The organism is Variovorax sp. GW823-FHT04B03, from assembly GCF_058796495.1.
In genome coordinates this window covers 1,026,429-1,080,827 of the sequence record NZ_JBXAIT010000001.1, presented here as the reverse complement: position 1 = coordinate 1,080,827, position 54,399 = coordinate 1,026,429, and the positions used below count along the sequence as shown (strand labels likewise).

Below are 54,399 nucleotides of genomic sequence, written 5' to 3'. Positions count from 1 at the left end.
GGCGCCCAGGGGGCGATGTCGTGGAAACCGAACAGGTCGTCGTCTTCGTAGACCTTGCGCGAGGGGATCTTGCCTTCGATGATTTTGCAGAAGACGCAGTTCGGATCAGATGACATCTTTGGGTTCCATGGGACGGCCGTCGTTCATCCGGATCATGCCCTTCACGATCCGGTAGAGGAACCACAGCGAAATCAGGCTCCAGGCGATCCAGCCCGGCACGAACAGCAGCAGCCAGAGCCACGAGGTGACGATGTACAGCAGGCCGGCCCACAGCACCGAGCGGATGCGCCAGCTGAAGTGCGAGGCCTGCCAGGTGCCGGCCGCGTCGTCGCGCTTCACGAAATCAATCAGCAGGGCGATGAGCAGCAGCAGCACGGAGGCCTGCGCGCCCGGCACGACCGCGCCGATGGCCACGATCAGGTGCAGCACGTAGCTGACCCAGCCCCAGGTCTTGAGGGAGTCGTCGGGTTCCACGTTCACGATGTCATTGGCCATGGTCGATGCCCTTTCAATCGATCATTCAGTCGTTGGAAGCTTCGCGGGCCTGCACCTTGCGCAGGGCTTTTTCCTCGATGCCGCTGGTGCCTTCGCGGCGCTCGAGCTCCGCGACCACGTCGGCCGGCGAGAAACCGTAGTGGGCCAGCGCCACCATGGTGTGGAACCACAGGTCGGCCACTTCGTTCACTATTTTCGAGCGGTCGCCGCCGTGGTCGGCGTCCTTGGCGGCCATCACGACCTCGGTGGCTTCCTCGCCGATCTTCTTGAGGAAGGCGTCGGGGCCCTTGTGCAGCAGCCGGGCGACGTAGCTCTTCTCGGGGTCGCCGCCGTTCGCGGGCAGGCGGCTCTCGAGCACCGCGGCCAGGCGGGCGAGCGCGTCGGAGGTGTTCGAATCGTTCACTGTGGCGGTCATTTGTAGATCGACTCCGGGTCTTTCAAGACCGGTTCGACCACGGTCCACTGGCCCTTTTCGTACTTGCTGAAGAAGCAGCTGTGGCGGCCGGTGTGGCAGGCGATGCCGGGCTCGTGGCCCAGCTGGGTCACCTTGAGCAGCACCACGTCGTTGTCGCAGTCGAGGCGGATCTCGTGCACGGTCTGCACGTGGCCCGACTCCTCGCCCTTGAACCACAGCTTGCTGCGCGAGCGGCTGAAATACACCGCGCGGCCCAGCTCGGCGGTCTTTTCGAGCGCCTCGCGGTTCATCCACGCGAACATGAGCACGTCGTTCGTGCCTTGTTCCTGGGCGATCACCGGCACGAGGCCGCTGGCGTCCCACTTCACTTCATCGAGCCAATTCATGGGGATATTGTCGAGGATAGGAAAAGACCCTTCCGGTCCCGCTCAGGCGTCGATGCGCACGGGAATTCCGCGCTCGGCCATGCGCGCCTTGGCCTCGCCCACGGTGTGCTCGCCGTAGTGGAAGATGCTCGCGGCCAGCACCGCGTCGGCGCCGCCCTTCTGGATGCCGTCGGCCAGGTCGTCGAGGCTGCCGACGCCGCCCGAGGCGATCACGGGCACGTTGACCGCGTCGCTCACGGCGCGCGTCAGGGCCAGGTCGAAGCCGCTCTTGGTGCCGTCGCGGTCCATGCTGGTGAGCAGGATCTCGCCCGCGCCGCGGCGCGCCATCTCGGTCGCCCACTGCACCACGTCCAGGCCGGTGTTCTTGCGCCCGCCGTGGCTGTACACGTCCCAGCCCGCGCCGCGCGTGGCGGCGTCTTCGGGGCTGCGGCGCTTGGCGTCGATGGCGACCACGATGCATTGCGAGCCGTACTTCTGGGCCGCGTCGCTGATCACCTGCGGGTCGGCGATGGCGGCCGAGTTGAAGCTGGTCTTGTCGGCGCCCGCATTGAGCAGCCGGCGCACGTCGGCCACGGTGCGCACGCCGCCGCCCACGGTCAGCGGAATGAAGACCTGCGAGGCCACCGCCTCGATGATCGGGAGGATGAGGTCGCGGCCGTCGCTGGTGGCCGTGATGTCCAGGAAGGTGAGTTCGTCCGCGCCCTGCGCGTTGTAGCGCGCGGCGATCTCGACGGGGTCGCCGGCATCGCGCAGCTCGAGGAAGTTGACGCCCTTGACGACGCGGCCGCCGGTGACGTCGAGGCAGGGAATGATGCGTTTGGCAAGCATGGGAAGTTGAACCGGAAGGAAATCAGAGAACGCAAAGCTGTTGCCAGCCCTGCCATTGGGCGCCGGACGCCAGCACGACGGGCTCGTCGATGCGGGCCGCCTCGACGCAGAGCATGTGGCGGAAGCCCTCTGGGGGCATGTCCGCGAGTGTCGCACCGAGCGCGGCGCCGGGGTTCCAGACCACGGTTTCGGTGCAGGTTTCGCTCTGGGTGATTTCGAGCGTGCCGTCGGGCTGCACCAGCCGCAGCGGCTGTGCCGGGGCGGTGTAGACGCTGTCGAACTCGGCGTCGAACTGCAGCGCGGCGGCGGTTTCGGTCTGGCGCACGTCGCGCACCGCGTCCCAGCGGGCAGCGCCCTGCAGGCCTTCGAGGCGCACGGCGGCGATGTCGTCCACGCGCAGGTAGGTGTGCAGCGCGGCCGAAAACGGCCAGGGCGCATCGCCGGTGTTGGTCAGGGTGAGCGCGGTGCGCAGCCGGCCGGCGGCGAGCGTGGCGTCCATCCGCGCCTCGAAGGCATGCGGCCAGAGCCGGCGGGTGGCGTCGTTGTCGCGCAGCACGAGCCGCAGGGTGTCGGGCGTGCCCGATTCCTCGCGAATCCAAGGCAGATTGCGCATGAAGCCATGCTTGAGGAGCATGCCGCGCTGGTTGAACTGGGGGCAGCACAGGGGAATGCCGCCGCGGATGGCGGTTTGGCCGTCAAAAACGGCCTTCGGACTCAGATACAGTCGCTCCCCACCGCGGGCCGGGGCCCAGGAAAGCACCTGGGCGCCATGCAGCGCCACCGTCAGCGTGCTGCCATCGGCCGCCACGGCGTGCAACGCCGGCTGGCCTCGAAACTCGATCGAGCGGATATCCATGTGAGGAATTGTAGGCAGCCGCCGCATCCTGGCAGCGGGCCATTGCGTGCATCCGCCTTTCTTGGATACCCTGTGCCGGGTCGGTCCCGTGCACTCGAAAAGAACCACTCTCACACGACAAAGGGGATACGCATGAAGAAAAAGCTGCCCATGGCCGCCTGGATCCTGATCGCCATGGTGCTCGGCATCATCGTCGGTTACATGATCTTCACCAGCTTTCCCGACAAGAAGGCCGCCAAGGAGATCGCGGACTACGTCTCCATCGTCTCCGACGTCTTCTTGCGCCTGATCAAGATGTTGATCGGCCCGCTGGTGTTCTCCACGCTGGTGGTGGGCATCGCGCACATGGGCGACGCCAAGTCGGTGGGCCGCGTGTTCGGCAAGGCCATCGGCTGGTTCCTCACGGCCTCGCTGATCTCGCTGGTGATCGGCCTGGTCATGGCCAACCTGCTCAAGCCCGGCGAGAACCTGGGCCTGCCGCTGCCCGACATCGGCGCCTCGGCCAACCTGGCGACCAACAAGTTCACCTTCAAGGACTTCGTGAGCCACACGGTGCCCAAGTCGTTCGTGGAGGCGATGGCCAACAACGAGATCCTGCAGATCGTGGTGTTCTCGATGTTCTTCGGCGTGGCCCTGGCCTCGCTCGGTGACAAGGCCAAAACGCTGGTGGCCGCCATCGAGGAGCTGTCGCACGCCATGCTCAAGATCACGGGCTACGTCATGAAGCTCGCGCCGCTGGCGGTGCTGGCGGCCATGGCCGCCACCGTGGCCGTGAACGGGCTGGGCATTCTCGTCAAGTTCGCCGTGTTCATGCGCGACTTCTACCTGGGCCTGTTCGTGCTGTGGGGCGTGCTGATCATGGCCGGCCTGCTGTTCCTCGGGCCGCGCGTGTTCAAGCTGCTGGTGCTCATCAAGGAGGCGTTCCTGCTGTCGTTCGCTACGGCGAGCTCCGAAGCCGCCTACCCGAAGATCCTGCAGGCGCTCGACCGTTTCGGCGTGAAGCGCAAGATCTCCAGCTTCGTGATGCCGATGGGCTACTCGTTCAACCTCGACGGCTCGATGATGTACTGCACCTTCGCCGTGCTGTTCATCGCGCAGGCCTACGACATCCACATGCCGATCAGCACGCAGATCACCATGCTGCTGATCCTGATGCTCACCTCCAAGGGCATGGCCGGCGTGCCGCGCGCCTCGCTGGTGGTGATCGCCGCCACGCTGAACCACTTCGACATTCCCGAGGCCGGCCTGCTGCTGATCCTGGGCGTGGACACCTTCCTGGACATGGGCCGCTCGGCCACCAACGCGGTGGGCAACTCCATCGCCACGGCCGTGGTCGCCAAGTGGGAGGGCGAACTGCTGTCCGCGAGCGATGCCGAGGCCAACGCCAAGGTGCTCGACGAGGAAGCCGCTGCCACCCTCGCCCACCCGGCCCACGCGTGAGGCGCCACGCCATGACGCGCATCGCCACGCTGCCCTCCGCCGTCGCCGCATGGCTGCTGGCGGCCGTGGCCCTGGCCTTGCCGGCCGGCCCCACGCAGGCGCAGGAGCTCCTCACCGGCACGCTGGCCAAGGTGCGCGAGAGCGGCACCATCGCCATCGGCCACCGCGAGGCCTCGGTGCCTTTCTCGTACCTCAATGCGCGCAAGGAGCCGATCGGCTATTCCATCGAGCTGTGCCGCGCGCTCGTCACGGCCATCGAGGACACGGTCAACAAGAGCCTCACGATCAAGTGGGTGCCCGTCACCTCCGACTCGCGCATCGATGCGGTTGTCAGCGGCCAGGTCGACCTCGAGTGCGGCTCCACCACCAGCAACCTGGAGCGCCAGAAGCGCGTGGCCTTCTCGCCGACGATGTTCGTCTCGGGCACCAAGGTGCTGGTGAGGAAGGGCGCGCCGATCCAGTCGTTCCGCGACCTGGCCGGCAAGAAGGTGGCCGTGACGGCCGGCACCACCAACGAGAAGACGCTGCGCGACCTGTCGCAGAAGTTCAAGCTCAACATCGAGCTGAAGGTGGCGCGCGACCATGCCGAGTCGTTCGCGCTCGTGAAAGAAGGCCAGGCCGACGCCTTCGCCACCGACGACGTGCTGCTCTACGGCCTGATCGCCCGCGACGCCGCCAAGGCGCAGTACGAGGTGGTGGGCGACTTCCTCTCCTACGACCCCTACGCCGTCATGTACCGCAAGGGCGACCCGCAGCTGAACAAGGTGGTGGTCGACACCTTCCAGGTGCTGGCGGAAGACGGCGAGATCCACCGGCAGTACAAGCGCTGGTTCATGCGCAAGCTGCCTTCGGGGGAGAGCCTCAACCTGCCGATGAGCGCGCAGCTGGAAACGATCATCCAGACGATGGCGGTGAAGGCGGAATAGGCCCGCCTGCCCTTTTCTCTACCGCGCCGGCCACTCCCAGCGCGGAATCTCGCTCATGTCGAGGTTCGCGATGCGGGTCTCGCCGAAGCGCTTTTCGAGCACCACCGGCTGCAGGCCGTCGCTGTCTTCCAGGGCGGCGATCAGGCGCGCCGCATGCGACACCACGATCACCTGCGACGACCGCGCGGCCTGCGCGATGAGGCGGCCGAGCGCCGACAACAAGTCGGGGTGCAGGCTGGTCTCGGGCTCGTTGAGCACCAGCAACGCGGGCGGACGGGGCGTCAGCAGCGCCGCGATCCACAGCAGGTAGCGCAGGGTGCCATCCGACAGTTCGGCGGCCGTCAGGGGCCGCAGCAGGCCGTGCTGGTGCATCAGCGTCTCAAAGCGGTCGCCGTTCGCCTGCACCTCGATGCGGGCGCCCGGGAAGGCATCGTCCACGGCGCTGTCGAGCGCCTCGCCGTCGCCGATCTCGCGGACGGTCTGCAGGGCCGCGGCCAGATCGGCCCCATCGTTCGCCAGCACAGGCGTGTAGGTGCCCAGCTGCGGCTGGCGCGCTGGGGCGTCGGCATCGGAGCGGAAGTGGTCGTAGAAGCGCCAGGAGCGCATCTGCTCGCGCAGCGTGAGCATCTCGGGCGCGTCGCGCGGGTCGGCGTGCTCGGTCATCATGCTGGCGAAGGCCGGGATCGGCCGGCCGACGGCCTGCCAGCCCCTGCCGTCGCGCAGGCGCAGCGCGGCGCCCTTGCGGTCGACCAGGTGCGTGGAGGGGCGCAGCAGCGGGCCGCTCCAGATCGCCTCGTGCTTGATCTGCGGGTCGTGCGAGAAGGCCGAGGACGGGACCGGCGGCGGCAGGCCGATGTCGATGGCGTAGCCGAAATCGTCGGCCTCGGCGCCGGCGAAGCCCAGCTTCAGCGCCACCGGCTCGCTGCGCATGGTGCCCTGCACCGGTTGCTCGCCGCGCAGCATCGCCGCCGAAAAGCGCTCGGGCCCGGCCCACAGCGTGGAAGACAGCCCGCCCTCGCGCACCAGCGAGCGGATCACGCCGCCGTTGGCGATGTCGGCCAGCAGACGCATCGCGCGGTACACGCTCGACTTGCCGCTGCCGTTGGCGCCCGTGACCATCGTGAGGCGGCCCAGCGGCACCGTCAGCTGGCGCAGCGAGCGGTAGTTGGCAATGGCGAGCGCGGAGAGCACGCGCCGCTACAGCAAAGGCGTCAGGCGCCGGCCAGCTCGTCCGCGCGCGCCTGGGCGGCGGCGAAGTCGAGGTCGCCCGAATAGATGGCGCGGCCGCAGATCACGCCCTCGACGCCTTCGGACTCGACCGCGCAGAGCTGGTCGATGTCGGCCATGTTCGACAGGCCGCCCGAGGCGATCACCGGGATGGTCAGCGCCTGCGCGAGCTTGACGGTGGCGTCGATGTTGATGCCCGAGAGCATGCCGTCGCGGCCGATGTCGGTGTAGATGATCGATTCGACGCCGTAGTCCTCGAACTTCTTGCCCAGGTCGGCCACCTCGTGGCCCGTGAGCTTGCTCCAGCCGTCGGTGGCGACCTTGCCGTCCTTGGCATCCAGGCCCACGATGATGTGGCCGCCGAAGGCGCTGCAGGCGTCCTTCAGGAAGCCGGGGTTCTTGACCGCGGCGGTGCCGATGATCACGTAGCGCAGGCCGTCGTCGATGTAGCGCTCGATGGTGTCCAGGTCGCGGATGCCGCCGCCCAGCTGCACCGGGATGTCGTCGCCGACTTCCTTCAGGATCGCCTTGATCGCCGCATGGTTCTGCGGCTTGCCGGCGAAGGCGCCATTCAGATCGACCAGGTGCAGCCGACGGGCGCCGGCCTCGACCCATTTGCGGGCCATGGCGGCGGGGTCTTCGCTGAAGATGGTGGACTGGTCCATGTCGCCCTGCTTGAGGCGAACGCAGTGGCCGTCTTTGAGATCAATGGCGGGAATGAGGAGCATGGAAGTGACGCGAGTGTGCGAAAGCCGGGCTGCCAACGGTGCGGCCCGGGCGGGAATATAAGGTCAGGGATTCCAGTGGAGGAAGTTGCGATACAGCTGCAGCCCATGGTCCGCACTCTTCTCCGGGTGAAACTGGGTTGCAAAAATGTTATCGCGTGCGATGGCCGCGGTAAAGCATGCCCCGTAATCGGCCTCGCCCACGCTGTGCCGGGCATCCGCCGGACATGCGTAGAAGCTGTGCACGAAATAGAAGTAGCTCTGGTCGGGAATGCCCGCCCACACCGCGTGCGGCTGGGCCTGGCGCACCTGGTTCCAGCCCATCTGCGGCACCTTGAAGCGGCTGCCGTCGGGCTGCAGGCGGCCGGCCAGGTCGAACTTGACGACCTCGCCGGGAATGAGCCCCAGGCCGTCGGTTGGGCCTTCGTCGCTGCGCGACAGCAGCATCTGCATGCCCACGCACACGCCGAAGAGCGGCTTGCTGGCCGCGGCCTCGAGCACCGATTCGAGCAGGCCCGAGTCGCGCAGTTCGCGCATGCAGTCGGGCATGGCGCCCTGCCCCGGCAGCACCACGCGGGTGGCCTGGCGCACCACGTCCGGATCGGAGGTGACGAACACCTCCACGCCCACCTGGTCGGCCGCATGGCGCACGGCCTGCGACACGGAGTGCAGGTTGCCCATGCCGTAGTCGACGACCGCGACGGAGTTTTTTGCTACAGATTTCATAGCTGTTCGCCGGGGAGTTTTAGAGCGAACCTTTGGTCGAGGGAATGACGCCGACGGAGCGCGGATCGAGTTCCAGCGCGCCGCGCATGGCGCGCGCGAAGGCCTTGAACACCGTTTCGCACTGGTGGTGCGCGTTCACGCCCTTCAGGTTGTCGATGTGCAGCGTGACGAAGGCGTGGTTCACGAAGCCCTGGAAGAACTCGTAGGTGAGCTGGCTGTCGAAGGTGCCGATCATGCCGCTGGTGAAGGGCACGTGCATCACGAGGCCCGGGCGGCCCGAGAAGTCGATGACGACGCGGCTCAGCGCTTCGTCCAGCGGCACGTAGGCATGGCCGTAGCGGCGGATGCCCTTCTTGTCGCCGATGGCCTTGGCCACGGCCTGGCCGAGCGTGATGCCCACGTCTTCCACCGTGTGGTGGCCGTCGATGTGCAGGTCGCCCTCGCAATCGATGTCCAGGTCGATCAGCCCGTGGCGGGCGATCTGGTCGAGCATGTGGTCGAAAAAGCCGATGCCCGTGGAGAGCTTGGCCTTGCCGGTGCCGTCGAGGTTGACGCTGACCGTGATCTTCGTCTCGGCGGTGTGGCGGGTGACCGTCGCGATGCGATCGGTGCTGCCCGGGGTCGTGGGGGTGGTCATAGTGAGGCTTCGAGCGCCGCCAGCATCTGCGTGTTCTCGTCGGCCGTTCCGACGGTGAGGCGCAGGCAGTTGGCGAGCAGTTCATGCATTTTAGAAACGTTCTTCACCAGCACCCCACGGGCCTTCATGCCCTCGAAGGTACGGGTGGCATCGGGCACGCGCAGCAGGATCATGTTGGCATCGCTGGGCCAGGTCTTCACGCCCGGCAGCCGGGCCAGCGCGGCCATGAGCTGGTCGCGCCCTTCGCGGATCTGGCGCGCTTGGGCCTCGAACACGGCCGCGTGCTCCAGCGCGAACAGCGCGGCCTCGCAGTTGAGCACGCTGATGTTGTAAGGCGGGCGCACCTTGTCGATCTCGGCGACCAGCGCGGCCGGGCCCATGAGGTAGCCCAGGCGGATGCCGGCCAGGCCGAACTTGCTCAGGGTGCGCATCAGCAGCACGTGGCGGTGGTTGGCGAGCCGGTCGATGTAGCTGCGGGCGGCAAAGGGCTGATAGGCCTCGTCGATCACCACCAGGCCGCCCTGCGCGCCCTGGGCCTGCACGATCTTCTCGATGACGGCGTCGTCCCAGAGGTTGGCGGTCGGGTTGTTCGGGTAGGCGAGGTAGACGATGGCCGGCTTCTCGCGCGCGATGGCGGCCAGCATGGCGGCCTCGTCGAGCTCGAAATCGGCCGTGAGCGGCACGCCGACGAAGCGCAGGCCCTGCAGCTGGGCGCTCATCGCGTACATGACGAAGCCGGGCACGGGCGCCAGCACGGCGGCGCCGGGCTGGTCGCAGGCGATGCCCAGCAGCGAGATCAGTTCGTCCGAGCCGTTGCCCAGCATCAGCCCGAAGCCTTCGGGCAGGCCCGCATGGGCGGCCAGCGCGCGCTGCAGGTCGGCGCCACGGTCGCCGGGGTAGCGGTTGAGCGCCAGCGCGCCCAGGCGCGCGCCCAGTTCGGCCTGCAGCGCGGGCGGCAGGCCGTAGGGGTTCTCCATCGCGTCGAGCTTGAGGAAGCCGCGCGCGTCCTGCACCGCGTAGGCGTGCATGGCGCGCACGTCGGCGCGGATGCGGTCGAGCGGCAGGCGGGTGTCGGAGGCGGAAGAATCGGAAACGGTCATCGGGTGCAGCGGTAGCTGTTGCGGAGGGCGCCGGCCATGACCAGTTGCACGGGCATGTCGGCTTCGTAGCTGTCGGCGTTGCGGCTCAGCTCGGTCTGGTAGAGCGAGCGGGCCATCGAGGGTTCGAGGCGGCGGCCCTCGATGCAGAACGGCGGCACCTGGCCGTTGCGCTGCGACGACTCGACGCCCTCGCGCAGGCCTTCAAGCACGCCGACGAGGTAATAGCTGGCGTAGGCCTTGCCGTCCTTCTCGCCGGCTTCGAGCGTGCGCAGCTCGCGGATGCTCATGGCCTGCGCGCCGGCGCCGATCGCACCGGCCGCCAGGGCGAGCAGCAGCGCCGGCAGGCGCGGCAACAGCAGGACGGCGGCGCGTTGCATGGCCTCGCCGGCTTACTTGCGGTAGCGCGGCGGCGGCGCGTACGCGCCGTCGGCCGGGAAGGCGCTGGGCTGCGACGGCGAGGCGTCGCGGCGGGTACGGCGCGGTGCGTTCGGCTCTTCGAGCTCGAACAGCGCGGCGCCGATCACGCCGATGTTGCGCACGTCGCCGGCCTCGGTGTTCGCGGCGTAGGCGCGGCCCGGCGTGGCGAAACGGAAGGCGGCCACTTCGCTCTGGCTCTTGCGGAAGCCCTCGATGTTGAGCGTCTGCTGCGGGCGCAGCACGTAGCCGCCGTTGCGCAGGCTGCCAGGCTTGCCATTGAGCACGTCCAGGCCGTCGACGGTGGCGATCACCTCGTAGCTGCGATCGCTGAGGTTGCGAAAGCGCAGCGTGTAGCGCGCACCTTCGACGCCGGCGAGGCGGAACATGTCGTCGCTGTGGCCGCGGCGCGCGCGCTGCAGCGGCAGCGGACGGTCGTTCTCGTCGAGCACCGACCATTCGATGTCGCCCTGGGCCAGCTGCAGGTTCAGCCGGCGCTCGGGGTTGCTGCCCGCGTCGCGGCGCACGCTGGCCGCGTCGTTGTAGCCGATCGAGGCCACGTCGTCGGGCTGGTCGGACAGGCGCTTGGCGGCCACCGTGCGGGTCTTCGACTCGATGCCCTCGCCCCATTGCGTGCCGAGTTGGGCCGGCGCGGGTGCAGGCTTTGCAGCACTGGACGTGGCCGCCATCGCCGTCGTCTCGGCGCGGTTTTGCGGCATCTGGGTGCAGGCGGCCAGCAAGGCGGCACCGGCAACGAGGCCGGTGGCGAAGCGGAAAAATCGCGAGCGATAGAGGCGTTGAATCATCTGGCGTGCTCCTCCCTGAAGCGGAGTTGTTGGAGCCTCAGATCTTACGCAGGCGCATGCGCGCGGCTTCGGCGTGCGCCTGCAGGCCCTCGCCTTCGGCCAGCGTGACCGCGATCGGGCCCAGCACCTGCGCGCCGGCCTCGCTCACCTCGATGAGGCTGGAGCGCTTCTGGAAGTCGTACACGCCCAGCGGGCTCGAGAAGCGCGCGGTGCCGCTGGTCGGCAGCACGTGGTTCGGGCCGGCGCAGTAGTCGCCCAGGCTCTCGCTGGTGAAGTTGCCCAGGAAGATCGCACCGGCGTGGCGCAGCAGCGGCTCCCAGCGGTGCGGTTCGCTGCTGCTCACCTCGAGGTGTTCGGGGGCGATGCGGTTGCTGATCTCGCAAGCCTCTTCCATGCTCTTCGTGTGGATCAGCGCGCCGCGGCCGTTGAGCGAGGCGGCGATGATCTCGGCGCGCGGCATGGTCGGCAGCAGGCGGTCGATCTCGGCCTGCACGCGATCGATGTAGGCGGCGTCGGGGCACAGCAGGATGCTCTGGGCCAACTCGTCGTGCTCGGCCTGGCTGAACAGGTCCATGGCCACCCAGTCGGGCGGCGTGGAGCCGTCGGCCAGCACCAGGATCTCGCTCGGGCCCGCGATCATGTCGATGCCCACGGTGCCGAACACGCGGCGCTTGGCGGCGGCCACGTAGGCGTTGCCGGGGCCGGTGATCTTGTCGCAGGCCGGGATGGTGGCCGTGCCGTAGGCCAGCGCGGCCACGGCCTGCGCACCGCCGACGGTGAAGCCGCGCGTCACGCCGGCCACGTAGGCGGCGGCGAGCACGAGCTGGTTCTTCTCGCCCTTCGGCGTGGGCACGACCATGATGATCTCGCCCACGCCCGCGACGTGCGCGGGAATGGCGTTCATCAGCACGCTCGACGGGTACGCAGCCTTGCCGCCCGGCACGTAGATGCCGACGCGGTCCAGCGGCGTGACCTTCTGGCCGAGCAGCGTGCCGTCAGCGTCGCGGTAGCTCCAGCTTTCGCCCGAGGCCTTCTTCTGCGCCTCGTGGTAGCTGCGCACGCGGCGCGCGGCGGCTTCGAGCGCGTCGCGCTGCGCGGCGGGGAGGCCCTCGAACGCGGCCTTCAGCTCGGCCTGCGTGAGTTCGAGCTCGGGCAGCGTCTTCGCATCGAGCTTGTCGAAGCGGTTGGTGTACTCCAGCACCGCCTCGTCGCCGCGCTTTTGCACGTCGGCGAGGATGTCGGCCACCACCTTCTCGATCGCCGCGTCCGCGTCCGCGGACCAATGCAGCCGCGCCTTGAATTCAGCGTCGAAGCTGGCTGAGTTCGTGGACAGTCGGGCGGGGGCTGCTTGCAGAGTCATGGGCTTGAGGTTCAGGCGGAGGGAATGGCGGACGCGAAGGCGTCGATGATGCGGCGGATGGGTTCGCGCTTGAGCTTGAGCGCGGCCTGGTTGACGACCAGCCGGGCGCTGATGTCCATGATGCGCTCCACCTCGACGAGGTGGTTGGCCTTGAGCGTGTTGCCGGTGGAGACCAGGTCGACGATGGCGTCGGCCAGGCCCGTGAGCGGCGCCAGCTCCATGCTGCCGTAGAGCTTGATCAGGTCGACGTGCACGCCCTTGCTGGCGAAGAAGTCGCGCGCCAGGCCCACGTACTTGGTGGCCACGCGCAGGCGCGAGCCCTGCTTCACGGCCGAAGCGTAGTCGTAGTCGGCGCGCACGGCCACGCTGAGGCGGCAGGCCGCGATGCGCAGGTCCAGCGGCTGGTACAGGCCCTGGTTGCCATGCTCGAGCAACACGTCCAGGCCGGTCACGCCGAGGTCGGCGCCGCCGTACTGCACGTAGGTGGGCACGTCGGAGGCGCGCACCAGCACCACGCGCACGTCGGGGCGGGTGGTGTCGAGGATGAGCTTGCGCGATTTCTCAGGGTCTTCGGTGACCTCGATGCCGGCGGCGGCCAGCAGGGGCATCGTCTCTTCGAAGATGCGGCCTTTGGAAAGAGCCAGGGTGATCATGCGGCGGCTCCCGTCACGCGTTCAATGTCGGCACCGAGGCCGCGCAGTTTCGATTCCATGCGGTCATAGCCCCGGTCCAGGTGGTAGATGCGGTCGACCAGCGTCTCGCCCTCGGCCACGAGGCCGGCGATGACGAGGCTGGCGGAGGCGCGCAGGTCGGTGGCCATCACGGTGGCGCCCGAGAGCTGTTGCACGCCCTCGACCATCGCGACCTTGCCCTCGACGTGGATGCGCGCGCCCAGGCGCACCATCTCGTTCACGTGCATGAAGCGGTTCTCGAAGATGGTCTCGGTGACCATCGAGGCGCCGCGCGCGATCACGTTCAGGGCCATGAACTGGGCCTGCATGTCGGTCGGGAAGCCGGGGTATTCGGTGGTGCTGAAGCTCTGCGCCTTCAGGTGGTCGTAGGCCGGGCCCTGCGAGCCGATGCGGATGCCGTCGGGCTCGGTCACGACGGTGCAGCCGGCGTCGCGCAGCTTGTCGATCACGGCGTCGAGGTGGTCGCCGCGCGCGTGGCGCAGGAAGGCCTCGCCGCCCGTGGCCGCCACGGCGCACAGGAAGGTGCCGGCCTCGATGCGGTCGGCCACCACGGCGTGCTCGCAGCCGTGCAGCTTCTCGACGCCCTGGATGCGGATGTGGCTGGTGCCGTGGCCTTCGATCTTCGCGCCCATGCGGATCAGCATCTCGGCCAGGTCGACGATCTCGGGCTCCTGCGCGGCGTTCTCGAGCAGCGTCTCGCCTTCGGCCAGCGCGGCGGCCATGAGGAAGTTCTCGGTGCCGGTGACGGTGACCATGTCGGTCAGGATGCGCGCGCCCTTCAGCCGCGTGCGGCCCTCGGGCAGGCGCGCAACCATGTAGCCGTGCTCGACCACGATCTCGGCGCCCATCGCCTGCAGGCCCTTGATGTGCTGGTCGACCGGCCGCGAGCCGATGGCACAGCCGCCGGGCAGCGACACCTTGGCGTGGCCGAAGCGCGCCAGCAGCGGGCCCAATGCCAGCACCGAGGCGCGCATGGTCTTCACGAGTTCGTAGGGGGCCTCGGGGTTGCCGAGCTCGCCGGCGTTCAGGCGCACGGTGCCGTTGTCGTCGGCCTCGGCCGTCACGCCCATGTTGCGCACCAGCTTGAGCATGGTCGACACGTCCTGCAGGCGCGGCACGTTGTGCAGCACCACGGGCTGGTCGGTCAGCAGCGCTGCGCACAACTCGGGCAGCGCGGCGTTCTTGGCGCCGGAAATGAGTACTTCGCCGCGAAGCTCACGCCCGCCGCGAATCAGAAGTTTGTCCATGAAGGATCCAACGAAATCAGGAGGCCCGCAGGGGCCGGAAAGTCATTTGTCCACTGCCGCCCATTCGGCCGGCGTGTAGGTCTTCATCGAGAGCGCATGCACCTCGTCGGTGTGCATTTTCGCACCGAGGGTGGCGTAGACCCGCTGGTGGCGCTGGATGGCGCGCTTGCCCTCGAATTCGGCCGAGACGATGGTCGCGTACCAATGTCGGCCGTCGCCCTCGAGCGTGATGTGCTCGCACGGGAGATGGGCAGCGATGATGGTCTGGAGTTCGTCAGCGGTCATGGGGTCTTGGAAGGCGGGATCAGCCGCGGATTTTGTAGCCGATGCGCAGCAGGTGGACGGCAATCGCGCTCACCACCAGCCACGCGGAACCGACGATGCCGAAGCTCAGCCAGGGCGAGGCATCACTCACCCCGAAGAAGCCGTAGCGGAAGCCGTCGATCATGTAGAAGAAGGGGTTCAGGTGGCTCACGCTCTGCCAGAACGGCGGCAGCGAGCCGATCGAATAGAACACGCCCGACAGGAAAGTCATGGGCATGATCAGGAAGTTCTGGAACACGGCCATCTGGTCGAACTTCTCGGCCCAGAGCCCGGCGATGAGGCCCAGCGTGCCCAGCATGGCCGAGCCCAGCAGCGCGAACACCAGGATCCACACCGGCGCCACGAAGCTCGGCACGGCGAAGAAGACGGTCACGGCGAACACGCCCACGCCCACCGCCAGCCCGCGGATCACCGAGGAGCCCACGTAGGCGAAGAACCAGCCCCAGTGCGACAGCGGCGTGAGCAGCACGAACACGAGGTTGCCCATGATCTTGCTCTGGATGATCGAGGACGAACTGTTCGCGAACGCGTTCTGCAGCACGCTCATCATCACGAGGCCGGGAATCAGGAAGGCGGTGTAGCCCACGGTGCCGTAGACCGTCACCCGGCCTTCGAGCACATGGCCGAACACCATGAGGTACAGCAGCGCGGTGAGCACCGGCGCGCCGACGGTCTGGAAGCCGACCTTCCAGAAGCGCAGCGTTTCCTTGTACAGGAGCGCGCGCCAGCCCGTGACCGCCATCATCGCGACACCTCCAGCGGCGTCTGCTCGCCCGCCATCAGGTCGATGAACACGTCTTCCAGGTCGGCCTTGCGCATTTCCACGTCTTCCACCGCGACGCCGGCTTCGCGGATCGCGGCCAGCAGTTGTTCGACTTCATGCGCGTTCTGCGCCGGCAGCTGCACGATGCGCCCGGTGATGCGCGCGTGCTGGGCGATGGCCCAGGGCAGCATGGCGTCGGTTTTGAAGCGCAGCACATTGCTCGCGGCCGACTTCAGCAGCTCGCTGGTGCGGTCCAGGGCGATCACCTTGCCAAGCTTGAGCATCGCGATGCGGCTGCACAGCGCCTCGGCCTCTTCGAGGTAATGGGTGGTCAGCAGCACGGTGCTGCCCTGCTTGTTGAGCTTGGCCACGAACTGCCAGAGCGTCTGGCGCAGCTCGACGTCGACGCCGGCCGTGGGCTCGTCGAGCACGATGACCGGCGGCTTGTGCACCAGCGCCTGTGCCACCAGCACGCGGCGTTTCATGCCGCCCGAGAGCTGGCGCATGTTGGCCGTGGCCTTGTCGGCCAGGCCCAGGCTCTGCAGCAGCTCGTCGATCCAGGCTTCGTTGTTCTTGATGCCGAAGTAGCCCGACTGGATGCGCAGCGACTCGCGCACGTTGAAGAAGGGGTCGAACACCAGCTCCTGCGGCACGATGCCGAGCTGTCGCCGGGCTTCGGCGTAGTCGCGCTGCACGTCGAAACCGTGCACGCTGATCGCGCCCGCCGTGGGCCGCGACAGGCCCGCCAGCATGCTGATGAGGGTGGTTTTGCCCGCGCCGTTGGGCCCGAGCAGGCCGAAGAACTCGCCCGGCTCGATCTGGAAGGAAACCTCGTCGACCGCACGCAGCCCCTGCTTGCCTTGGGCGCGTTGCTGACGGGAGGGAGGGTAGGTCTTGGAGACCGACTGGAATGAGATCGCGGGCATGGGAGCCCGCGATTTTACGGGCGATGGGTTTTTCGGCGCTGTTCAGGGGTGAACGCGGGGAGCCGGCCGCGCTAGGCATCGGCCCGAAGTTCACCCACAATCCCGCCGGTGCCGATTTTGCGCACCGCAACCGCCCATCGCGAGGAACGCCAATGAAGTGTTTGACCCGCAGCCCCCTCCCAACCGTTGCCGCCCTGCTCCTGGCGATGGTGCTGACTGCTTGCGGGGGAGGAGGTGGTGGCGGCGGAGGTGGTGGCGGCATCGCCCTTGTCGGCGGCGGCGCAGGCGCTGGCGCAGGGGGTGGCACCGCCCAACCTTGCACTTCATCTGCCGGTTCGGCCCAGCTGCCAGCCCGCGATGCACTCATTGCGCGCGCCAAGTGCCTGGAGCTAGACACGCCCTACGTGCCACCACCCGGCGATGTGCTGGAGCACAACACGTCCGGGTATGCCAAGGCCATGTGCTCGGCGGTCTTCATCACCGGACTCGATCCAGCGGTCGCCGCCGAAACCGTCGGGTACTTCACGGGGCCGTACGAACAGCGCAAGAAGGTGGGTGCGCCGGTGGTCGACCGCACCAAGAAAGAAGTCCGCATCACGATGCCCAACGGCGGTCCGACGCTGGTGGCTCGCCACTTCGGCTCGCAGGGTTGCATCACGCTGCCGCCCGGCAAGGACGACGTTCTCTTCACCCCCGTCAATGTCAAGAGCGCGCTGGCCGACCCCACGACCGTGCCCTGGCCCATGGGCGATGTGCTGCCGAACGACCCGCCGCCCGCCGACGTCGACATGGCCAAGGTGAATCAGGCCCTCAGCGCCGCCTTCGAAACCACGGAGGCCTACACCGCGGCCTTCGTGGTCACGCACAAGGGGCGGCTTATCGGCGAGCGCTACATGAGCGGCATCAACGCGACAACGCCGCTCGAATCATGGTCGATGGGCAAGAGCGTCGTGGCCACGATGATGGGCGTTCTGATCAAGCAGGGCGTGTACAAGCTCGACCAGCCCGCGCCGATTCCCGAATGGCAAAGTGCCGGCGACGGCCGCCAGCAGATCCGCATTGCCGACATCCTGCGCATGTCCAGCGGGCTGCGCATCAAGGCCCCGGACGATCCGGACTTCGATCCCAACGGCACCTACCCCGATCACATCTACTACTACACGGGCCGGATCAACGCATTCAACTACGCCGCGACCCGACCGCAGCAATGGCCGCCCAACACGGTGGGCCGCTACCGCAACACCGATCCGGTGCTTGCCAACTACCTGGTCCGCCTTGGAGTTGAGAAGCGCGGCGAAGAGTACCTCTCGTTCCCGCAGCGCGCCATCTTCGACAAGATCGGCATCCGCTCCATGGTGATCGAGACCGATCCCTACGGCAACTTCCTCACGCAAGGCTACGACTTCATGTCGGCCCGCGATTGGGCCCGGCTGGCCAACCTCTACCTGCAGGACGGGGTGTGGAACGGGGAGCGCATTCTTCCCGAGGGGTTCGTCAACTTCGTGAGCACAGCCGCACCAGCCTGGGCCGCAGACCAGCGCCCCATCTACGGGGGATTCTTCTGGATCAATGGAACGGGGGCACTTGCGGCGCCGACGACGGCCTACTACATGCTCGGCGCAGGGGGCCAGTTCGTGCTCGTGATTCCGTCGCACGATCTCGTCGTCGTGCGCATCGGCCACTCCAAGGGAGAACGATTCGCGACCTCGACCCTGAACAAGGCACTCGCGCTGCTGACCGCAGCAGTGCCACGCACGCGCTAGGGTGTGGGGGTCAGGGTGCAGCGGGCAGAAGGCCCGCGATGCCGTACAGCGCGGCCAGCTCGCGCAGGCGCGGCGACAGGCCCTTGACCGAAAACCCCCGGCCCAGCGCGCTGGATTCGCGCCGGCACTCGAGCAGCACCGCCAGCGCGGAGGAATCGAACTGGGCCAGTGCCGTGGCGTCGACCACGGTGGACGACGAATCGGTCTGGCCCTTGAGCCCCTGCTGCAGCATGCGCATGCAGGCAGGAGCCTCGTCGTGGGTGAGTCGGGAGGGAAGGACCAGCATGGCGTGCGCCCGTCAGCCCTTGCCGTTGCCCTTGTTGCGCGCGGCCAGCGCGGCAATCAGGCCATCGATGCCGCTCTTGTTGATTTCCTGCGCGAACTGGGTGCGGTAGGTGTCGACCAGCCACACGCCCAGCACATTCAGGTTGTAGACCTTCCAGCCGGCGCCCTGCCCCGGCGTCTTTTCGAGGCGATAGTCCAGCTGCACCGGGTCGCCGCGACCCTTGACCTCGGTGCGCACGAGCACGTCGGTGTCGGTGGGGGCGCCGCGGAACGGGCGGATGGTGACGGTCTGGTCGCTCACCTGGTCGAGCGCGCCGGCGTAGGTGCGCACGAGCAGGGTCTTGAACTCGTCCTGCAGGCGCTTTTGCTGCTCGGGCGTGGCCTGGCGCCAGGCCGGGCCGACGGCCGAGGCGGTCATGCGCTGGAAGTTGACGTTGGGCATGATCTTGCTGTCAACCAGCAGCATGATCTTGTTGATGTCACCGGCCTTGATCGACGAGTCGGCCTTGATGGTCTCGAGCACGTCGGTCGACAGGCGCTTGACGAGCGCGTCGGGGGCTTCGTCGGCCGCGAATGCGCTCTGGTGCACAAAAGCGGTGGCGGCGCCGAACAGCAGCGCGCCGGCCAATGCCAGGCGGCCCATGTCGCGTCGTTGCAGCAAGATCTTGTTGTTCATGTTGAGTCCCTCAGGTTGAATTGTCTTCCCTGCACGGTGCAGCCAATGGCTCCGTGCTGAGACAGGAACGGTTTCGACAGGCGCCAGGCCGACCGGGTTCCTGAAGCGGAGGTGAAGCCTTGCAACCGGATGCAAGCAGGACCACCCCGTCCGCCCTCTTTTGCCGTCACTTGCCGGCGTTGTCGTCGTCCGGCGGGTTGCCGTCGTAGACCTGGTTGCGGCGGCGCTGCAGGAACGCATCGCGCGTGAACGAGTACTTGTCGAGCGCGGCTTCGTCGAGCAGGCGGGTGGCACCCAGGTAGCGCGAGCGGGTGTCCACGACACGCAGGCCCGCCAGCGAATTGCGCCAAGCGATGTCGTGGATATGGCCCTGCGCGTCGCCGTACATGTCGAGCGGCCGGGCGATCGTGTCGCGCAGCGTCGAGGGGCCGAGCAACGGCAGCACGACGTACGGACCGGCGCCCACGCCCCAGTAGCCCAGCGTCTGGCCGAAATCTTCCTCGTGGCGCGGCAGGCGCGCCTCGGAGGCGACATCAAGCAGGCCGCCCAGGCCGAAGAAGGTGTTGACGTTCAGCCGCATGAAGGTCTCGGCGCTGTTCTGCAGCTTAAGCTGGGCCACGTTGTTAGCCAGGCTCCAGATGTCACCGAGGTTGCTGAAGAAGTTGGTCACACCCTGGCGCACCAGCGAGGGCACCACGTTCTGGTAGGCGGTGGCCACGGGCTCCAGCACGGCCTCGTCGACGGTGTCGTTGAAGCGCGTCATGCCGCGGTTGTACGGCTCGAAAGGGTCGGTCGGGCTTGCGCCGGATCCGGTGGCGCATCCGGCCACAAGGGCGAAACCGACGGTGGCGGTGGCCCAACGGGCGGAGCTAGCTACACTTTTAATAGCAGTCGACGAAAAAAGTCGTGTGGTCATTTCTTGTTGGCTGTTCCCGGCGCCGTATTCCCCTCGGCGGCCTTGCTGTACAGGAACTGGCTGATCAGGTTCTCCAGCACCACGGCCGATTGGGTCGCGGTGATGGTGTCGCCGGCTTGCAGGTTCTTTTCTTCGGCGCCCGCCTCGATGCCGATGTACTGCTCGCCGAGCAGGCCACTGGTCAGGATCTTGAGCGAGCTGTCCTTGGGAAAACTGTAACGGTTTTGCAGCGCCAGCGTCACATCGGCCTGAAAGGCCTTGTCGTTGAACGCGATGGATTCCACACGACCGACCACCACGCCAGCGCTCTTGACCGCGGTCTGGGGCTTGAGCCCGCCGATGTTGTCGAAACGCGCGGTGACCGTGTAGGTCTTCTGGAAGTTCAGGCTCAGCAGGTTGGCCGACTGCAGCGCCAGGAACAGCAAGGCGGCGCCGCCGATCAGCACGAACAGGCCGACCCAGATGTCGTTGGTGGAACGTTGCATGGTTTGCACTCTCTGTCTAGAACGATGGAGCCGGGGCCCCTTTAGATACTGAACATCATGGCGGTGAGCAAGAAATCGAGCCCCAAGACCGCCAGCGACGCCATCACCACGGTGCGCGTGGTGGCGCGCGACACGCCCTCGGGCGTCGGCTGGGCCTCGAAGCCCTGCAGCAGCGCGACGAAGGTCACGGTGAAACCGAACACGATGCTCTTGATGACGCCGTTGCCGACGTCGCGCCAGACATCGACGCCGCCCTGCATCTGGCCCCAGAACGCGCCCGGGTCGACGCCCAGCATCAGCACGCCCACGACATAGCCGCCCATGATGCCGACCGCGCTGAACACGGCCGCCAGCAGCGGCATGGTGATGACGCCGGCCCAGAAGCGCGGCGCAAGGATGCGCTGCACCGGGTCGACCGCCATCATTTCCATGGCGCTCAACTGCTCGTTGGCTTTCATGAGGCCGATCTCGGCCGTCAGCGAGGTGCCGGCCCGGCCGGTGAACAGCAGGGCCGCCACCACGGGACCGAGTTCGCGCACAAGGCTCAGCGCCACCAGCAGGCCCAGCGCCTCGGACGAGCCGTAGCGCTGCAGCGCGTAGTACATCTGCAGCCCGAGCACGAAGCCCACGAACAGGCCCGACACGCCGATGATGGCAAGCGAGTAGTTGCCCAGGAAATGGATCTGGTCACGCACCAGCCCGAAGCGCCGCATGATCTGCGCGCCCGGGCCGAGCAGGCGCAGGAACAGCTTGGCCGCATGGCCCATGTCGGCCAGTTGGCTGCGCACGGCAAAGCCGACGTCGGCGGGCTTCCACCAGGTCATGAGCGCCCCCCTTCCCGGTTCCCGAAATCGTCTTCGATACTGACGCCCGGATAGTGGAAGTGCACCGGCCCGTCAGGCAGCGCATTGACGAACTGATGCACCAGCGGATCGGCGCTCTCGCGCACCTCGTCGGGCCGCCCCTGCGCGGCGATGCCGCCGTTGGCCAGGATGATCACGTGGTCCGCGATGCGGAAGGTTTCCTCGAGGTCGTGCGACACGATGATGCTGGTGAGGCCGAGCGCATCGTTGAGCTGGCGGATCAGCCGCGCGGCCGTACCGAGCGAGATCGGGTCGAGCCCCGCGAAGGGTTCGTCGTACATCACGAGGTCGGGGTCGAGCGCGATCGCGCGGGCCAGCGCCACGCGCCGCGCCATGCCGCCCGACACCTCGCTGGGCATCAGGTCGCGCGCGCCGCGCAGGCCGACAGCGTCCAGCTTCATGAGCACGATGTCGCGCACCAGCGCTTCCGACAGCTGCGTGTGCTCGCGCAACGGAAAGGCCACGTTGTCGAACACGCTGATGTCGGTGAACAGCGCACCGAACTGGAACAGCATGCCCATGCGGCGCCGCGCCGCATACAGCGTCGCGACATCGAAGTGACCGACATCCTTCCCGTCGAACAGCACCTCGCCGCGTTGGGCGCGCTGCTGGCCGCCGATGAGGCGCAGCACGGTGGTCTTGCCGCCACCCGATGCCCCCATCAGCGCCGTCACCTTGCCTCGCGGCACGGAGAACGACACGCCGTCGAGGATCGCGCGCGCGCCGTAGCCGAACGTGACATCGCGGAATTCGACGAAGGAGGAAGACGTGGGTGTGGCTGGGTCCATCTCAATAAAAAAGCCGGGCGCCTTCTCAGGCATCCCGGCATGCGGTTTCCGCGGATGATAACGGGGCCGCGAACGGCGCCGCTTCACTGAAACAAAAATCAGCGCGGTAAGTCGCTGAATCCCATCAAAAATTCGTCGACCGAACGCGCCGCTTGACGGCCCTCGCGAATTGCCCACACCACCAGCGATTGGCCGCGGCGAATGTCACCTGCGGCGAACACCTTGGGCACATTGGTGGCATAGCCGCCGATGAAGTCGACCGTGGCACGCGCGTTGCCGCGGGCGTCCTTCTCGACACCGAAGGCGTCCAGCACGGTGGCCACGGGGCTGATGAAGCCCATCGCCAGCAGCACCAGGTCGGCCTTGAGGATCTGCTCGCTGCCGGGCACTTCCTGCATCTTGCCGTCCTTCCATTCGACGCGCACGGTCTTCAGGCCGGTGACCTTGCCCTTCTCGCCGATGAACTCCTTGGTGGAGATGGCGAACTCGCGCTCGCAGCCTTCTTCGTGGCTGGAGCTGGTGCGCAGCTTGATCGGCCAGTAGGGCCAGGTCAGCGGACGGTTCTCTTCTTCCGGCGGCTGGGGCATCAGTTCGAACTGGGTGACGCTCACGGCGCCGTGGCGGTTGCTGGTGCCCACGCAGTCGGAGCCGGTGTCGCCGCCGCCGATGACGATGACGTGCTTGCCGTCGGCGCGCAGTTGGCCCTTGACCTTGTCACCCGCGTTGACGCGGTTCTGCTGCGGCAGGAACTCCATCGCGAAGTGGATGCCGTCGAGATCGCGGCCGGGCACAGGCAGGTCGCGCGATTGCTCGGCGCCGCCGGTGAGCACCACGGCGTCGAAGTCTTTCTGCAGCTGCTCGGGCGTGACGGTTTCCTTGGCCAGGTTGGTGACCTTGGAGCCCTTGCCCAGCGGGTCTTTCGCGGCACCGACCATCACGCCGGTGCGGAAGGTCACGCCCTCGGCCTTCATCTGCTCGACGCGGCGGTCGATGTGCGACTTCTCCATCTTGAAGTCGGGAATGCCGTAGCGCAGCAGGCCACCGACACGGTCGTTCTTCTCGAACAGCGTGACGTCGTGGCCGGCGCGCGCCAGTTGCTGCGCGGCGGCCATGCCGGCCGGGCCGGAGCCCACCACGGCGACCTTCTTGCCGGTCTTGTGCTTGGCGACGCGCGGCGCCACCCAGCCTTCGTCCCAGGCGCGGTCGATGATCGCGTGTTCCAGCGACTTGATGCCGACCGCGTCGTCGTTCACGTTGAGCACGCAGGCCGCCTCGCAGGGCGCGGGGCAGATGCGGCCGGTGAACTCGGGGAAGTTGTTGGTCGAATCGAGCACCGCGAAGGCGTTCTGCCAGTCGTCGCGGTACACGAGGTCGTTGAAGTCTGGAATGATGTTGTTGACCGGGCAGCCGCTGTTGCAGAACGGCGTGCCACAGTCCATGCAACGTGCGCCCTGCACCTTGGCCTGGTCGGTGTTCAGGCCGACGACGAATTCCTTGTAGTGCTTGACGCGCTCTTCGACAGGCTTGTAGCCCTCTTCGATGCGCTCATGCTCCATGAAGCCGGTGATTTTTCCCATCGTGCTTTCCTCTGTTCTTCGTATCTATGGCGCGCTCAGACGGCGGCCGTGGCGGGCGCGGCCAGTGCGTGCGGCTCGAGGCCGACGTGGGCGTTGTTGCCGCTGCTGGCCAACTCGACCTGGCGGTCGTGCAGCTCGGCCAGGGCGCGCTTGTACTCGTTCGGGAACACCTTGACGAACTTGGTGCGCGACTCGGCCCAGGTGTCGAGCAGCTCGCGCGCGCGCTTGCTGCCGGTCCAGCGGTGGTGCTCTTCGAGCAGCTTCTTGAGCTGCGCTTCGTCGGTCTCGCCGCCGTGCCAGATCTTGCGATGCACGCTGGCGGTCTGCTCGGCCGAGGTGAGCACCTTGTCGAGCGACACCATCGAGAGGTTGCAGCGCGAGGCGAACTGGCCGTCTTCGTCGTAGACGAAAGCGACGCCGCCGCTCATGCCGGCCGCGAAGTTGCGGCCCGTCTTGCCAAGCACGGCCACCGTGCCGCCGGTCATGTATTCGCAGCCGTGGTCGCCCGTGCCTTCGATGACCGCCGTGGCACCCGACAGGCGCACCGCGAAGCGTTCGCCGGCCACGCCGCACAGGTAGGCCTCGCCGGTGGTCGCGCCGTACAGCGCGGTGTTGCCGACGATGGTGTTGCGCGCGGCTTCACCGCGGAAGTCCAGGCTGGGGCGCACCACCACGCGGCCGCCCGAGAGGCCCTTGCCTGTGTAGTCGTTGGCGTCGCCGATCAGGTACAGCGTGATGCCGCGTGCCAGGAAGGCGCCGAACGACTGGCCGCCCGTGCCTTCGAGCTGGATGCGGATCGAGTCGTCGGGCAGGCCTTGCGGATGCACCTTGGTCAGCGCGCCCGAGAGCATCGCGCCCACCGAGCGGTTGACGTTGCGTGCCACCTCGATGAACTGCACCTTCTCGCCCTTGTCGATGGCGGGACGCGACTTCTCGATGAGCTTCACGTCCAGTGCACGCTCGAGGCCGTGGTCCTGGTTCTCGACATGGAAACGCGGCACGTCGGCCGGCACGGTCGGCAGCGCGAACAGGCGGCTGAAATCGAGGCCCGAAGCCTTCCAATGTTCGATGCCCTTGCGCATGTCGAGCAGGTCGGCGCGACCGATCAGGTCGTCGAACTTGCGGATGCCCAGCTGGGCCATGATCTGGCGCACTTCTTCGGCAACGAAGAAGAAGTAGTTGACGACGTGCTCGGGCTTGCCCGAGAACTTCTTGCGCAGCACCGGGTCTTGCGTGGCCACGCCCACCGGGCAGGTGTTCAGGTGGCACTTGCGCATCATGATGCAGCCCTCGACCACCAGCGGCGCGGTGGCAAAGCCGAATTCGTCCGCGCCCAGCAGCGCGCCGATGGCGACGTCGCGGCCGGTCTTCATCTGGCCGTCGGCCTGCACGCGGATGCGGCTGCGCAGGCGGTTGAGCACCAGCGTCTGCTGCGTCTCGGCCAGGCCGATTTCCCACGGGCTGCCCGCATGCTTGATCGACGACCAAGGCGAAGCGCCCGTGCCGCCGTCATGGCCCGCGATCACGACGTGGTCGCTCTTGCACTTGGCCACGCCTGCAGCGATGGTGCCGACGCCGATTTCGCTCACCAGCTTCACGCTGATGCTGGCGTGCGGCGCGGTGTTCTTCAGGTCGTGGATGAGCTGGGCCAGGTCCTCGATCGAGTAGATGTCGTGGTGCGGCGGCGGCGAGATCAGGCCCACACCCGGCACGGCATAGCGCTGCTTGCCGATGTACTCGGTGACCTTGCCGCCGGGCAGCTGACCGCCCTCGCCCGGCTTGGCACCCTGCGCCATCTTGATCTGGATCTGGTCGGCCGAATGCAGGTACTCGGCGGTGACACCGAAGCGGCCCGAGGCCACCTGCTTGATGCGCGAACGCAGCGAGTCGCCGTCGTTCAGCGGCAGGTCGACCTCGACGTTGGCCGCGCCGATCACGCTCTTGAGCGTGTCGCCCTGCTTGATCGGGATGCCCTTCAGTTCGTTGCGGTAACGCGCCGGGTCTTCACCGCCTTCGCCCGTGTTGCTCTTGCCGCCGATGCGGTTCATGGCAATGGCGAGCGTGGCGTGCGCCTCGGTGCTGATCGAGCCCAGCGACATCGCGCCGGTGGCGAAACGCTTGACGATTTCGGCAGCGGCTTCGACCTCGTCGACCGGGATGGCCTTGGCCGGATCGATCTTGAACTCGAACAGGCCGCGCAGCGTGAGGTGGCGGCGGTTCTGGTCGTTGATGAGCTGGGCGTATTCCTTGTACGTGTTCCAGTTGTTGGAACGCGTGCTGTGCTGCAGCTTGGCGATGGCATCGGGCGTCCACATGTGCTCTTCGCCGCGGGTGCGCCAGGCGTATTCGCCGCCGGCGTCCAGCATGTGGGCGAGCACGGGGTCGTCGCCGAAGGCGGCCTTGTGCATGCGGATGGCTTCTTCGGCGATCTCGAAGACGCCGATGCCTTCCACGCGGCTGGCGGTGCCGGTGAAGTACTTGTTCACCGTCTCGGTGTTCAGGCCGATGGCTTCGAACAGCTGGGCGCCGCAGTAGCTCATGTAGGTGCTGACACCCATCTTCGACATGATCTTCGACAGGCCCTTGCCGATGGCCTTGACGTAGTTGTAGACCGCCTTGTCGGCGCTCAGGTCGCCCGGCAGGTCGGCGTGCATGGCCGCCAGCGTTTCCATCGCGAGGTACGGGTGCACGGCTTCGGCGCCGTAGCCGGCGAGCACGCCGAAGTGATGCACTTCGCGCGCCGAACCGGTCTCGACCACGAGGCCGGCGGTGGTGCGCAAACCTTCGCGCACGAGGTACTGGTGCACGGCCGAGAGGGCCAGCACCGCGGGGATCGCGACTTGCGTCGGGCCCACGCCGCGGTCGCTCACGATCAGGATGTTGTGGCCGCCCTTGATGGCATCGACCGCTTCGGCGCACAGCGAGGCCAGCTTGGCTTCGACGCCTTCATCGCCCCAGCCCAACGGGTAGGTGATGTCCAGCACGTAGCTCTTGAACTTGCCTTGCGTGTAGCGGCCGATGTCGCGCAGCTTCGCCATGTCGGCGAAGTCGAGAATGGGCTGGCTCACTTCGAGCCGCATCGGCGGGTTGACCTGGTTGATGTCCAGCAGGTTCGGCTTGGGGCCGATGAAGGACACCAGCGACATCACGATCGCTTCGCGGATCGGGTCGATCGGCGGGTTCGTGACCTGCGCGAACAGCTGCTTGAAGTAGTTGTACAGCGGCTTGTTCTTGCTGGAGAGCACGGCCAGCGGGCTGTCGTTGCCCATGGAGCCGATGCCCTCTTCGCCGGCCTGCGCCATCGGGCTCATCAGGAACTTGATGTCTTCCTGGGTGTAGCCGAAGGCCTGCTGACGGTCGAGCAGCGCGACCTGGCTCACGGGGATCGCGGCCGGCTCGGCCTTGACGCTGTCGAGCTTGATGCGCAGGTTCTCGATCCACTGTTTGTAGGGCTTGCTGTTGGCGAGGGTGGCCTTGACCTCCTCGTCGTCGATCATGCGGCCCTGCTCCAGGTCGATCAGGAACATCTTGCCGGGCTGCAGGCGCCACTTGCGCACGATCTTCTGCTCGGGCACGGGCAGCACGCCCGACTCGGAGGCCATGATGACCAGGTCGTCGTCGGTCACGCAGTAGCGCGAGGGGCGCAGGCCGTTGCGGTCGAGCGTGGCGCCGATCTGGCGGCCGTCGGTGAAGACGATGGAGGCCGGGCCGTCCCACGGCTCGAGCATGGCGGCGTGGTACTCATAGAACGCGCGGCGGCGCGTGTCCATGGTGGCATGCTGTTCCCAGGGTTCGGGAATCATCATCATCACGGCCTGGCTGATGGGGTAGCCGGCCATCGTCAGCAGCTCGAGGCAGTTGTCGAAGGTGGCGGTGTCGGACTGGCCGGCGAAGCTGATCGGGTAGAGCTTCTGCAGGTCGGCGCCGAGCACGGGCGACGACATCACGCCTTCGCGCGCCTTCATCCAGTTGTAGTTGCCCTTGACCGTGTTGATTTCGCCGTTGTGGGCGACATAGCGGTACGGGTGGGCCAGCGGCCACTCGGGGAAGGTGTTGGTCGAGAAGCGCTGGTGCACCAGGCCCAGGGCCGAGACGCAACGCTTGTCCTGCAGGTCGAGGTAGTAGGTGCCCACCTGGTCAGCCAGCAGCAGGCCCTTGTAGACCACGGTGCGGCTGGACATGCTCGGAACGTAGTATTCCTTGCTGTGCTTGAGCTTCAGGCGCTGGATGTTGGCGCTGGCGGTCTTGCGGATCACGTACAGCTTGCGCTCCAGCGCGTCCTGCACGATCACGTCGTTGCCGCGGCCGATGAAGATCTGGCGCAGCAGCGGTTCCTTTTCGCGCACGGTGGGCGACATGGGCATGTCGCGGTTGACCGGCACGTCGCGCCAGCCGAGCAGCACCTGGCCTTCGGCCTTGATGGCGCGTTCCATCTCTTGTTCGCAGGCTTCGCGCGAGGCGTGTTCCTTGGGCAGGAAGATCATGCCGACGCCGTATTCGCCGGGCGGGGGCAGCGTGACGCCCTGCTTGGCCATTTCTTCGCGGTACAGCAGGTCGGGCAGCTGGATCAGGATGCCCGCGCCGTCGCCCATCAGCTTGTCGGCGCCGACAGCGCCGCGGTGGTCGAGGTTCTCGAGGATCTTCAGGCCCTGCAGCACGATGGCGTGGCTCTTCTCGCCCTTGATGTGGGCGACGAAGCCGACGCCGCAGGCGTCGTGCTCATCGGCACCGGAATACAGACCGTGTTCTTGGAGGTGTTGAATCTCGGCAGCCGTCGTCATGGCGCGCTCCTTCAGTTTTCGCAGGGAAAGGGAGCATATTGCGATGCACAAAGAATGCCAAACACTTTAATAGGGGTCAGATTCCTATTAAATCTTGAGTTTTCTTGTCAGAATCAAATTGGGGACATATTAAAAACAGCAGCACGATGCCCAACAAGGGCGCGGCTTTCGGCCGCTTTCAGTCGGTATCTTTGGCGGGCGTAGGCGGCCGGCCGGCCTTGGCCTTGATCACGCGGCGCTCGGTGGACTTCTGCAAGCTGTTCAGAAAATCGTCGTCGCCGGCCGCCCAGCCGCGCAAGGTGGCCTCAGTCAGGGCCTGCTGATCGGCCGCGCGAACCCCGCCACGCACCAGTTCGGCATACGCCGCCTCCCGCGCGAAGGGCGTGTTGCCGAGTTCCCAGTACAGCGGGTGCGGGGTCAACAGCCTGTCTTGCCGCAGGCCTGCGTAGTGGCCGTGGCTGGACCAGGGGAAGTCGCGCGCCTCTGCGACCATGCCGGCGCGCACCGGGTTCAGGTCGATGTAGGCCATGCAGGTCAGCAGGTAGCGCTCGGTCTGGATCAGGGTCGATCTGTAGCGCCCTTCCCACAAGGTGCCGCTGCGGCCGTGGCGGTCGTTGAAGTAGCGCACGTAGCTGCGCCCGACCGACTGCATGAACTGCGGCAGGCCCGTGGTGCTGTCGGGCGTGGCCAGCAGGTGGAAGTGGTTGTCCATCAGCACGTAGGCATGCAGCGCGATGCCGAAGCGCACGGCGTTCTCGGCCAGCAGGCCGAGCAGCTTTTCGTGGTCGGCGCGGTCCACGAAGATCGGCTGGCGGTTGTTGCCGCGCTGGATCACGTGGTGCGGCATGCCGGCCAGCGTGAGACGGGGGAGACGGGCCATGGGGACGATGGACGACGCCGTCCGGGTACTTAATCGGCGAGGCGGAAGCGCGTGTCGCCCAGCGTGTCGAGCCCGAACTGCGCCAGCAGCTCGCGCAGCCGCGTCGCCGCGCTCGCCTTGCGCTGGCCGGTGTAGCGCGCCAGGATCAGCTCGTTCTTCATGCTGTGCTCCCAGCCGACCAGTTCGGTGACCGTCACGCTGTAGCCGTTGGCTTCCAGGTACAGGCAGCGCAGGACGTTGGTGAGCTGGCTGCCGATCTCGCGCGTGTGCAGCGGATGGCGCCACAGCTCGGCCAGCGGCGTGCGCGACAGGGCCAGCGCCTTGGTCTCGCGCAGGCAGGCCGCCACTTCGGCCTGGCAGCAGGGCACGAGCACCATGCAGCGCGCCTTCTTGGCCAGGCCGAAGGCGATGGCGTCGTCGGTGGCGGTGTCGCAAGCGTGCAGCGCGGTGACCACGTCGATCTGCGCCGGCAGCTCGCTCGCCTGCGCCGACTCGGCCACGGTGAGGTTCAGGAACGACATGCGCCCGAAGCCCAGCTGCTGCGCCAGCGCGCGGGAGCGTTCGACCAGCTCGCTGCGCGTTTCGATGCCGTAGACATGCCCGCCCTGCCGCGCGCGGAAGAACAGGTCGTAGATGATGAAGCCGAGGTACGACTTGCCCGCCCCGTGGTCGGCCAGCGTGGCCTCGGCGCCCTCGCCCGGCAGCTCACGCAGCAGCTGCTCGATGAACTGGAACAGGTGGTAGACCTGCTTGAGCTTGCGCCGCGAATCCTGGTTGAGCCGGCCTTCGCGCGTGAGGATGTGCAGCTCCTTGAGCAGCTCGACGGACTGGCCCGGCCGCAGGACTTCGGCCAGCTCGGCTTCGGCCTTCGCAGCCTTGTTGGTGGGGTGGGCTTTCGCGGGACGGGGCATGGTGTTCTTGTTGTTCATGGCGTGGCGCTTCCCGGGCCGACATCGAGCGCGGTCCAGCCATCAGGGCCCAGGGCTTCGAGCGTCTCGATGTTGCGCTCGAAGATCGCCTCGGCCTCCGGAAAGGCTTCGACCGCGCGGTCCATGCTGTCTTCGCGCAGCAGGTGGAGCGTGGGGTACGGCGCGCGATTGGTGGCGTTGGTGATGTCGTCGGCCTCGGTGCCGGCGAACTGGAAATGCGGATGGAAGCTGGCGAGCTGCAGCACGCCGTCGAAGCCCGCGCGGGCGAGCTTGCGCTCGGCGCGCTCGGTGAAATCGTTGAAGTCGAGAAAGTCCGCCAGCGCGTGGGGAACGATCAGCAAGGTGGTGTCGCGCACCTCGGCATCGAGCGCCACGAGCGCGCGGGCTTCGGCCAGCAGCGCGTCGATGATGCGGCCTTCGTGGGTGTCGAGGTAGGTGAGGTAGTGGATCTGGCCCTTCACATGCACCGCCTTGGCGAAGGGGCACAGGTTGAGGCCGATCACGGCGCGTTCGAGCCAGCGGCGGGTGTCGGCTTCGGCTTGTGCGGCGTCGATGACCGTCGGGTCGCTCATGCCGTGGCCTCCGTCAGTCGGCGGATGCGCCCGAGGCGCGCGGCGACCGCCATGCCGGCGAGCGAACAGGCCAGCGTGGCGGTCCAGGTCCAGTGCCAGCCACCGACGCGGTGCGCGAGCCAGGCCACCGCCGGCGGCGCCAGAAACTGGCCGAGCGACGACGCCTGCTGCATCAGGCCGACAGTGGTCGAGACGGTGCTCGGCCCCGGCGCCAGCCGCACGCCCAGCAGGAACAGCGTGGCCGGCACCATGCCGCCGCCGAGCGAAAAGGCGCAGATCGCGGCATAGCGCAGCGCGGGCGGCAGGCCCAGTGCCTCGGCCCCCTGCCCCACCTGCGCGAAGGCGGCGACACCGCCCAGCGCCATGGCCAGGAAACCCCATTGCAGCAGGCGCTCGGGCGCCACGCCGCGCTGCAGCCAGCGGCCACCCATGAGGTTGCCGACAATGTTCATCGCCGCGGCCAGTGCGGTCAGCACCGCGCTCCAGGCGGCCGGCACCTTGGCATCGGCATAGATGGCTGGAAGAAAACCGATCACAGCCATCCACTGCGACGAGTACACGGCGAAGGTCAACGCGACCAGCCACGGCGCGCGCGCGCCAACCGTTTCGCGCAGCCGCGACGCCCAACCGGCCGACGCGGGCTGCGGGCTTGCACCGGCCACGCGGGGCCGGTCGCGCGGCACCGCCAGCCACACCCAGAGTGCCGCACCCGCCGACACCAGCGACAGCGTCCACCACCAGTCGGCCCAGCCGCCCCAGCCGATGAGGGCCGGACCGATGAGCAGCGCCAGCGCCACGCCGAGCGGCATGTAGGCGCCCCACAGGCCCAGCGCAGCCTTGTCGGCGCCCGCCGGTGTGAGTGCGCGGATGAGTCCCGGCCCCGGCATCACTGCCATCAGGAAGCCGATGCCTTCGGCCGCACGCAGCACGAAAAGCCACAGCACCGCGTGAGACCCGCCAAGCAGACCGGCACCGACGGCGCCCCCGAGCAGGCTGGCCGTCGTCAGCACCGCCAGCCCGATCAGCATGCTGCGCCGCAGGCCGATGGAATCGGCCGCGAGCCCGGCCAGCAGCCCGAGCGTCATGCTCGCGACTTGGACCAGCGAAAGAAGGAAGCCGGCCTCGACCAGGTCGATGCCGAGCGACACCTGCAGCGCCGGCACGGCGGGCGGCAGCTTGCCCAGGTGCAGCGCGGCGCTGACGCCGCCCAGCACGACGGCGAAGGCCGCGGCCGGCACGCGGGCCGACGCGCTGTTCGAGCGCACGGCCGCCGTCATGCGATGCCCCGGCGGCCGGTCAACCGTTCGTGCTCGCGCATGGCGAAGCGGTCGGTCATGCCGGCGATGTAGTCGGCCACGGCGCGGTGCCGGTCGCGGCGCTCGGCGTACGAAGCGGGCATCTCGGTGCCGCGCGCCAGGTAGGCGTCGAACAGCCCGCGCACGACCTCGCTCGCCTGGTCGGTGGTCTGCGTGACCTGCGGGTGGCGATAGAGATTGCGGAACAGGAACTGCTTGAGCGCCTCCGACTGCACCTGCATGGCGCCGCTGAAGGCCACCAGCGGCGGCGCCCGGCGCACGGCGTCGGCATCGGCGGGCGCCAGTGCCTCGATGGCCGCGCGCGTCGTGTCGATCACGTCGTAGACCTGTGCGCTGAGCATGCGGCGGATGGTTTCATAGAGCACGCGCCGGCCTTGGCCCTGCAGGTGCGGATGCTCGGCCAGCGCCTCGCGGCGGTAGCGCTCGAACAGCTCGACATCGGCCAGCTGCTCGACGCTGATCAGGCCCGAGCGCACGCCGTCGTCGATGTCGTGCGCGTTGTAGGCGATGGCGTCGGCCAGGTTGCACAGCTGTGCCTCCAGCCCCGGCTGCGTGCGGTCGAGAAAGCGGCGGGCCACGCCCTGCGGCTCGGCCGCCTCGATGCGCTCGGCGTTGGCGCGCGAGCAATGCTTGAGGATGCCCTCGCGGGTCTCGAAGCTGAGGTTCAGGCCGTCGTACTGCGGGTAGCGGTGCTCCAGCGCATCGACCACGCGCAGGCTCTGCAGGTTGTGCTCGAAGCCGCCGTGCTCGGCCATGCAGGCGTTGAGCGCGTCCTGGCCCGCGTGGCCGAAGGGCGTGTGGCCCAGGTCGTGGGCCAGCGCGATCGCCTCGACCAGGTCTTCGTTGAGGCGCAACGCACGCGCGATGGAGCGGCCCAGCTGCGCGACTTCGAGCGAATGCGTGAGCCGCGTGCGGAACAGGTCGCCCTCGTGGTTCAGGAACACCTGGGTCTTGTAGACCAGCCGGCGGAAGGCGGTGGAATGGACGATGCGGTCGCGATCGCGCTGGAAGGCGTCGCGCGTGGGCGCGGGCGGCTCCGCGTGGCGCCGTCCGCGCGAGCGCGCGGGGTGGCAGGCGTACGCCGCAAGGCTCATGCCGCGCAGCACTGCGCGAGCACGTCGCGCACCACCGCGTCGGGCGCGCTGCGCACGACGGCGGAGCCGGGCCGGTCGATCACCACGAAGCGAATCTCGCCGGCTTCCGATTTCTTGTCGACGCGCATCAACTCGAGGTAGCGCTCGGCGCCCAGCGCCGGTCCCACGGTGGGCAGGCCGGCGCGCTCGATCAGGCGAGTCAGCCGTTCGACGAAGGCCGCATCGACACCGCCGAGCCGCTGCGACAGCTGCGCCGCCATGACCATGCCGCAGCCGACGGCCTCGCCGTGCAGCCACTCGCCGTAGCCCAGGCCCGACTCGATGGCATGGCCGAAGGTGTGGCCGAAATTGAGGATGGCGCGCAGGCCGGTCTCGCGCTCGTCCTGGCCGACCACCAGCGCCTTGATCTCGCAGCTGCGCTTCACGGCATGGGCCAGCGCGGCCGGGTCGCGCGCCACCAGCGCCTCGATGTTCGACTCGATCCAGTCGAAGAACGCCATGTCGTAGATCGGGCCGTACTTGATGACTTCGGCCAGGCCGGCGCTCAGTTCGCGCGGGGGCAGCGTCTGCAGCGTGTCCAGGTCGCACAGCACGAGCTGCGGCTGGTAGAACGCGCCGATCATGTTCTTGCCCAGCGGGTGGTTGATGGCCGTCTTGCCGCCCACCGAGGAATCGACCTGCGCCAGCAGCGTGGTCGGCACCTGTACGAAAGGCACGCCGCGCATGTAGCTGGCGGCGGCGAAGCCGGTCATGTCGCCCACCACCCCGCCGCCGAGCGCGAACAGCACCGTCTTGCGGTCACTGCCGTGGCCCAGGAGGGCGTCGAAGATCAGGTTGAGCGTCTCGAGGTTCTTGTACGCCTCGCCGTCGGGCAACTCGAGCAGGTGGACCGTGCGGAAGCGGCCGGCCAGCACGGTTTGCAGGGCCCGGGCGTAGAGCGGCGCCACGGTGGTGTTGCTGACGATCAGCGCGCTGGCAGCTGCGGGAACGACACCGAAGCTGGCGGGGTCTTCCAGCAGGCCGCCGCCGATCAGGATCGGGTAGCTGCGCTCGCCGAGCTGGATCTCGACGCGTTCGGGCTTTGGCGGGGCGGAAAGTGCGGGCGAAACAGACTGGGACATGGCCGCGAGTTTAGGCGCTCGGGCCTGCCGGGGTCAGTCCGAGGGCTCTTCCGGATGGGCGCCGGGTTCGACCACCCCGGCCAGTTCGAGCTGCATCACGATGAGGTTGACCAGCACCGCGATCGACGGCCGACCGGTGTCGACCACGTCGTGGGCGGTTTCCCGGTAGAACGGATCGCGCGCATCGTGCAACTCGCGCAGCCTGCCGAGCGGGTCGGCCACCTGCAAGAGCGGGCGCTTGACGTCGTGACGCAGGCGCCGGAACAGGTCTTCGGGCGAGGAGCGCAGGTAGATGACGTGGAAATGGTCGCGCAGCTGCTGGCGGTTGGCCTCGCGCAGCACGGCGCCACCGCCGGTCGCCAGCACGCCGTGGGGATGGGCGGCCAGGTCGGCGATGACCGCCTGCTCGATGTCGCGGAAGGCGGCTTCGCCCTCGCGATCGAAGAAATCACGGATCGTGCAGCCGATGCGCTGCTCGATCACATGATCGGTGTCGATGAAGGGGGTGTTCAGCCGGGCACCCAAGCGCCGGCCCACTGCGGACTTTCCGGCGCCGGGCAACCCGACAAGTGCGACCGCCACGCGGTGGCTGCTACGCCCGCGCGTCAGCGCGCGGCGTTGCGGTCGGTAATCATCTTCGGGGTGATAAAGACGAGCATTTCGGTCTTGTTGGCAACGCGTTCGCGCTTGCGGAACAATGCCCCCATGTAGGGGATTTCACCCAGCACCGGCACGCGCGATTCGTCATTGGTTTCGGTGAGCTCGAAGATACCACCGATGACGACCGTGCCGCCGTTCTCGACCAGCACCTCGGTCTGCACGTGCTTGGTGTTGATGGCCGGGCCCGCCGAGGTGTTGACACCGCGGGCGTCCTTGCTCACGTCCAGCGTGAGGATGATGTTGCCTTCGGGCGTGATCTGCGGCGTGACTTCAAGCTTGAGCACCGCCTTGCGGAACGAGATCGAGGTCGCGCCGCTGGAGGTGGCCTGCTGGTAGGGGATTTCCTCGCCCTGCTCGATCAGCGCCTTGGTCTGGTCGGCCGTGATGACGCGGGGGCTGGAGACCAGCTTGCCCTTGCCGTCGGCTTCGAGGGCCGAGATTTCGAGGTTCAGCATGCGCGACAGGCTCGAATTGAACAGCGAGATCGCGAAGGTGCCTGCGGCGTTGCCGGTGCCGCCAGCGTCGCCGGCGGGCAGGTTGATGAAGTTGGAGTTGGTCCAGGTGGCTGCTGCGCCGCCGACGCCGCCGGCGTTGGTGGTGGCAGGCATGACGCCGAAGGTGCCGTAGGCCGGATTGCCGTTGGCCGACGCGACGCGTTCGCGGGAGATACCGCCACCCATCCGCACGCCGAGCGACTTGCCGAAGGTGTCCGAGGCTTCCACGATGCGCGCTTCGATCAGCACCTGGCGCACGGGAATGTCCAGCTTCTGGATCAGGTCGGCAACCTGGGCCAGGCGCGAGGGAATGTCGGACACGAACAGCTGGTTGGTCCGCGATTCGGCGATCACGCTGCCGCGGGGGCTCAGGATGCGCGAGGTCGCGCCGCCGCCACCACCACCGCCGCCACCCGCCGATGCACCAGTCCCCGTCAGGCCCTGTGCAATCGCAATGGCCTTCGTGTAGTTCAGCTGGAACGACTGCGTGCGCAGCGGCTCCAGGTTCTCGATCGCCGCCTTGGCTTCGAATTCGAGCTTTTCCTTGGCGTTGATCTCATCCTTGGGCGCGATCCACAGCACGCTGCCGTTCTTGCGCATGCCCAGGTTCTTCGCCTGCATGATGATGTCGAGCGCCTGGTCCCAGGGCACGTCCTTCAACCGCAGCGTCAGTGCGCCGCTGACCGAATCGGAGGTCACGATGTTGAAGTTCGTGAAGTCGGCGATCACCTGCAGCAGTGAGCGGATCTCGATGTTCTGGAAATTGAGCGACAGCTTCTCGCCGTTGTAGCCGACGCCTTGCGTGAGCTTGCTCGGATCGACCTTGCGTGCGCGCACTTCCACCACGAACTGGTTCTCGCTCTGGTAGGCGCTGTGCTCCCAATCGCCCTTGGCTTCGATCGTCATGCGCACGCGGTCGCCCGATTGCTGCGAGGTGATCAGCTGCACCGGCGTGCCGAAATCGGCCACGTCGAGGCGGCGACGCAGGCCTTCGGGCAGCGTCGACTTGGTGAACTCCACCACCAGGCTCTTGCCCTGCTGCTTCACATCGACGCCGACCTGGTTGTTCGGCAGGTCGACCAGCACGCGGCCGGTGTTGTCGGTGCCCAGGCGGAAATCGACGTCGCGCAGCGGCAGCGTGTCGCGGTTGCGGTTCTCGGCGAAAGTGGTCGCCGCGGAAGCGACAAGTGCGGTGCCAGCCACCGGCTCGAGGACCACCAGCAGCGACTTGCCCTGGATCTCGGCCTTGTACGCCGTGGCCTGCTTCAGGTTCAGCACGACGCGGCTGCGGTCACCGGCCTGCACCACGTTGACCGAGCGCAGGTTGCCCTGGTTCACCTCGATGGCCGAACGCCCGATGGCGTTCGTCACGCCCGGGAAATCAAGCGCGATGCGCGCCGGCGTCTGCACCGAGAACCCGGCAGGCACGGCGGTGAGCGGCTGGGCCAGGTCGATGCGGATCACTTCCGCGCCCGACTGGGTCGAGCTCGTCACCGACTCGATCGCGTTTTGCGCATGGGCGACGGCCAGGGCACCGAAAGCCAGCAGACCCAGCCCGGCGGCGCGCAGCCACTGTGCCATCGTTGATTTTTTATGGTTCATTTCGCACTCTCTTGCAACTGCAGCGTGGCTACGCGTTCGATCCATTCGCCCGCGGCGTCCTGCACGATCTCGCGCAGGGCGACTTCGGTTTCGTTGATACGGGTGATGCGCCCGTAGTTGAGCCCCAGGTACTCGCCGACGCGCACCTTGTAGAGCAGCTTGTCCACACGCACGAGCGCCACCGGCTGGCCGTTGCGGTTCATGCTGCCGACCATCGCCATCGTGTCGAGCGGGAACGCTTCGAGGGCTTCCTTGCGGCGCGCCAGCTCCGGCGCGATCAGCTCGGACGTGCTCGGCTGGTTCGACTCCCGGCGCAGCGCCTGGGTCAGCTTCAGCATGTTGAAGGGCTCGAACGACGACGCCTCGGTGTAGGCCTGCGGCGTGAACTTCTTGGGTTCGGAGATCGGCGGCACCGAGGGCTTGATCTGCGCGCGCTGCTCGACCATCCAGCGCTGCAGGTCTTCCTGGTCGGAATCGCCGCAGGCGCTCAGGCCCAGCGTGGCCAGTGCCAGCCACAGGACTTTGGCGACCGGCTTCATTTCTTCGCCTTCGGCGCCGTGGCGCGTTTCTGGGCGGCCCGCTCGTCTTCGTCGAGGTAGCGGTAGGTGCGCGCGGTGGCATCCATCGTCAGCACGTCCTTGTCCTTCTGCGGTGTGACGGTCACGTTGTTGAGCGTCACGATGCGCGACAGGCTGGCCACGTCGGCCGCGAAGGCGCCCATGTCGTGGTAGCGGCCCGTGACGCGCACGGCGATCGGCAGCTCTGCGTAGTAATCCTTGACCGATACCTGGCCCGGACGGAACAGCTCGAACTGGAGGCTGCGACCGAGACCGGCCTGGTTGATGTCGGAGAGCAGTGCGTCCATTTCCGCCTTGCTAGGCAGTTGCTTCTCGAGAAGGATCACGTACTGCTGCACCTGCTCGCGCTGCTTCTTCAGCAGGTCAAGGTTGGCGGCTTGCGCCACTTTCTTCTGATAGTCGGTCCGGAGCGTGACTTCCTTGGCGCGCTCGGCTTCGAGTTCGTCGTTGGAGTTCGTGAGCCAGACAAACCACAGGCCCGCCAGCACCAGCGCGGACACGGCCAGGCACAGCGCGTAGCGCGGCACCGCCGGCCACATGGAAGGATCGTTCGGATTCAGTCCGCGGAACTGGTCGCCGAAGTTGCGCAATGCGGTGGCGACGTCGACTTTGGGGAGGGATCGGTTGCTGATGGCCATGATCGATTACCCCTTCGCCTGCGCCTTGGCGGCCAGGGCCTTCTCGGCCTCCGCCTTCTGGGCGTCGGTGGGCCGCTTGAGGCCGATGCGCATCGTGAAGTTCGCCACGCGGCGCTGGTCGCGCTGGCTCAGGTTCACATTGGCCGAGGTGATTTCGACCAACTCGGGCTTCACCAGCCAGGGGCTGTTGTTGCCGAGGTTGCGCAGCAGCTCCGACACGCGCTCGTTCGACTGCGCCATGCCTTGCAGGGTCACGGTCTGGTTCTCCTGCTTCATGCTGGTGAGATAGACGCCGTCGGGCAGTTGCCGGACGAGTTCGTTGAGCAGGTGCACGGGCAGGTTGCGGTCGCCTTGCAGGTCTTCCACGGCCAACTGGCGCGCGCGCAAGGCTGCGATTTCTTCCTGCAGTGTCGAGATTTCCTTGATCTCGACTTCGAGCTTCTTGATCTCGGCCTGAAGGAAACCGTTCTTCGATTGCTGAGCCGAAATCTGGGCCTCGAACCACAGGTAACCGAGGCCGGCGATCAGGGCGCCCAGCAGCGCGGCACCACCCAGGGTGCCGTAGAAGGCCTCGCGGCGGCGCTTGCGCGCGGCTTCGCGGTGCGGAAGCAGATTGATCAGGATCACTGCAGGAACCTCCGCATGGCCAGGCCGCAGGAGGTCAGATAGGAAGGCGCTTCGCGGCGGACCTTCTTCTCGCGAATGCTGGGGCCGAAGTCCATGCCATCGAACGGATTCACGAGCGAGCAGGCAAAAGAGGTCTGGCGGGTCACGGCATTGGTCAGCCCCGGCAGCGACGACGAGCCGCCCGCCAGCAGCACGTAGTCGACGCGGTTGTGCGGCGTGCTGGTGAAGAAGAACTGCAGCGCCCGCGCGATTTCCTGCGCGATGCTTTCGACGAAGGGCTTGAGCACGCCCGAGCCGTAGTCGTCGGGCAGGTCGCCGCTGCGCTTCTTGGCTTCGGCTTCCTCGGCGGAAAAACCGTACTGGCGCACGATCAGCTGGCTCAATTGAGCGCCGCCGAAGGCCTGGTCGCGGTCATACAGCACTTCCTGGTTGCGCAGCACTTGCATGCTGGTCGTGAAGGCACCGACTTCGAACAGCGCCACGATGGCGTCCACGCCCTTGCCCGGCAGTTGCTCGATCAGGCGCGCGGTTGCGAGGCGCGAGGCATACGACTCGACGTCGAGGATCATGGCCTTCAGGCCCGCGGCTTCCGCCAGGCCCTCGCGGTCCTGCACCTTCTCCTTGCGAGAGGCGGCGATCAACACTTCCACGTCGCCGACGGAGGTCGTGCTCGGTCCTGTCACGCAGAAGTCGAGGCTCACTTCATCGAGCGAGAACGGGATGTACTGGTTGGCTTCGGATTCGACCTGGATCTCGAGCTCCTGCTCGCTCATGCCGCCCGGGAGAATGATCTTCTTGGTGATGACCGCCGAGGGCGGCAGCGCCAGCGCCACGTTGCGGGTCTTGGTGCCGCTCTTGCGCACGACGCGGCGCACGGCTTCGGCGACTTCGTCGAATTTCTCGACGTTGCCGTCGGTGATCCAGCCGCGTTCGAGCGGTTCGATGGCGCAGCGCTCCAGAACCAGCTTGCCGCTGGCCTCACGGCCGAGCTCCACCAGCTTCACGCTGGACGAACTGACGTCCAGTCCCAGCAGGGGGGCGTTCTGACGACGAAACAATGATCCAAGAGCAGCCAAGTTAGGTCCCTCTCCCCCTGTTATTTGTAACCAATGGAAAAATATGCGTTCGGTTGCATGCTAGCAGCAGGCACAGCGCCCACCAAGCGTGCAGAAAGCCCGGAACCGACAACCGTTGTCAAAACGTGACGTCAAAGCCGCATTCTGTAACTTTCTGCTTAGCCCCTGGAGAGGGAATGCGCGAGGTAACAAAGATCCGGAGGCGCCGAGGGGGCGGCTTTTTATAATGTCCGGTGACTCTCCGGGCCCCCATGCAAGAAACTTCCAGCCCGAAAGGGCGCGCCAAGACTCCTCCACCCGAACGCCCCTTCTGGCTGAAATGGCTGTTGCGTTTCGTGTTCTGGGGGGCGGGCATCGCTGCGGCGGGCCTGCTTTCCATCCTGTGCGTGGTGGCCGTGGCCCTGGCAGTGGCCTATCCCAACCTGCCGGACATCTCGGAACTCTCCGACTACCGACCCAAGCTGCCGCTGCGCGTGTTCTCCGCCGAAGGCACGCAGATCGGCGAGTTCGGGGAAGAGCGACGCAACCTCACCCCCATCGCCGCGATCCCCAAGGTCGTGAAGGACGCTGTCCTCGCCGCCGAAGACGCCCGCTTCTATGACCACGGCGGCGTCGACTACAAGGGTCTGGTCCGCGCCGGCCTCGCCAACCTGAACCGCGTGAAGAGCCAAGGCGCCTCCACCATCACGATGCAGGTGGCCCGCAACGTCTACCTGAGTTCCGAGAAGACGCTGACCCGCAAGATCTACGAGGTGCTGCTGACCTTCAAGCTGGAGCACCTGCTCACGAAGGACCAGATCTTCGAGATCTACCTGAACCAGATCTACCTGGGCAACCGCGCCTACGGCTTCGCGGCCGCTTCCGAGGCCTACTTCGGCAAGCCGCTGTCCGAGATGACGATCGCCCAGGCCGCCATGCTGGCCGGCCTGCCGAAGGCACCCGGCGCCAACAACCCGGTCAACAACCCGCAGCGCGCACGCGGGCGCCAGTTCTACGTGATCGACCGCATGCAGGAGGCCGGCTTCATCACCGCCGAGCAGGCGGCCGAGGCCAAGAAGGAAGAGCTGCACCTGCGCGACGCCGCCGACCCGAACCGCCTGCACGCCGAGTACGTGGCGGAAACCGTGCGCCAGCTGATGTACGCCCAGTACGGCGACAGCACCTACACGCGCGGCCTCAAGGTCTACACCTCGCTGGTCGCCGCCGACCAGGCCGCGGCCTACAAGGCCCTGCGCAAGGGCATCATGGATTACGAGCGCCGTCAGGTGTACCGCGGCCCGGAGAAGTTCATCGACCTGCCGAACGACCCCAAGGAGCTCGACGAAGCGGTGGACGACGTGCTGAACGACCACCCCGACAACGGCGACGTGATGGCGGCCGTGGTGCTCAAGGCCACGCCCAAGGAAATCCAGGCCATCCGCGCCAACGGCGACGCCGTGCAGATCACGGGCGACGGCCTCAAGCCCGCGCAGTCCGGCCTGTCGGACAAGGCACCGCCCAACATCAAGATCCGCCGCGGCGCCGTGATTCGTGTCGCCAAGACGCCCAAGAACACCTGGGAAATCACCCAGCTGCCCGAGGTGGAAGGCGCGTTCGTGGCCATGGACCCGCGCGACGGCGCCATCAAGGCACTGGTCGGCGGTTTCGACTTCGGCAAGAACAAGTTCAACCACGTCACGCAAGCGTGGCGCCAGCCGGGCTCGAGCTTCAAGCCCTTCATCTACTCGGCGGCGCTCGAAAAGGGCTTCACCCCCGCCACCGTCATCAACGACGGCCCGCTGTTCTTCGACGCCGGCACCACCGGCGGCCAGCCCTGGGAGCCCAAGAACTACGGCGGCGGCTTCGACGGTCCGATGTCGATGCGCACGGCGCTGATGAAGTCGCGCAACCTCGTGTCGATCCGCATCCTGCAATCCATCGGCACGCGCTACGCGCAAGACTGGATCACCAACTTCGGCTTCGACAAGGACAAGCACCCCGCCTACCTCCCGATGGCGCTCGGTGCCGGTGCCGTCACGCCGATGCAGATGGCGGTGGGCTATTCGGTGTTCGCCAACGGCGGCTACCGCGTGAATCCGTACCTCGTGACCCGCGTCACCGACCACAAGGACCGCGTGCTGGTCGACGTCCAGCCGCCACTGCTCAACGAAGCGTCGCGCGCCATCCCGCAGCGCAACGCCTTCATCATGGACACGCTGCTGCAGTCCATCACGCGCGCCGGCACGGCCGCGAAGGCGCAGGCGATGCTCAAGCGCCCCGACCTCTACGGCAAGACCGGCACCACCAACGACTCGCTCGACGCCTGGTTCGCGGGCTTCCAGCCCACCATGACGGCGATCTCGTGGATCGGCTACGACACGCCGCGCAACCTGGGCGACCGCGAAACCGGCGGCGGCCTGAGCCTGCCGATCTGGATCAACTACATGGAAACCGCCCTCAAGGGCGTGCCCGTGACCGACCTGTCGACCACGCCGCCTTCGGGCATCGTGAGCGTCGGCGGCGAGTGGTACTACGACGACTACGCGCCGGGCCGCGGCGTGTCGAGCCTGGGCGTGGAATCTTCCGCGCCGGTGGCACCGGCCGAAGCCCTGAGTGGCCCGGCGATCAGCGCGCCTGCACCGCCCGAGGAGCGCAACCGCATCCTCGACCTGTTCAGGAACTGATCAAGAAAGACGGAGCGCGGCGGCTCAGGCCGCCGCGAACACCAGCGGCTGCCCCGCTTGCAGGGTCGCTTCGCGCGACAGGTTGCCGAAGAATTCTTCCCCGGTCTTGGTGTCCACCCACACCCGGCCGTCATGCCGGTAGTGGTAGCCGCCGGAGCGCGCCGCCAACCAGATTTCCTGCAGCGGCTTCTGCAGGTTCACGATCAGCTGGCTGCCGTTGCGAAACGACATCGTGATCATCCCGCCGACCCGCTGGTTGTCGATGTCGGCGTCGGTCGCGTCGTTGATGCGGTCGCAGCCCTGCTCGATGGCAGCAAGCGCCGCCTCGGCGCGGTCCATGTACTCGGTGTCGGTCATTACAATTTCAGCATGTTGAATGTTCGCCAAATTCTAGTGAGCGCTCGCGCCCGCACCGCGCTCATGGTCTGCCTTGCCGCCAGCGCGGCGGGCCTTGCGGCGTGCGGACAGCGCGGCGCGCTCTATCTGCCGACCGATCCGGCGGCCGCCCAGCGCGCCACCTTGCCCCAATTGCTCACCCCCGGCGGCTCCAAGGCCTCCGACAATGAAGCGGCCCCCAAGCCCGCCGCAGCCAGCAGCGCCCCCGCCTCCCCCCAGAAATGACGACGAACACCCCCCTGCCCGGCCACCCCCACATCGCCCACCGCGACGGCGCGCTGCACGTCGAGGGCGTCGCGCTCGACGCGCTGGCGCGCACGCACGGCACGCCGCTGTTCGTCTATTCGAAGCAGTGGATGCTCGACGCCCTGGCCGCCTACCAGCGCGGCTTCGAGGGCCGCGAGGCGTTGATCTGCTACGCGATGAAGGCCAATTCCTCGCTCGGCGTGCTGCGCGTATTCGCCGAGGCCGGCTGCGGTTTCGACATCGTCTCGGGCGGCGAACTGTCGCGCGTGCTGGCGGTGGGCGCCGATCCGAAGAAGATCATCTTCTCGGGCGTCGGCAAGACGCGCGCCGAGATGCGCCAAGCCCTGGCGGCCGGCATCGCCTGCTTCAACGTCGAGAGCGAAGCCGAACTCGACGTGCTCAACGAGGTGGCGCTGGCCGAGAAGGTGCGCGCGCCGATCAGCATCCGCATCAATCCGAACGTCGACCCGAAGACACACCCCTACATTTCCACCGGCCTGAAGGGCAACAAGTTCGGCATCGCGCACGACCGCGCGGTGCAGGCCTACCAGCACGCCGCCCGGCTGCCGGGTCTCGAGGTGGTCGGCATCGACTGCCACATCGGCTCCCAGATCACCGAAGCCTCGCCCTACCTGGACGCCTGCGACCGCGTGCTCGACCTGGTGGAAGCCATCGAGGCGGCCGGCGTGCCGATCCATCACCTGGACTTCGGCGGCGGCCTGGGCATCGACTACAACGGCGAAGTGCCGCCCAAGGCCGATGCGCTGTGGCAGCAGCTGCTCGCCAAGCTCGATGCGCGCGGCTTCGGCCAGCGCAAGCTGGTGATCGAACCCGGCCGCTCGCTGGTCGGCAATGCCGGCGTCTGCGTGACCGAGGTGCTCTACACCAAGCCCGGCGAAGACAAGAACTTCTGCATCGTCGACGCGGCCATGAACGACCTGCCGCGCCCCGCGATGTACCAGGCCTTCCAGAAGATCGTACCGCTGCGCGAGCGCGCCGGCGACGCGCCGACCTACGACGTGGTGGGCCCGGTCTGCGAAAGCGGCGACTGGATCGGCCGCGACCGCGCCCTCAACGTGGTGGCCGGCGACCTGCTGGCCGTGCTGTCGGCCGGTGCGTACTGCATGAGCATGGCCAGCAACTACAACACGCGCGGCCGCGCCGCCGAGGTGCTGGTGAGCGGCGCTACAACGAAGCCGATCCGTCGCCGCGAGACGATGGAAGACCAGCTGCGCGCCGAGATCGACGGCTGATCCGGTCTCAGCCGGTGCGCAGCGGCTTCTCGCTGCCGCGCACGGCCACTGCGGGCCTGGCCTGGCGCTTGCGCGCGAAATTCCAGACGCGCCACGCCAGCAGCACCCCGATGATCGCGGCGTAGACGAACACTTCGGCGAAGTTGTTCTTGCCCGCGCGCATCCAGAAGAAGTGCAGCAGCCCGAGCCCCGCGATCACATAAACCAGCTTGTGCAGCAGCTGCCAGCGCTTGGCGCCCATCGCCTTGATCGCGCGGTTGAACGACGTGGCCGCCAGGGGTGTCAGCAGCACGAAGGCCGAGAAGCCCACCAGGATGAACGGCCGCTTGGCGATGTCCTTGGCGATCTCGCCCCACTCGAAGCCCATGTCGAACCAGCTGTAGCACAGCAGGTGCAGCACCACGTAGAAGTAGGCGAACAGGCCCAGCATGCGGCGAAAGCGCGCCAGCGCGTTGAGCTTGGCGATCACGCGCAGCGGCGTCACCGCCAGCACGATGCAGATGAACCGCAGGGTCCAGTCGCCCGTCGCGCGGATCAGGAACTCGGCCGGGTTCGCGCCCAGCCCGTCGGTGAAGGCACCGAAGGCCAGCCGCGCGAACGGCAGCAGGCACAGCAGGAAGACGACCGGCTTGGTCGCCGGGTGCATGAGCAGCTTGTTCAGCATGGCGCAACGACCGGGCGGGGGCGCCCGCTCAGTAGTTCTTCTTCAGGTCCATGCCGGCGTAGAGCTGGCCGACCTGTGCCTCGTAGCCGTTGAACATCTCGGTCTTGCGCCGCTTCGCGAACAGGCCGCCGCCGTCGCCGATGCGGCGCTCGGTCGCCTGGCTCCAGCGCGGGTGGTCGACGTTCGGGTTCACGTTCGAATAGAAGCCGTACTCCTGCGCCGCAGCCTTGTTCCAGGCGGTGCTCGGCTCCTTCTCGACGAAGCGGATCTTGACGATCGACTTGGCTGACTTGAATCCGTACTTCCATGGCACCACGAGCCGCACCGGCGCGCCGTTCTGGTTGGGCAGCACCTCGCCGTACATGCCGAAGGCCAGCAGCGTGAGCGGATGCATCGCCTCGTCCATGCGCAGGCCTTCGGTGTAGGGCCAGTCGAGCACGCGCGAGCCGACGAAGGGCATGGTCTTCGGGTCGGCCAGCGTCACGAACTCGACGAACTTGGCATTGCCCTGCGGTTCGACCTTCTTGATGAGCTCGGCCAGCGAGTAGCCGACCCACGGGATCACCATCGACCAGCCCTCGACGCAGCGCAGGCGGTAGATGCGCTCTTCCTGCGCGCTGAGCTTGAGCAGGTCTTCGATGCCGTACTTGCCCGGCTTCTTGACCAGCCCCTCGACCTCCACGGTCCACGGCCGCGTCTTGAGCGTGCCGGCGTTCTTCACCGGATCGCCCTTGTCGACGCCGAACTCGTAGTAGTTGTTGTAGCTGCTCGCGTCCTTGTAGTCGGTGAGCTTTTCCATCGTCTGCGCGCCCGGCACGGCCGATTTGGCGCCCGGCAGCAGGGCCAGCTTGTGCGGGCCGGTCGCCTGGGCGAAGGCCTCGCGCCCGGCAAAGCCCGCCAGCGCGGCGCCTGCCGCGCCCCCGGCCATCAGCTTGAGCAGGTCGCGCCGGCCTTCATAGGCGGCGCGCGGCGTGATCTCGCTCGACAGCGGATGGTTGAAACCGTGGGTGTCGCGACGGTGCGAACGGGAAGGGAACGACATGGCAGGCCTTTCGCGTGAATCGTTGTGCTCAGGGTAGTTCGTGACATGCCCCGGTTTGGTTACGCGCCATGGCGGCGCGTGGTTTCAATTCTTCGCAAAAGGCGCCAGGCCTGCGCTTACAGCGTGCCGTAGCTGTGCAGCCCGCTCAAGAACATGTTCACGCCAAGGAAGGCGAAGGTGGTCACGGCCAGGCCGGCCAGCGCCCACCAGGCCGCCACGGTGCCGCGCAGACCCTTCACGAGGCGCATGTGCAGCCAGGCCGCGTAGTTGAGCCAGACGATCAGCGCCCAGGTTTCCTTCGGGTCCCAGCTCCAGTAGCCGCCCCAGGCATCGGCCGCCCACAGGGCGCCGAGCACGGTCGCGATGGTGAAGAAGGCGAAGCCGACGGTGATCGACTTGTACATGACGTCGTCGAGCACCTCGTTGGCCGGCAGGCGCGCCGCGATGCGCTTGCGGCCCAGCAGGATGCCCGCGGCGATCAGCGCCGAGATGCCCGCGTAGATCACCCAGTAGCTGCCGCCGGCTTCCTGCACGCGCTGGCGGAAGGCCACCGGCACGAAGCACAGCGCCACGCCCAGCAGCCAGATCGGCGTGAGCTTGTACCAGCGGGTCTCGCTCGCCTGTTCCTTGATGAGGTAGGCGAAGGCCACCATGGCCGCGAGCGCGAAGGTGCCGTAGCCGATGAAGTTGGCGGGCACGTGCAGCTTCATCCACCAACTCTGCAGCGCGGGCACCAGCGGCTGGATCTCATGCGCCTCGCGCACGATCGTGTACCAGAGCAAAAAGCCCACCGCCGCGCTGACCACCAGCATCACGAAGGCACCCAGCGCGCGCGTGTTGTAGCGCTCTTCGAAGTACAGGTAGAACGCCGCCGTCAGCCAGCAGAACAGCACGAACACTTCGTACAGGTTGCTCACCGGGATGTGGCCGATGTCCGGGCCGAGCTGGTGGCTTTCGTACCAGCGCACCATGGTTCCGATCAGCGCCATGGTCACGGCCGCCCAGGCCAGGCGGGAGCCGATCAGGTCGAAGGTGTCGGCCTGCTGCTTGCCGGCGGCGAAGCCGATCCAGTAGAACAGCGTGCTCATGAAGAACAGCACGCTCATCCAGAGGATGGCCGACTGGCTCGACAGGAAGTACTTGAGCCAGAACACCGAGTCGGCGCGCGCCAGGTCGCCCTGGTAGGAGCTGATGGCCAACAGCGAGGCCGCAGCCACCACCAGCGCCAGCACCCGCAGCGGGCGCCAGAACCAGCAGATGCCGATGACCGAGACCAGCGCCGCCACGAGGATCGGCTTTTCGTAGCTGTCCATCGAGCCGGCGTGGCGCATGAAGGCGAACGCGCCGCCGGCCAGCACCAGCGCCGCGAACACCCAGTCGAACAGGTTGCGGCGGGAGAGCCAGCTTTCGTGGAGCGTGAGGGTCGTGGTGTTCATGGTGACGCCGGTTCTTCTTTCTTCAGGGCGAGCAACCTGTGCTTCAGGTGCTCGAATTCGCGATCGCTGTCCAGGGTCTTGCGGTTGACCGAGAACGCCATCGTGGCGACCGTTTCGCGGCCGTCGTTGTCTCCAGAGGCGCCGCCGCCGGGTGTCAGCCACACCCACAGGCGGCGCTCGCGCACGTACAGCATGGCAAAAATACCGACGATCAGCAACAGACACCCCAGATAGACGATGTTCTTGCCAGGGGCGCGCGCCACCTGGAAGACGCTGGCCTGCACCTGGGTGAAGTCGGTCATCATCATCGCGACCGGCGCCGGGTAGAAGTGCGCGTCGCTCAGGGCCAGCACGGCCTGCGTCAGGTAGCCCTGCGATTTTTCGTCGTTCGGCAGCGCGGCCAGGCCGGCGCCTTCGCGGCTCAGGTTGAGCACCTCGAACAGCACGTCGTTGAGGATGCGCACCAGCACCGTGCCGGCGCGCTCGCGCTCGGCCTCGGGCACGTTGGCTTCCATGAATTCGGCAATCGCCTGCCAGCCGCCCTGCGACGCGGCGTCGGCCTTGGCGCGCTCGGCGCCCGAGAACAGCGCCAGCGCACGAGCGGCCGAGATGCGCAGCTGCTCGGCCATTTCGGGGCGCTTGGGGTCGGTCGCCTTGGCGATGTAGCGCTCGATGGCGCGCTCGCGCGTGGCGGGGTCGCCCAGCGCGGTGCGCATGCGCACGAAACCGTCCATCGAGCCTTGCTCGTCGGCCGGCACGCGCAGGTAGCGGAACGGCTCCTCGGGCTTCTCGCGCATGCCCAGCAGGAACACGGGCTGGCCGTCGCCGGCGTCGACCGGCACCATGTAGTTCTGGTACTCGCGCGCCTGGCCGGCCGCGTCGCGCAGCTTGTAGCCGATGCTCGGGCCGATGTTGCGCAGCACCTTGGGCTTGTTGGTCTTGTTGGCGGCGCCCAGGCGCGACTCGATGCCGTGGCGCAGGTCGACCTTGCGCACGTCGGCGCCGCTGCCCATGGCGCCACCGTCGGCGAAGTTCTCGACGTTGATCACCCGCAGCGCGGCGTACTCGAGCGTGAGCTTGTCCTTGCCGTTGGTGATCTCGGTGCTCGGGCCGCCGATGATGCCCTCGACCTCGAAGGGCTTGGCCGCGGCCGCCATCGGCACCGCCTTGAGCTTCACCGTGGAGCCGCCGTCGTCGAAGCTCGACTGGTAGATCTCCACGCCCTTGTAACTGGCCGGGTGGTTCACCTCGATGCGCGCGGGCACCTGCTCGCCGCTCTCGCGGTCGTGCAGCACCACCTCGCTGGCGAACAGCTTGGGCATGCCGGTCGAGTAGTAGTCGACGATGAACTTCTTCAGCTCGATGGTGAACGGCAGCTCCTGCAGCAGCACGCCGTCGGCCTGGTTCAGGATGGCCACGTTGCCCCGCCCACCTTCGGGCACGAGGATGTTGCCGCGGAAGGTCGGGTTGGCGGTCGACAGGCGATGCTCGGGCGCCACGTCGGCGATCATGCCGCCGCCCGTGAACACGCTCTTGCCGTTGAACCAGGTCTGGGCGCGCACCACGAGGTCGCCGTCGAGCAGGCCGCCGATGCACACCAGCACGATGGCGCTGTGGGCGGCGATGTAGCCCAGCTTGTGGGCACCGCCGGCGCGCGCCGCGACCATCCAGCCCGCTGCGGCCTTGCCGTCGGCGCTGGCGTTGCGCTGCTGCAGCTTGACCTTCCAGCCGCCGCTCACGAGCAACTGGCCGATGCGGTTGGCCGCCATGTCGGGCGTTTCCGCGAGCCGGTTCTCGGCGCGCTGGCCGAAGGCCTTGAGGCTCTGCGCGCGGATGTCTTCCTTGAAGGTGCGCAGGTCGATCAGGATGCGCGGCGTGTTGCGCGCGACGCACAGCGACGTGCTGATCACCAGGAACAGCAGGATCAGAAGGAACCACCAGGCGCTGTAGACCGAGTCGAGTCGCGCCGTGCGGAACAGCTCAGCCCAGAAAGGCCCGAACTGGTTGATGTAGTTGTTGATCGGCTCATGCTGCTTGAGCACGGTGCCGATGATCGAGGCGATGCAGATGACCGTGAGCAGCGCGATCGCGAAGCGCATCGACGACAGCAGTTCCACCGCGGCGCGAAGCAGCTGCGGGCCGCGATGCACGCGAAGGCCATGGGTGGAAACGGTCATCGGAGGGAAACCAGGAAAGAGGAAAAAAACAAAAGGGCGGGCCATCCTCCTGGATCGGCCCGCCCTTTGTTTGGGATTTTTATCGGCGGTTAGTTCACGCTGGACAGCGCGACGGCGGAAATCAGCGCAGGCCGGCGATGTAGTCGGCCACGGCCTTGATTTCGCGGTCGTTGAGCTTGGCGGCCACGCCGTTCATGGGCGAGCTGTTCAGGCGGACGTTGTCGCGGAAGGCCACGAGCTGGGCCACGGTGTAGTCGGCGTGCTGGCCGCCCAGGCGCGGGTACTGGGCCGGGAGGCCGGCACCGTTCGGGCTGTGGCAGCCGGCGCAGGCCGGGATCTGGCGATCGCCGATGCCGCCGCGGTAGATCTTCTCGCCGAGGGCGACCGTGTCCTTCTCCTTCGAGAAGCCCGGCTTGATCTTCTTGGAGCCGACGAACCAGGCGATGTTGCGCATGTCTTCTTCAGACAGCGCCGAGGCCAGCGGCTTCATGATGGCGCTCTTGCGCTTGCCGGACTTGAAGTCCTGCAGCTGCTTGAGGATGTATTCGGGGTGTTGTTGCGCCAGCTTGGGGTTGGCTGCGATGGCCGAGTTGCCGTCCGCGTTGTGGCACGAAGCACAGCTTTGGCTGTTGGCCGGCGTCGCATTGAACAGCGTGTCGCCCTTGGCGGGATCGGGCTTGGCCGGCTTGGCGGCTGCCGCTGCGGGGGCAGCTGCATGCTCATCGGCTGCAAAACTCGCGCTGGCTGCGACGCCCATGAGGGCTGCAAGCAGAATATTGGCAAACAACTTCATATCGGGGGCTTCGAATTTATGGCGCAAAACCCCGCGATTCTACAATGGCGCCCCGTTCCGAAAGCCCATTGATGACCTCCCCGCGCGCCAAGTCCGCCGCTTATCCTCCCCGCGCGGCCCCTGCCGTGGACCCGCAGGTCGCTGAACGCGAGCGCGTGGCCCTCGGTTGGCTGCACACCGCCCACTTCCTGACCAGCGCTCCGCAACTCGAGCACCTGCCCCCGGTCGACCTGCCCGAGATCGCTTTTGTCGGCCGATCCAACGCCGGCAAATCGACCGCCATCAACACCCTGACGCAGCAGACGCGCCTGGCCTTCGCCTCGAAGACGCCGGGCCGCACGCAGCACATCAACCTGTTCGGCATCGGCAAGCAGAAGGTCGACGACGCCGTGCTGGCCGACCTGCCCGGCTACGGCTATGCCGCCGTGCCGAAGGAAGCCAAGCTGCGCTGGCAGCGCGTGATGGGCAACTACCTCATGACGCGCGAAAGTCTGCGCGGGGTTGTCCTGATGTGCGATCCGCGCCACGGCATGACCGAGCTCGACGAGATCTTGCTCGACGTGATCCGTCCGCGCGTCGAGCAAGGCCTCAAATTCCTCGTGCTGCTGACCAAGTCCGACAAGCTCACGCGCACCGAAGCCGCCAAGGTGCTGTCGATTACGCGACTGAACGCCGGCGGCGGCGAGGTCAAACTGTTCTCGGCCCTGAAGAAGCAAGGGGTCGGCGAAGCGGCCGAGCTGCTGTGGCGCTGGGTGCACCCCGACGACGCCGCGCCAACGCCCGCGCCGCCACCGGCCGAAGACGCCTGATGCGCTAGAGGAACCGGCTGCATCGAGCGCCTCGCCTGCGAAGTTCACTATCAAAACAATAGCGACAGTCAACCCAAGGAGACACGAAGCATGATCGAGACCTTCCAACGCAGCCTGCCCAACGGCACCACCCTGAGTTGCCGCGCCGCCGGCAAGCCGGGCCAGCCGCTGATGGTGTTCCTGCACGGCTTTCCCGAAGCCGCGTTCATCTGGGACGAACTGCTCGCCTACTTCTCGGACCCGGCCCACGGCGGCTACCGCTGCGTGGCGCCCAACCTGCGCGGCTTCGAGAAGTCCAGCGCCCCCACGGAGGTGGCCGACTACAAGGCCCACCTGCTGATCCAGGACATCCAGCAGCTCGTGGCCACCGAGAGCGCCGACGGCACCATGGCCGCGCTGGTGGCCCACGACTGGGGCGGCGCCTTCGCCTGGGGCTACGCCAACGCCTTCCCGCAGCAGGTCGGCAAGCTGGTCATCATCAATTCGCCGCACCCGGGCACCTTCACGCGCGAGCTGCGCAACAACCCGGCGCAGCAGCAGGCCAGCGCCTACATGCACTTCCTGGCGCGCCCCGACGCCGAAGCCCTGCTCGCGGCCGACGACTTCAAGCGCATGTGGCCCTTCTTCCTCTTGATGAAGGCCGGCCCGGACGGCTTCGGCTGGCTCACCGAGGAAGTGAAGCAACAGTACCGCGAGGTCTGGAGCGCGGGCCTCACGGGCGCCTGCAACCTGTACCGCGTGACGCCGATGAAGCCGCCGCTGCCGGGCCAGACCGTCGACAGCATTCCGGTGTTGCCGCGCGAACGCCTCACGGTGACCATGCCGACCTTCGTGTTCTGGGCGCTCGACGACGCAGCCCTGCTGCCGGGCCTGCTCGAAGGGCTGGAAGACTACGTGCCCCAGCTCGAGGTCAAGAAGGTGCCGAACGCCACCCACTGGATCGTGCACGAGCAGCCGCAGCTGGTCGCGCGCGAGATCGAGGGCTTCCTGGCCCGCAATCAGTAAATCGGCGGCTCGCCCTCGGGGCGGGTCTTGAACCTGCGGTGCACCCAGTAGTACTGGGACGGCATCGTGTCGATGTAGCCCTGCAGGCGCTCGTTCATGAGCGCCGTGTCGGCCTCGACGTCGTCGGTCGGGAAGTTCTGCCACGCCGACAGCACCTGGATCTCGTAGCCGCCCGGCGTGAGCTTGGCCACCACCGGCACCACCTTGGCCTTGCCCAGCCGCGCGAAGCGCGAGAGCGACGGCACGGTGGCCGCCTGCACGCCGTAGAAGGGCACGAAGATGGTCTGGTCGCGCCCGAAGTCCATGTCGGGCAGCAGGTACAGCAGGCCGCCCTTGCGCAGCCCCGCGAGGATGGGCTTGATGCCGTCCACCCGGTTGAGCGCCGCCACGTCGCCGAAGCGCGTGCGGCCTTCGCGGATCCAGGCGTCGACCATCGGGTCGCGCTGGGTCGTGTAGATCGTGGCCGACGGGCGCGCCGTGTGCATGGTGAGCGCGGTGGCCGCGGCATCGAGGCCGTAGAAGTGCGGCGCGAACAGGATCATCGGCGCGTCGCCCTCGGCGATTTCGCGGATCTCCGAGGCAGAACCGACGATCTTCAGCCGGCTCTTCACCACCTTTTCGGGCGCATGCCAGAGCCAGCTGCGGTCGAGCCACGACTGCGCGACGAAGACGAAGGTCTCGCGCGCGATGGCGCGGCGCTCGGCCTCCGACTTTCCGGGGAAGCACAGGGCCAGGTTCCGGTCGACCACGCGCCGCCGCGGCACGGCGATGGTGTGCAGCAGGCGGCCGAGGACCCTGCTGAAGCCGCGCACGAGCGGCAGGGGCAGCGGGGCCAGCACGCGCATGAAGCCGATACCGAGTCGGGAACTGAGGCTCATGGCGCAGCCCCTCCGGCGGCATTGGCCACCACGGCGGGTTCGCCGCGCGGCTCTTTGTAGCGCGCGTAGTCCCAGACGTACTGGCCGGGCAGGCTGTGGATCAGGCGGCCGATGCCGTCGTTCATGGCGGCGGCGGCGTCCTCGATGGACGCCTCGGGGTCGGTGAGCGCGGTGCCGACGATCGGCTCGAAGCGGATCACGTAGCCCGCGCCGCGCGGCAGGCGCTCGCACACGCTGAGGAAGCAGGCGGCGCCGGTCTGTTGGGCCAAACGGGGAAGCAGGGTCATGGTGTAGGCGGGGCGGCCGAGGAAAGGCGCCCACACGCCCTGCCCCAGCGGCGGCACCTGGTCGGGCAGGATGCCGGTGTAGCCGCCGCCGCGCAGCGTGCGGATCAGGCCGCGCACGCCGGTGTTGTTGGTCGGCAGGGTCTGCAGGCCGGGCCGGTCGCGCGAACCCGCGGCGATCAGGTCGGCCATCCATTTCTTGCGCGCCGGACGGAACAGCGCGGTGATCGGCCCGAAGTCCGCGAGAAAGCGCTCGCCGATGGCCTGGCCGCACATCTCCCAGCTGCCCAGGTGCGGCGCCACGAGGATCACGCCCTTTTTCGCGCGCATCGCGGCCTCGAAGGCCTCGACGCCTTCCCAGCGCACCACGCGCGTCAGCACGCTCTCGCCCTGCGGGCGCAGCCACAGCCAGGGCAGCTCGGACGCCATGTGGCCGGCGGCGGCGATGGCGGGACGGTACTGCGCGGGCGAGAAGCCGGCGCTCTCGGCGTTGGCCTTGAAGCGGCGGCGGTAGTCCGGCGCGCACCACCAGACCAACCATCCCAGCAAGGCGCCGAGCCGATGCATCAGCGGCATCGGCACGCGGGCAAGCAGGCGGAACAGGGTGATCATTGAATGGGGAGGGGGAGAGAGTCAGGGAGGGTCAAAAGGCGGACGCGCGCGCATGGTATTGCGCGGCTCGAATAGAATGCAAATTGTCGCCGAGTTACGGAACAACTTGCAGGGCGACACCCACAAG

Annotated in this window: 55 protein-coding genes (1 of these 55 cut by a window edge); 8 read left to right on the top strand and 47 right to left on the bottom strand. The window is 67.3% G+C overall.

Features of this window, described 5'->3' with window-relative positions; all coding sequences use genetic code 11:
• The 6 genes in view from AC1RAD_RS04855 to AC1RAD_RS04830 are tightly spaced (at most 42 nt apart) and all read right to left on the bottom strand, a layout consistent with a single transcriptional unit that may run on beyond the window.
• A protein-coding gene (locus AC1RAD_RS04855; RefSeq protein WP_062471658.1) for a histidine triad nucleotide-binding protein crosses the window boundary here: on the bottom strand, positions 1-116 show its beginning. The gene continues 244 nt to the left of window position 1, outside the view; only the first 116 of its 360 coding nucleotides appear in the window; the start codon lies at positions 114-116; the stop codon falls past the left edge of the window.
• Positions 106-495, bottom strand: coding sequence for a DUF4870 family protein (locus tag AC1RAD_RS04850; protein ID WP_056572726.1), 390 nt, complete (start codon positions 493-495; stop codon positions 106-108). Before AC1RAD_RS04850 ends, AC1RAD_RS04855 begins: the two co-directional genes overlap by 11 nt.
• Positions 496-520: 25 nt before the next feature.
• Positions 521-910 (bottom strand): phosphoribosyl-ATP diphosphatase, encoded by a 390-nt coding sequence (locus AC1RAD_RS04845; protein WP_095743772.1) that lies wholly within the window; start codon positions 908-910, stop codon positions 521-523.
• The gene (gene hisI, locus AC1RAD_RS04840) at positions 907-1,296 is read right to left on the bottom strand and encodes a phosphoribosyl-AMP cyclohydrolase (protein WP_492734072.1); all 390 of its coding nucleotides are present in this window, start codon (positions 1,294-1,296) and stop codon (positions 907-909) included. The genes AC1RAD_RS04845 and hisI overlap by 4 nt, the downstream gene beginning before the upstream one ends.
• Positions 1,297-1,338: 42 nt before the next feature.
• Positions 1,339-2,124: an imidazole glycerol phosphate synthase subunit HisF gene (hisF, locus tag AC1RAD_RS04835; protein WP_095743770.1), complete on the bottom strand. Its 786-nt coding sequence runs from the start codon at positions 2,122-2,124 to the stop codon at positions 1,339-1,341.
• Between the two features lie 22 nt (positions 2,125-2,146).
• Positions 2,147-2,980, bottom strand: coding sequence for a D-hexose-6-phosphate mutarotase (locus AC1RAD_RS04830; RefSeq protein ID WP_492734071.1), 834 nt, complete (start codon positions 2,978-2,980; stop codon positions 2,147-2,149).
• A gap of 132 nt (positions 2,981-3,112) precedes the next feature.
• Between AC1RAD_RS04830 and AC1RAD_RS04825 the strand changes: the two genes are divergently transcribed.
• Together AC1RAD_RS04825 and AC1RAD_RS04820 are read left to right on the top strand one after the other, a co-directional pair.
• On the top strand, positions 3,113-4,420 hold the full coding sequence (locus AC1RAD_RS04825; RefSeq protein ID WP_492734070.1) for a dicarboxylate/amino acid:cation symporter: 1,308 nt from the start codon (positions 3,113-3,115) through the stop codon (positions 4,418-4,420).
• An 11-nt stretch (positions 4,421-4,431) separates the two neighbouring features.
• Positions 4,432-5,346, top strand: a complete 915-nt coding sequence (locus AC1RAD_RS04820; RefSeq protein WP_487847948.1) for an amino acid ABC transporter substrate-binding protein — start codon at positions 4,432-4,434, stop codon at positions 5,344-5,346.
• Positions 5,347-5,364: 18 nt separating this feature from the next.
• Here the strand turns inward: AC1RAD_RS04820 and AC1RAD_RS04815 are convergent, their stop codons facing one another.
• From AC1RAD_RS04815 to AC1RAD_RS04755, 13 genes are all read right to left on the bottom strand, one after another.
• Positions 5,365-6,537, bottom strand: a complete 1,173-nt coding sequence (locus tag AC1RAD_RS04815; protein WP_492734069.1) for an AAA family ATPase — start codon at positions 6,535-6,537, stop codon at positions 5,365-5,367.
• Between the two features lie 20 nt (positions 6,538-6,557).
• A complete protein-coding gene (gene hisA, locus AC1RAD_RS04810) occupies positions 6,558-7,301 on the bottom strand; it encodes a 1-(5-phosphoribosyl)-5-[(5-phosphoribosylamino)methylideneamino]imidazole-4-carboxamide isomerase (protein ID WP_062471681.1) in 744 nt (247 codons plus the stop codon).
• Between the two features lie 63 nt (positions 7,302-7,364).
• Entirely contained in the window at positions 7,365-8,024 is a 660-nt protein-coding gene (hisH, locus tag AC1RAD_RS04805; protein WP_062471685.1) for an imidazole glycerol phosphate synthase subunit HisH, read from the bottom strand.
• A gap of 19 nt (positions 8,025-8,043) precedes the next feature.
• Positions 8,044-8,661: an imidazoleglycerol-phosphate dehydratase HisB gene (hisB, locus tag AC1RAD_RS04800; RefSeq protein WP_062471688.1), complete on the bottom strand. Its 618-nt coding sequence runs from the start codon at positions 8,659-8,661 to the stop codon at positions 8,044-8,046.
• Positions 8,658-9,761 (bottom strand): histidinol-phosphate transaminase, encoded by a 1,104-nt coding sequence (gene hisC, locus AC1RAD_RS04795; protein ID WP_492734068.1) that lies wholly within the window; start codon positions 9,759-9,761, stop codon positions 8,658-8,660. The genes hisB and hisC overlap by 4 nt, the downstream gene beginning before the upstream one ends.
• Positions 9,758-10,138, bottom strand: coding sequence for a hypothetical protein (locus AC1RAD_RS04790; protein ID WP_492734067.1), 381 nt, complete (start codon positions 10,136-10,138; stop codon positions 9,758-9,760). Before AC1RAD_RS04790 ends, hisC begins: the two co-directional genes overlap by 4 nt.
• Positions 10,139-10,150: 12 nt before the next feature.
• Positions 10,151-10,981: a hypothetical protein gene (locus AC1RAD_RS04785; protein WP_492734066.1), complete on the bottom strand. Its 831-nt coding sequence runs from the start codon at positions 10,979-10,981 to the stop codon at positions 10,151-10,153.
• A 37-nt stretch (positions 10,982-11,018) separates the two neighbouring features.
• On the bottom strand, positions 11,019-12,341 hold the full coding sequence (hisD, locus tag AC1RAD_RS04780; protein ID WP_307584240.1) for a histidinol dehydrogenase: 1,323 nt from the start codon (positions 12,339-12,341) through the stop codon (positions 11,019-11,021).
• A gap of 11 nt (positions 12,342-12,352) precedes the next feature.
• Positions 12,353-12,994, bottom strand: coding sequence for an ATP phosphoribosyltransferase (gene hisG / locus AC1RAD_RS04775; RefSeq protein WP_062471702.1), 642 nt, complete (start codon positions 12,992-12,994; stop codon positions 12,353-12,355).
• Positions 12,991-14,280, bottom strand: coding sequence for a UDP-N-acetylglucosamine 1-carboxyvinyltransferase (gene murA / locus AC1RAD_RS04770; protein ID WP_062471705.1), 1,290 nt, complete (start codon positions 14,278-14,280; stop codon positions 12,991-12,993). Before murA ends, hisG begins: the two co-directional genes overlap by 4 nt.
• Positions 14,281-14,322: 42 nt before the next feature.
• Positions 14,323-14,565 (bottom strand): BolA family protein, encoded by a 243-nt coding sequence (locus tag AC1RAD_RS04765; protein WP_056572757.1) that lies wholly within the window; start codon positions 14,563-14,565, stop codon positions 14,323-14,325.
• A gap of 19 nt (positions 14,566-14,584) precedes the next feature.
• A complete protein-coding gene (locus AC1RAD_RS04760; protein ID WP_070059933.1) occupies positions 14,585-15,349 on the bottom strand; it encodes an ABC transporter permease in 765 nt (254 codons plus the stop codon).
• Entirely contained in the window at positions 15,346-16,293 is a 948-nt protein-coding gene (locus AC1RAD_RS04755; protein WP_070059934.1) for an ABC transporter ATP-binding protein, read from the bottom strand. The genes AC1RAD_RS04760 and AC1RAD_RS04755 overlap by 4 nt, the downstream gene beginning before the upstream one ends.
• A gap of 206 nt (positions 16,294-16,499) precedes the next feature.
• Here AC1RAD_RS04755 and AC1RAD_RS04750 point away from each other — a divergent pair, with 206 nt between their 5' ends.
• Positions 16,500-18,056 carry a serine hydrolase domain-containing protein gene (locus AC1RAD_RS04750; RefSeq protein WP_492734065.1) on the top strand — a complete coding sequence of 519 codons (1,557 nt, stop codon included), beginning with the start codon at positions 16,500-16,502 and terminating at the stop codon, positions 18,054-18,056.
• Positions 18,057-18,066: 10 nt separating this feature from the next.
• On the opposite strand, the gene AC1RAD_RS04745 is transcribed toward AC1RAD_RS04750, so the two are convergent.
• The 20 genes from AC1RAD_RS04745 to AC1RAD_RS04650 all read right to left on the bottom strand — a co-directional run bounded on the left by AC1RAD_RS04745 (position 18,067) and on the right by AC1RAD_RS04650 (position 40,014).
• Positions 18,067-18,342, bottom strand: a complete 276-nt coding sequence (locus AC1RAD_RS04745; RefSeq protein ID WP_062471718.1) for an STAS domain-containing protein — start codon at positions 18,340-18,342, stop codon at positions 18,067-18,069.
• Positions 18,343-18,354: 12 nt separating this feature from the next.
• A complete protein-coding gene (locus AC1RAD_RS04740) occupies positions 18,355-19,017 on the bottom strand; it encodes an MlaC/ttg2D family ABC transporter substrate-binding protein (RefSeq protein WP_070059936.1) in 663 nt (220 codons plus the stop codon).
• A gap of 166 nt (positions 19,018-19,183) precedes the next feature.
• Positions 19,184-19,933, bottom strand: coding sequence for an MlaA family lipoprotein (locus AC1RAD_RS04735; RefSeq protein ID WP_070059937.1), 750 nt, complete (start codon positions 19,931-19,933; stop codon positions 19,184-19,186).
• Positions 19,930-20,418: an outer membrane lipid asymmetry maintenance protein MlaD gene (mlaD, locus tag AC1RAD_RS04730; RefSeq protein ID WP_062471729.1), complete on the bottom strand. Its 489-nt coding sequence runs from the start codon at positions 20,416-20,418 to the stop codon at positions 19,930-19,932. The genes AC1RAD_RS04735 and mlaD overlap by 4 nt, the downstream gene beginning before the upstream one ends.
• 41 nt (positions 20,419-20,459) lie before the next feature.
• Complete coding sequence (mlaE, locus tag AC1RAD_RS04725; RefSeq protein ID WP_062471733.1) at positions 20,460-21,242, bottom strand: lipid asymmetry maintenance ABC transporter permease subunit MlaE; 783 nt, start codon at positions 21,240-21,242, stop codon at positions 20,460-20,462.
• Entirely contained in the window at positions 21,239-22,102 is an 864-nt protein-coding gene (locus AC1RAD_RS04720; protein ID WP_062471736.1) for an ABC transporter ATP-binding protein, read from the bottom strand. The genes mlaE and AC1RAD_RS04720 overlap by 4 nt, the downstream gene beginning before the upstream one ends.
• A 65-nt stretch (positions 22,103-22,167) precedes the next feature.
• Positions 22,168-23,646, bottom strand: coding sequence for a glutamate synthase subunit beta (locus tag AC1RAD_RS04715; RefSeq protein WP_062471739.1), 1,479 nt, complete (start codon positions 23,644-23,646; stop codon positions 22,168-22,170).
• A 35-nt stretch (positions 23,647-23,681) separates the two neighbouring features.
• Positions 23,682-28,427 carry a glutamate synthase-related protein gene (locus tag AC1RAD_RS04710; protein WP_492734064.1) on the bottom strand — a complete coding sequence of 1,582 codons (4,746 nt, stop codon included), beginning with the start codon at positions 28,425-28,427 and terminating at the stop codon, positions 23,682-23,684.
• Between the two features lie 178 nt (positions 28,428-28,605).
• Positions 28,606-29,307: a transposase gene (locus AC1RAD_RS04705; RefSeq protein ID WP_492734063.1), complete on the bottom strand. Its 702-nt coding sequence runs from the start codon at positions 29,305-29,307 to the stop codon at positions 28,606-28,608.
• Between the two features lie 29 nt (positions 29,308-29,336).
• Positions 29,337-30,218 carry a class I SAM-dependent methyltransferase gene (locus AC1RAD_RS04700; protein ID WP_159278667.1) on the bottom strand — a complete coding sequence of 294 codons (882 nt, stop codon included), beginning with the start codon at positions 30,216-30,218 and terminating at the stop codon, positions 29,337-29,339.
• Between the two features lie 14 nt (positions 30,219-30,232).
• Positions 30,233-30,808 carry a DUF1415 domain-containing protein gene (locus AC1RAD_RS04695; protein WP_487847956.1) on the bottom strand — a complete coding sequence of 192 codons (576 nt, stop codon included), beginning with the start codon at positions 30,806-30,808 and terminating at the stop codon, positions 30,233-30,235.
• Entirely contained in the window at positions 30,805-32,085 is a 1,281-nt protein-coding gene (locus tag AC1RAD_RS04690; RefSeq protein WP_492734062.1) for an MFS transporter, read from the bottom strand. Before AC1RAD_RS04690 ends, AC1RAD_RS04695 begins: the two co-directional genes overlap by 4 nt.
• Positions 32,082-33,218 (bottom strand): deoxyguanosinetriphosphate triphosphohydrolase, encoded by a 1,137-nt coding sequence (locus tag AC1RAD_RS04685; protein ID WP_487847958.1) that lies wholly within the window; start codon positions 33,216-33,218, stop codon positions 32,082-32,084. Before AC1RAD_RS04685 ends, AC1RAD_RS04690 begins: the two co-directional genes overlap by 4 nt.
• On the bottom strand, positions 33,215-34,339 hold the full coding sequence (gene aroB, locus AC1RAD_RS04680; RefSeq protein WP_492734061.1) for a 3-dehydroquinate synthase: 1,125 nt from the start codon (positions 34,337-34,339) through the stop codon (positions 33,215-33,217). The genes AC1RAD_RS04685 and aroB overlap by 4 nt, the downstream gene beginning before the upstream one ends.
• 33 nt (positions 34,340-34,372) lie before the next feature.
• On the bottom strand, positions 34,373-34,921 hold the full coding sequence (locus AC1RAD_RS04675; RefSeq protein ID WP_062471759.1) for a shikimate kinase: 549 nt from the start codon (positions 34,919-34,921) through the stop codon (positions 34,373-34,375).
• A gap of 23 nt (positions 34,922-34,944) precedes the next feature.
• Entirely contained in the window at positions 34,945-37,095 is a 2,151-nt protein-coding gene (locus AC1RAD_RS04670; protein WP_492734060.1) for a type IV pilus secretin PilQ, read from the bottom strand.
• A complete protein-coding gene (locus AC1RAD_RS04665) occupies positions 37,092-37,634 on the bottom strand; it encodes a pilus assembly protein PilP (RefSeq protein ID WP_070059946.1) in 543 nt (180 codons plus the stop codon). Before AC1RAD_RS04665 ends, AC1RAD_RS04670 begins: the two co-directional genes overlap by 4 nt.
• Positions 37,631-38,311 carry a type IV pilus inner membrane component PilO gene (locus tag AC1RAD_RS04660; protein ID WP_070059947.1) on the bottom strand — a complete coding sequence of 227 codons (681 nt, stop codon included), beginning with the start codon at positions 38,309-38,311 and terminating at the stop codon, positions 37,631-37,633. The genes AC1RAD_RS04665 and AC1RAD_RS04660 overlap by 4 nt, the downstream gene beginning before the upstream one ends.
• 6 nt (positions 38,312-38,317) lie before the next feature.
• Positions 38,318-38,938 (bottom strand): PilN domain-containing protein, encoded by a 621-nt coding sequence (locus AC1RAD_RS04655; protein WP_070059948.1) that lies wholly within the window; start codon positions 38,936-38,938, stop codon positions 38,318-38,320.
• Positions 38,935-40,014: a pilus assembly protein PilM gene (locus tag AC1RAD_RS04650; RefSeq protein WP_062471776.1), complete on the bottom strand. Its 1,080-nt coding sequence runs from the start codon at positions 40,012-40,014 to the stop codon at positions 38,935-38,937. The genes AC1RAD_RS04655 and AC1RAD_RS04650 overlap by 4 nt, the downstream gene beginning before the upstream one ends.
• Before the next feature lie 251 nt (positions 40,015-40,265).
• Between AC1RAD_RS04650 and AC1RAD_RS04645 the strand changes: the two genes are divergently transcribed.
• Complete coding sequence (locus AC1RAD_RS04645; protein ID WP_169805026.1) at positions 40,266-42,677, top strand: penicillin-binding protein 1A; 2,412 nt, start codon at positions 40,266-40,268, stop codon at positions 42,675-42,677.
• Between the two features lie 24 nt (positions 42,678-42,701).
• Here the strand turns inward: AC1RAD_RS04645 and cyaY are convergent, their stop codons facing one another.
• Entirely contained in the window at positions 42,702-43,034 is a 333-nt protein-coding gene (gene cyaY / locus AC1RAD_RS04640) for an iron donor protein CyaY (RefSeq protein ID WP_062471779.1), read from the bottom strand.
• Between the two features lie 12 nt (positions 43,035-43,046).
• Here cyaY and lptM point away from each other — a divergent pair, with 12 nt between their 5' ends.
• The gene (lptM, locus tag AC1RAD_RS04635; protein WP_062471782.1) at positions 43,047-43,298 is read left to right on the top strand and encodes an LPS translocon maturation chaperone LptM; all 252 of its coding nucleotides are present in this window, start codon (positions 43,047-43,049) and stop codon (positions 43,296-43,298) included.
• On the top strand, positions 43,295-44,572 hold the full coding sequence (lysA, locus tag AC1RAD_RS04630) for a diaminopimelate decarboxylase (protein WP_492734059.1): 1,278 nt from the start codon (positions 43,295-43,297) through the stop codon (positions 44,570-44,572). Before lptM ends, lysA begins: the two co-directional genes overlap by 4 nt.
• Positions 44,573-44,579: 7 nt before the next feature.
• Here the strand turns inward: lysA and msrQ are convergent, their stop codons facing one another.
• The 5 genes from msrQ to AC1RAD_RS04605 all read right to left on the bottom strand — a co-directional run bounded on the left by msrQ (position 44,580) and on the right by AC1RAD_RS04605 (position 50,684).
• Positions 44,580-45,233 carry a protein-methionine-sulfoxide reductase heme-binding subunit MsrQ gene (gene msrQ / locus AC1RAD_RS04625; RefSeq protein ID WP_492734551.1) on the bottom strand — a complete coding sequence of 218 codons (654 nt, stop codon included), beginning with the start codon at positions 45,231-45,233 and terminating at the stop codon, positions 44,580-44,582.
• A 31-nt stretch (positions 45,234-45,264) separates the two neighbouring features.
• The gene (msrP, locus tag AC1RAD_RS04620) at positions 45,265-46,278 is read right to left on the bottom strand and encodes a protein-methionine-sulfoxide reductase catalytic subunit MsrP (RefSeq protein ID WP_492734058.1); all 1,014 of its coding nucleotides are present in this window, start codon (positions 46,276-46,278) and stop codon (positions 45,265-45,267) included.
• Between the two features lie 116 nt (positions 46,279-46,394).
• Positions 46,395-47,714: a c-type cytochrome biogenesis protein CcsB gene (gene ccsB, locus AC1RAD_RS04615; RefSeq protein ID WP_447787563.1), complete on the bottom strand. Its 1,320-nt coding sequence runs from the start codon at positions 47,712-47,714 to the stop codon at positions 46,395-46,397.
• Entirely contained in the window at positions 47,711-49,891 is a 2,181-nt protein-coding gene (locus tag AC1RAD_RS04610) for a cytochrome c biogenesis protein ResB (protein WP_492734057.1), read from the bottom strand. The genes ccsB and AC1RAD_RS04610 overlap by 4 nt, the downstream gene beginning before the upstream one ends.
• Before the next feature lie 121 nt (positions 49,892-50,012).
• Complete coding sequence (locus AC1RAD_RS04605; protein ID WP_095743749.1) at positions 50,013-50,684, bottom strand: c-type cytochrome; 672 nt, start codon at positions 50,682-50,684, stop codon at positions 50,013-50,015.
• A 71-nt stretch (positions 50,685-50,755) separates the two neighbouring features.
• Here AC1RAD_RS04605 and yihA point away from each other — a divergent pair, with 71 nt between their 5' ends.
• Both yihA and AC1RAD_RS04595 read left to right on the top strand, forming a co-directional pair.
• Positions 50,756-51,493: a ribosome biogenesis GTP-binding protein YihA/YsxC gene (yihA, locus tag AC1RAD_RS04600; protein WP_095948319.1), complete on the top strand. Its 738-nt coding sequence runs from the start codon at positions 50,756-50,758 to the stop codon at positions 51,491-51,493.
• Between the two features lie 90 nt (positions 51,494-51,583).
• Positions 51,584-52,498 carry an alpha/beta fold hydrolase gene (locus tag AC1RAD_RS04595; RefSeq protein ID WP_369631360.1) on the top strand — a complete coding sequence of 305 codons (915 nt, stop codon included), beginning with the start codon at positions 51,584-51,586 and terminating at the stop codon, positions 52,496-52,498.
• Here the strand turns inward: AC1RAD_RS04595 and AC1RAD_RS04590 are convergent.
• Both AC1RAD_RS04590 and AC1RAD_RS04585 read right to left on the bottom strand, forming a co-directional pair.
• Entirely contained in the window at positions 52,492-53,376 is an 885-nt protein-coding gene (locus tag AC1RAD_RS04590; RefSeq protein ID WP_159278442.1) for an LpxL/LpxP family acyltransferase, read from the bottom strand. The genes AC1RAD_RS04595 and AC1RAD_RS04590 overlap by 7 nt on opposite strands.
• Positions 53,373-54,272 (bottom strand): lysophospholipid acyltransferase family protein, encoded by a 900-nt coding sequence (locus AC1RAD_RS04585; RefSeq protein WP_492686189.1) that lies wholly within the window; start codon positions 54,270-54,272, stop codon positions 53,373-53,375. Before AC1RAD_RS04585 ends, AC1RAD_RS04590 begins: the two co-directional genes overlap by 4 nt.
• Positions 54,273-54,399 lie beyond the last annotated feature (127 nt).

Excerpts from the sequence above, each read along its gene's own strand:
- AC1RAD_RS04750 (WP_492734065.1), top strand. The coding sequence starts at position 16,500 with ATGGTGCTGACTGCTTGCGGGGGAGGAGGTGGTGGCGGCGGAGGTGGT.
- mlaD (WP_062471729.1), bottom strand. The coding sequence starts at position 20,418 with ATGCAACGTTCCACCAACGACATCTGGGTCGGCCTGTTCGTGCTGATC.
- AC1RAD_RS04850 (WP_056572726.1), bottom strand. The coding sequence starts at position 495 with ATGGCCAATGACATCGTGAACGTGGAACCCGACGACTCCCTCAAGACC.
- lysA (WP_492734059.1), top strand. The coding sequence starts at position 43,295 with ATGACGACGAACACCCCCCTGCCCGGCCACCCCCACATCGCCCACCGC.
- cyaY (WP_062471779.1), bottom strand. The coding sequence starts at position 43,034 with ATGACCGACACCGAGTACATGGACCGCGCCGAGGCGGCGCTTGCTGCC.
- AC1RAD_RS04830 (WP_492734071.1), bottom strand. The coding sequence starts at position 2,980 with ATGGATATCCGCTCGATCGAGTTTCGAGGCCAGCCGGCGTTGCACGCC.
- AC1RAD_RS04785 (WP_492734066.1), bottom strand. The coding sequence starts at position 10,981 with ATGATTCAACGCCTCTATCGCTCGCGATTTTTCCGCTTCGCCACCGGC.
- murA (WP_062471705.1), bottom strand. The coding sequence starts at position 14,280 with ATGGACAAACTTCTGATTCGCGGCGGGCGTGAGCTTCGCGGCGAAGTA.
- AC1RAD_RS04670 (WP_492734060.1), bottom strand. The coding sequence starts at position 37,095 with ATGAACCATAAAAAATCAACGATGGCACAGTGGCTGCGCGCCGCCGGG.
- AC1RAD_RS04760 (WP_070059933.1), bottom strand. The coding sequence starts at position 15,349 with ATGATGGCGGTCACGGGCTGGCGCGCGCTCCTGTACAAGGAAACGCTG.
- AC1RAD_RS04685 (WP_487847958.1), bottom strand. The coding sequence starts at position 33,218 with ATGAGCCTTGCGGCGTACGCCTGCCACCCCGCGCGCTCGCGCGGACGG.
- AC1RAD_RS04595 (WP_369631360.1), top strand. The coding sequence starts at position 51,584 with ATGATCGAGACCTTCCAACGCAGCCTGCCCAACGGCACCACCCTGAGT.
- AC1RAD_RS04645 (WP_169805026.1), top strand. The coding sequence starts at position 40,266 with ATGCAAGAAACTTCCAGCCCGAAAGGGCGCGCCAAGACTCCTCCACCC.
- AC1RAD_RS04720 (WP_062471736.1), bottom strand. The coding sequence starts at position 22,102 with ATGCCTGAGAAGGCGCCCGGCTTTTTTATTGAGATGGACCCAGCCACA.
- AC1RAD_RS04695 (WP_487847956.1), bottom strand. The coding sequence starts at position 30,808 with ATGAGCGACCCGACGGTCATCGACGCCGCACAAGCCGAAGCCGACACC.
- AC1RAD_RS04610 (WP_492734057.1), bottom strand. The coding sequence starts at position 49,891 with ATGACCGTTTCCACCCATGGCCTTCGCGTGCATCGCGGCCCGCAGCTG.
- AC1RAD_RS04585 (WP_492686189.1), bottom strand. The coding sequence starts at position 54,272 with ATGATCACCCTGTTCCGCCTGCTTGCCCGCGTGCCGATGCCGCTGATG.
- AC1RAD_RS04705 (WP_492734063.1), bottom strand. The coding sequence starts at position 29,307 with ATGGCCCGTCTCCCCCGTCTCACGCTGGCCGGCATGCCGCACCACGTG.
- AC1RAD_RS04715 (WP_062471739.1), bottom strand. The coding sequence starts at position 23,646 with ATGGGAAAAATCACCGGCTTCATGGAGCATGAGCGCATCGAAGAGGGC.
- yihA (WP_095948319.1), top strand. The coding sequence starts at position 50,756 with ATGACCTCCCCGCGCGCCAAGTCCGCCGCTTATCCTCCCCGCGCGGCC.
- hisF (WP_095743770.1), bottom strand. The coding sequence starts at position 2,124 with ATGCTTGCCAAACGCATCATTCCCTGCCTCGACGTCACCGGCGGCCGC.
- lptM (WP_062471782.1), top strand. The coding sequence starts at position 43,047 with ATGTTGAATGTTCGCCAAATTCTAGTGAGCGCTCGCGCCCGCACCGCG.
- aroB (WP_492734061.1), bottom strand. The coding sequence starts at position 34,339 with ATGTCCCAGTCTGTTTCGCCCGCACTTTCCGCCCCGCCAAAGCCCGAA.
- AC1RAD_RS04665 (WP_070059946.1), bottom strand. The coding sequence starts at position 37,634 with ATGAAGCCGGTCGCCAAAGTCCTGTGGCTGGCACTGGCCACGCTGGGC.
- hisD (WP_307584240.1), bottom strand. The coding sequence starts at position 12,341 with ATGACTCTGCAAGCAGCCCCCGCCCGACTGTCCACGAACTCAGCCAGC.
- hisC (WP_492734068.1), bottom strand. The coding sequence starts at position 9,761 with ATGACCGTTTCCGATTCTTCCGCCTCCGACACCCGCCTGCCGCTCGAC.
- AC1RAD_RS04745 (WP_062471718.1), bottom strand. The coding sequence starts at position 18,342 with ATGCTGGTCCTTCCCTCCCGACTCACCCACGACGAGGCTCCTGCCTGC.
- AC1RAD_RS04820 (WP_487847948.1), top strand. The coding sequence starts at position 4,432 with ATGACGCGCATCGCCACGCTGCCCTCCGCCGTCGCCGCATGGCTGCTG.
- AC1RAD_RS04825 (WP_492734070.1), top strand. The coding sequence starts at position 3,113 with ATGAAGAAAAAGCTGCCCATGGCCGCCTGGATCCTGATCGCCATGGTG.
- ccsB (WP_447787563.1), bottom strand. The coding sequence starts at position 47,714 with ATGAACACCACGACCCTCACGCTCCACGAAAGCTGGCTCTCCCGCCGC.
- AC1RAD_RS04755 (WP_070059934.1), bottom strand. The coding sequence starts at position 16,293 with ATGCCCGCGATCTCATTCCAGTCGGTCTCCAAGACCTACCCTCCCTCC.
- hisB (WP_062471688.1), bottom strand. The coding sequence starts at position 8,661 with ATGACCACCCCCACGACCCCGGGCAGCACCGATCGCATCGCGACGGTC.
- mlaE (WP_062471733.1), bottom strand. The coding sequence starts at position 21,242 with ATGACCTGGTGGAAGCCCGCCGACGTCGGCTTTGCCGTGCGCAGCCAA.
- msrP (WP_492734058.1), bottom strand. The coding sequence starts at position 46,278 with ATGTCGTTCCCTTCCCGTTCGCACCGTCGCGACACCCACGGTTTCAAC.
- hisA (WP_062471681.1), bottom strand. The coding sequence starts at position 7,301 with ATGCTCCTCATTCCCGCCATTGATCTCAAAGACGGCCACTGCGTTCGC.
- hisG (WP_062471702.1), bottom strand. The coding sequence starts at position 12,994 with ATGATCACCCTGGCTCTTTCCAAAGGCCGCATCTTCGAAGAGACGATG.
- AC1RAD_RS04845 (WP_095743772.1), bottom strand. The coding sequence starts at position 910 with ATGACCGCCACAGTGAACGATTCGAACACCTCCGACGCGCTCGCCCGC.
- hisH (WP_062471685.1), bottom strand. The coding sequence starts at position 8,024 with ATGAAATCTGTAGCAAAAAACTCCGTCGCGGTCGTCGACTACGGCATG.
- AC1RAD_RS04700 (WP_159278667.1), bottom strand. The coding sequence starts at position 30,218 with ATGCCCCGTCCCGCGAAAGCCCACCCCACCAACAAGGCTGCGAAGGCC.
- AC1RAD_RS04660 (WP_070059947.1), bottom strand. The coding sequence starts at position 38,311 with ATGGCCATCAGCAACCGATCCCTCCCCAAAGTCGACGTCGCCACCGCA.
- AC1RAD_RS04605 (WP_095743749.1), bottom strand. The coding sequence starts at position 50,684 with ATGAAGTTGTTTGCCAATATTCTGCTTGCAGCCCTCATGGGCGTCGCA.
- AC1RAD_RS04790 (WP_492734067.1), bottom strand. The coding sequence starts at position 10,138 with ATGCAACGCGCCGCCGTCCTGCTGTTGCCGCGCCTGCCGGCGCTGCTG.
- AC1RAD_RS04765 (WP_056572757.1), bottom strand. The coding sequence starts at position 14,565 with ATGACCGCTGACGAACTCCAGACCATCATCGCTGCCCATCTCCCGTGC.
- AC1RAD_RS04710 (WP_492734064.1), bottom strand. The coding sequence starts at position 28,427 with ATGACGACGGCTGCCGAGATTCAACACCTCCAAGAACACGGTCTGTAT.
- AC1RAD_RS04740 (WP_070059936.1), bottom strand. The coding sequence starts at position 19,017 with ATGAACAACAAGATCTTGCTGCAACGACGCGACATGGGCCGCCTGGCA.
- hisI (WP_492734072.1), bottom strand. The coding sequence starts at position 1,296 with ATGAATTGGCTCGATGAAGTGAAGTGGGACGCCAGCGGCCTCGTGCCG.
- AC1RAD_RS04590 (WP_159278442.1), bottom strand. The coding sequence starts at position 53,376 with ATGAGCCTCAGTTCCCGACTCGGTATCGGCTTCATGCGCGTGCTGGCC.
- AC1RAD_RS04735 (WP_070059937.1), bottom strand. The coding sequence starts at position 19,933 with ATGACCACACGACTTTTTTCGTCGACTGCTATTAAAAGTGTAGCTAGC.
- AC1RAD_RS04690 (WP_492734062.1), bottom strand. The coding sequence starts at position 32,085 with ATGACGGCGGCCGTGCGCTCGAACAGCGCGTCGGCCCGCGTGCCGGCC.